At 42.0% G+C, this 50,282-nt stretch carries 36 protein-coding genes, 1 tRNA gene and 2 pseudogenes (1 of these 39 running past the window's edge); 19 read left to right on the top strand and 20 right to left on the bottom strand.

What is annotated here, in order from left to right; all coding sequences use genetic code 11:
- Positions 1-207: 207 nt before the first annotated feature.
- Positions 208-783, top strand: coding sequence for a helix-turn-helix domain-containing protein (locus DWZ47_RS02610; RefSeq protein ID WP_004296396.1), 576 nt, complete (start codon positions 208-210; stop codon positions 781-783).
- Positions 784-818: 35 nt separating this feature from the next.
- Positions 819-2,468: an AMP-binding protein gene (locus tag DWZ47_RS02605; RefSeq protein ID WP_004296397.1), complete on the top strand. Its 1,650-nt coding sequence runs from the start codon at positions 819-821 to the stop codon at positions 2,466-2,468.
- A 154-nt stretch (positions 2,469-2,622) separates the two neighbouring features.
- On the opposite strand, the gene DWZ47_RS02600 is transcribed toward DWZ47_RS02605, so the two are convergent.
- Positions 2,623-3,705, bottom strand: coding sequence for a mannose-1-phosphate guanylyltransferase (locus DWZ47_RS02600; protein WP_032844704.1), 1,083 nt, complete (start codon positions 3,703-3,705; stop codon positions 2,623-2,625).
- Between the two features lie 164 nt (positions 3,706-3,869).
- Here DWZ47_RS02600 and DWZ47_RS02595 point away from each other — a divergent pair.
- Positions 3,870-3,953 (top strand) — tRNA-Leu (locus DWZ47_RS02595).
- Positions 3,954-4,108: 155 nt separating this feature from the next.
- Here the strand turns inward: DWZ47_RS02595 and DWZ47_RS02590 are convergent.
- Positions 4,109-4,879, bottom strand: a complete 771-nt coding sequence (locus DWZ47_RS02590) for a LytR/AlgR family response regulator transcription factor (RefSeq protein ID WP_182281596.1) — start codon at positions 4,877-4,879, stop codon at positions 4,109-4,111.
- A gap of 17 nt (positions 4,880-4,896) precedes the next feature.
- Positions 4,897-6,639: a histidine kinase gene (locus tag DWZ47_RS02585; protein ID WP_117512234.1), complete on the bottom strand. Its 1,743-nt coding sequence runs from the start codon at positions 6,637-6,639 to the stop codon at positions 4,897-4,899.
- Between the two features lie 274 nt (positions 6,640-6,913).
- Here DWZ47_RS02585 and DWZ47_RS02580 point away from each other — a divergent pair, with 274 nt between their 5' ends.
- The 4 genes and pseudogenes from DWZ47_RS02580 (at position 6,914) to DWZ47_RS02565 (ending at position 13,127) form a co-directional block, all read left to right on the top strand.
- Positions 6,914-8,026 (top strand): efflux RND transporter periplasmic adaptor subunit, encoded by a 1,113-nt coding sequence (locus DWZ47_RS02580; RefSeq protein ID WP_233524995.1) that lies wholly within the window; start codon positions 6,914-6,916, stop codon positions 8,024-8,026.
- Positions 8,027-8,048: 22 nt separating this feature from the next.
- Positions 8,049-11,256, top strand: a pseudogene (locus DWZ47_RS02575) (efflux RND transporter permease subunit).
- The gene (locus DWZ47_RS02570) at positions 11,253-12,623 is read left to right on the top strand and encodes a TolC family protein (protein WP_117512233.1); all 1,371 of its coding nucleotides are present in this window, start codon (positions 11,253-11,255) and stop codon (positions 12,621-12,623) included. Before DWZ47_RS02575 ends, DWZ47_RS02570 begins: the two are co-directional and overlap by 4 nt.
- A gap of 159 nt (positions 12,624-12,782) precedes the next feature.
- Positions 12,783-13,127 (top strand): hypothetical protein, encoded by a 345-nt coding sequence (locus tag DWZ47_RS02565; protein ID WP_009000942.1) that lies wholly within the window; start codon positions 12,783-12,785, stop codon positions 13,125-13,127.
- 304 nt (positions 13,128-13,431) lie between these two features.
- Here DWZ47_RS02565 and DWZ47_RS02560 read toward each other — a convergent pair whose 3' ends face one another.
- The 13 genes from DWZ47_RS02560 to DWZ47_RS02500 all read right to left on the bottom strand — a co-directional run bounded on the left by DWZ47_RS02560 (position 13,432) and on the right by DWZ47_RS02500 (position 32,205).
- Positions 13,432-14,961: a hypothetical protein gene (locus tag DWZ47_RS02560; protein ID WP_117512232.1), complete on the bottom strand. Its 1,530-nt coding sequence runs from the start codon at positions 14,959-14,961 to the stop codon at positions 13,432-13,434.
- A 13-nt stretch (positions 14,962-14,974) separates the two neighbouring features.
- Positions 14,975-15,754 carry a hypothetical protein gene (locus tag DWZ47_RS02555; protein ID WP_117512231.1) on the bottom strand — a complete coding sequence of 260 codons (780 nt, stop codon included), beginning with the start codon at positions 15,752-15,754 and terminating at the stop codon, positions 14,975-14,977.
- Between the two features lie 7 nt (positions 15,755-15,761).
- Positions 15,762-16,535 (bottom strand): endonuclease/exonuclease/phosphatase family protein, encoded by a 774-nt coding sequence (locus DWZ47_RS02550; RefSeq protein ID WP_117512230.1) that lies wholly within the window; start codon positions 16,533-16,535, stop codon positions 15,762-15,764.
- Positions 16,536-16,566: 31 nt separating this feature from the next.
- A complete protein-coding gene (locus tag DWZ47_RS02545; RefSeq protein WP_087317306.1) occupies positions 16,567-17,523 on the bottom strand; it encodes a FecR family protein in 957 nt (318 codons plus the stop codon).
- Positions 17,524-17,631: 108 nt separating this feature from the next.
- Positions 17,632-18,213: an RNA polymerase sigma factor gene (locus tag DWZ47_RS02540; RefSeq protein WP_004317492.1), complete on the bottom strand. Its 582-nt coding sequence runs from the start codon at positions 18,211-18,213 to the stop codon at positions 17,632-17,634.
- Positions 18,214-18,331: 118 nt separating this feature from the next.
- Entirely contained in the window at positions 18,332-20,515 is a 2,184-nt protein-coding gene (locus tag DWZ47_RS02535) for an alpha-N-acetylglucosaminidase (RefSeq protein WP_117512229.1), read from the bottom strand.
- 6 nt (positions 20,516-20,521) lie between these two features.
- Entirely contained in the window at positions 20,522-21,607 is a 1,086-nt protein-coding gene (locus DWZ47_RS02530) for an acyltransferase family protein (protein WP_022199173.1), read from the bottom strand.
- A 14-nt stretch (positions 21,608-21,621) separates the two neighbouring features.
- On the bottom strand, positions 21,622-22,878 hold the full coding sequence (locus tag DWZ47_RS02525; protein WP_049701288.1) for a GntP family permease: 1,257 nt from the start codon (positions 22,876-22,878) through the stop codon (positions 21,622-21,624).
- Between the two features lie 6 nt (positions 22,879-22,884).
- Positions 22,885-24,027 (bottom strand): glycerate kinase, encoded by a 1,143-nt coding sequence (locus tag DWZ47_RS02520; protein WP_117512228.1) that lies wholly within the window; start codon positions 24,025-24,027, stop codon positions 22,885-22,887.
- Positions 24,028-24,035: 8 nt separating this feature from the next.
- Positions 24,036-26,192 (bottom strand): alpha-N-acetylglucosaminidase, encoded by a 2,157-nt coding sequence (locus DWZ47_RS02515; RefSeq protein WP_117512227.1) that lies wholly within the window; start codon positions 26,190-26,192, stop codon positions 24,036-24,038.
- Between the two features lie 28 nt (positions 26,193-26,220).
- The gene (locus tag DWZ47_RS02510; RefSeq protein ID WP_117512226.1) at positions 26,221-27,012 is read right to left on the bottom strand and encodes an endonuclease/exonuclease/phosphatase family protein; all 792 of its coding nucleotides are present in this window, start codon (positions 27,010-27,012) and stop codon (positions 26,221-26,223) included.
- Positions 27,013-27,031: 19 nt separating this feature from the next.
- Positions 27,032-28,765, bottom strand: coding sequence for a RagB/SusD family nutrient uptake outer membrane protein (locus DWZ47_RS02505; protein WP_004317477.1), 1,734 nt, complete (start codon positions 28,763-28,765; stop codon positions 27,032-27,034).
- Between the two features lie 20 nt (positions 28,766-28,785).
- Positions 28,786-32,205, bottom strand: coding sequence for a TonB-dependent receptor (locus tag DWZ47_RS02500; protein ID WP_117512225.1), 3,420 nt, complete (start codon positions 32,203-32,205; stop codon positions 28,786-28,788).
- A gap of 418 nt (positions 32,206-32,623) precedes the next feature.
- Here DWZ47_RS02500 and DWZ47_RS02495 point away from each other — a divergent pair, with 418 nt between their 5' ends.
- Positions 32,624-33,223 (top strand): DsbA family protein, encoded by a 600-nt coding sequence (locus DWZ47_RS02495; protein ID WP_115484413.1) that lies wholly within the window; start codon positions 32,624-32,626, stop codon positions 33,221-33,223.
- A 61-nt stretch (positions 33,224-33,284) separates the two neighbouring features.
- Here DWZ47_RS02495 and DWZ47_RS02490 read toward each other — a convergent pair whose 3' ends face one another.
- Positions 33,285-33,608: a hypothetical protein gene (locus DWZ47_RS02490; RefSeq protein ID WP_229128454.1), complete on the bottom strand. Its 324-nt coding sequence runs from the start codon at positions 33,606-33,608 to the stop codon at positions 33,285-33,287.
- Positions 33,609-33,859: 251 nt separating this feature from the next.
- Between DWZ47_RS02490 and DWZ47_RS31245 the strand changes: the two genes are divergently transcribed.
- Positions 33,860-33,982 (top strand): hypothetical protein, encoded by a 123-nt coding sequence (locus DWZ47_RS31245; protein ID WP_255344333.1) that lies wholly within the window; start codon positions 33,860-33,862, stop codon positions 33,980-33,982.
- A gap of 53 nt (positions 33,983-34,035) precedes the next feature.
- Here DWZ47_RS31245 and DWZ47_RS30880 read toward each other — a convergent pair.
- The 3 genes and pseudogenes from DWZ47_RS30880 to DWZ47_RS02475 form a co-directional block, all read right to left on the bottom strand.
- Positions 34,036-34,434: pseudogene (locus DWZ47_RS30880) on the bottom strand (DUF1016 N-terminal domain-containing protein); the annotation flags it as partial.
- Positions 34,435-34,513: 79 nt separating this feature from the next.
- On the bottom strand, positions 34,514-35,464 hold the full coding sequence (locus DWZ47_RS02480) for a toll/interleukin-1 receptor domain-containing protein (protein ID WP_004317470.1): 951 nt from the start codon (positions 35,462-35,464) through the stop codon (positions 34,514-34,516).
- Positions 35,465-35,530: 66 nt separating this feature from the next.
- On the bottom strand, positions 35,531-35,938 hold the full coding sequence (locus DWZ47_RS02475) for a hypothetical protein (RefSeq protein ID WP_008770576.1): 408 nt from the start codon (positions 35,936-35,938) through the stop codon (positions 35,531-35,533).
- Positions 35,939-36,434: 496 nt separating this feature from the next.
- Between DWZ47_RS02475 and DWZ47_RS02465 the strand changes: the two genes are divergently transcribed.
- The 10 genes from DWZ47_RS02465 to DWZ47_RS02420 all read left to right on the top strand — a co-directional run.
- A complete protein-coding gene (locus tag DWZ47_RS02465; RefSeq protein WP_004317468.1) occupies positions 36,435-36,917 on the top strand; it encodes a DsbA family protein in 483 nt (160 codons plus the stop codon).
- Between the two features lie 139 nt (positions 36,918-37,056).
- A complete protein-coding gene (locus DWZ47_RS02460) occupies positions 37,057-38,598 on the top strand; it encodes a hypothetical protein (RefSeq protein WP_008016618.1) in 1,542 nt (513 codons plus the stop codon).
- A 227-nt stretch (positions 38,599-38,825) separates the two neighbouring features.
- Positions 38,826-39,749, top strand: a complete 924-nt coding sequence (gene rbsK / locus DWZ47_RS02455; protein ID WP_004315648.1) for a ribokinase — start codon at positions 38,826-38,828, stop codon at positions 39,747-39,749.
- A 39-nt stretch (positions 39,750-39,788) separates the two neighbouring features.
- Complete coding sequence (rbsK, locus tag DWZ47_RS02450; RefSeq protein WP_004315649.1) at positions 39,789-40,775, top strand: ribokinase; 987 nt, start codon at positions 39,789-39,791, stop codon at positions 40,773-40,775.
- A 73-nt stretch (positions 40,776-40,848) separates the two neighbouring features.
- Complete coding sequence (locus tag DWZ47_RS02445; RefSeq protein WP_115484414.1) at positions 40,849-44,046, top strand: SusC/RagA family TonB-linked outer membrane protein; 3,198 nt, start codon at positions 40,849-40,851, stop codon at positions 44,044-44,046.
- 27 nt (positions 44,047-44,073) lie between these two features.
- Positions 44,074-45,894, top strand: a complete 1,821-nt coding sequence (locus DWZ47_RS02440) for a RagB/SusD family nutrient uptake outer membrane protein (RefSeq protein ID WP_008016622.1) — start codon at positions 44,074-44,076, stop codon at positions 45,892-45,894.
- Between the two features lie 26 nt (positions 45,895-45,920).
- The gene (locus tag DWZ47_RS02435; protein WP_008770574.1) at positions 45,921-47,675 is read left to right on the top strand and encodes a glycosyl hydrolase family 32; all 1,755 of its coding nucleotides are present in this window, start codon (positions 45,921-45,923) and stop codon (positions 47,673-47,675) included.
- Positions 47,676-47,701: 26 nt separating this feature from the next.
- Positions 47,702-48,631: a dihydrodipicolinate synthase family protein gene (locus DWZ47_RS02430; RefSeq protein ID WP_008770573.1), complete on the top strand. Its 930-nt coding sequence runs from the start codon at positions 47,702-47,704 to the stop codon at positions 48,629-48,631.
- Positions 48,628-49,233, top strand: coding sequence for a YhcH/YjgK/YiaL family protein (locus tag DWZ47_RS02425; protein ID WP_229128455.1), 606 nt, complete (start codon positions 48,628-48,630; stop codon positions 49,231-49,233). Before DWZ47_RS02430 ends, DWZ47_RS02425 begins: the two co-directional genes overlap by 4 nt.
- Positions 49,234-49,235: 2 nt before the next feature.
- Positions 49,236-50,282, top strand: the 5' portion of a protein-coding gene (locus DWZ47_RS02420) for an MFS transporter (protein ID WP_004315655.1). The gene runs 222 nt beyond the window's last position; only the first 1,047 of its 1,269 coding nucleotides appear in the window; its start codon is at positions 49,236-49,238; the stop codon falls past the right edge of the window.

Below are 50,282 nucleotides of genomic sequence, written 5' to 3'. Positions count from 1 at the left end.
CAGCATAGCCAAAAGAAAATATAGCAGAACTGTAAAATATAAAAGAGGTTGTGTCAAAACGTTGGCACAACCTCTTTTTTAGTTTTTTCTTTTTCTTCCTGATAGTCGTATTTTCTTCGGTTATAATTGTGTTCATCTAAAGATTTTGCTATTTTTGCAGCTTGATTATTATAATTTATCACCTTTGATAACTAAAATGCTTTCAAAATGGATACAAGTAAGATTGTTGGCGAAAAAATTAAAGCCCTCCGCGAAGATAAATCAATAAGCATAGAAGAGTTGGCACAACGTTCGGGTTTGGCTATCGAACAGGTTGAACGTATTGAGAATAACATTGATATACCTTCTCTTGCACCGCTAATTAAAATTGCGCGTGTATTGGGAGTACGTCTGGGGACTTTCCTTGACGATCAGGATGAAGTCGGACCGGTGGTTTGTCGTAAGAAAGAAGCCAAAGATGCGATAAGTTTCTCCAATAACGCGATTCATTCTCGCAAACACATGGAATACCACTCGTTGTCCAAGTCAAAGGCGGATCGTCACATGGAGCCGTTTATTATCGATGTGATGCCAACGGAAGATACCGACTTCGTGCTTTCTTCTCATGAAGGGGAAGAATTTATCATGGTTATGGAAGGTATCATGGAAATCAGCTACGGCAAGAATACCTATTTGCTGGAAGAGGGTGATAGCATTTATTATGATTCCATTGTTCCTCATCATGTACATGCTTACGAGGGGCAGGCTGCAAAAATCCTGGCAGTAGTTTACACGCCAATTTAATGAAATAGTAGGAACCAAGACTTAAGTATAATTACATGCAATTATTTGATCGTACTTTGGGGCAGTGGCTCGAGCACTGGGCTGAAGAGACTCCCGATAAGGAATATATCGTTTATTCCGACCGCAATCTCCGTTTTACCTGGAGTCAGTTGAACCGTCGTGTGGATGATATGGCGAAAGGGCTTATCGCCATTGGTGTGGAACGTGGTACCCATGTGGGTATCTGGGCGGCTAATGTTCCCGATTGGTTGACATTGTTGTATGCTTGTGCGAAGATCGGTGCGGTATATGTTACTGTAAATACGAACTATAAACAATCGGAGTTGGAGTATCTTTGCCAGAACTCGGATATGCATACGCTTTGTATCGTGAATGGCGAGAAGGACAGTGACTTTGTGCAGATGACCTATACAATGCTTCCCGAATTGAAAACCTGTGAACGCGGACATTTGAAGAGTGAACGTTTTCCGTACATGAGAAATGTAGTGTATGTAGGACAGGAGAAACATCGTGGTATGTATAATACAGCGGAGATTCTGTTATTGGGAAATAATGTGGAAGACGACTGTTTGAGCGAACTCAAAAGCAAGGTGGATTGTCACGATGTGGTGAATATGCAATATACATCGGGAACTACCGGTTTTCCGAAGGGAGTAATGCTGACACATTATAATATTGCCAATAATGGATTTCTGACTGGTGAACACATGAAGTTCACGGCGGATGATAAACTTTGCTGCTGTGTTCCGTTATTCCATTGTTTCGGAGTGGTATTGGCCACCATGAACTGTCTGACTCATGGTTGTACGCAAGTAATGGTGGAACGTTTCGATCCGCTGATTGTATTGGCTTCCATTCATAAAGAACGTTGCACGGCTCTTTATGGCGTACCGACTATGTTTATTGCCGAGTTGCATCATCCGATGTTTGATCTCTTTGATATGTCTTGTCTTCGTACAGGTATTATGGCAGGTTCTCTATGTCCTGTTGAACTGATGAAGCAAGTGGAGGAGAAAATGTATATGAAGGTGACCAGTGTGTATGGACTGACAGAGACTGCACCGGGTATGACAGCTTCTCGTATTGATGATCCGTTTGATGTACGTTGTAATACGGTAGGACGTGATTTTGAATTTACGGAAGTAAAAGTGATCGACCCGGAAACTGGTGAAGAATGTCCGGTTGGCGTACAAGGTGAGATGTGCAACCGTGGATATAACACCATGAAAGGATATTATAAAAATCCGGAAGCAACAGCAGAAGTGCTTGATGAAAACAATTTCTTGCATTCCGGTGATTTAGGTATCAAGGATGAAGATGGAAATTACCGGATTACCGGACGTATCAAAGATATGATAATCCGGGGTGGCGAGAATATTTATCCGCGCGAAATAGAGGAGTTTCTTTATAAACTTGATGGAGTGAAAGATGTTCAGGTGGCAGGTATTCCTTCTAAGAAATACGGTGAGGCGGTCGGAGCATTTATTATCTTGCAGGAAGGTGTGAAAATGCAGGAAGCTGATGTTCGTGATTTTTGTAGAAATAAGATATCCCGTTATAAGATTCCGAAATATATCTTCTTTGTGAATGAATTCCCGATGACAGGTAGTGGAAAGATTCAGAAGTTCAGATTGAAGGATCTGGGATTACAGCTTTGTAAAGAGCAGGGAATAGAAATTATCTAAGGCCTGTGATTGTTTAAGGACACACAAAGTTTTTCGATATAATAAACGATGAACGGTGAACGAACTGCATGATTGTTTGCAGAGAGTTCACCGTTCATCGTTTATATTATTGTCTTATCCGGCTTTTGTTGTAGCAGCTAAGTATTATACGCTGCTAAATGAAATCGTCACCCAGTTGCATTTGGGCATCATTCACATATTTACGGATGGCATGTTCTTCATCTTTGCGGCAGATTAAAAGAACGTTGTCTGATTCTGCTATTAGATATCCTTCCAATCCATCAATTACGGCCAGTTTTCCTTTTGGAAGTACTACCATATTATCTTTACTATTATAAATAAGCGAATGGCATTTCAGAGTAACATTGCCTTCCAGGTCTCTTTCCGATAAGTCATAAAGTGATCCCCAGGTTCCAAGGTCAGACCAGCCAAAATCTCCTAACGATACATACACGTTATCCGCTTTTTCCATAATACCGAAGTCGATGGATACATTAGGACATGCGGGGAAATTTTCTTCAATAAATGCTTTTTCCTTATCGGTGGCATAAATATCTTTTCCCGGTGCCAGTTTGGAAGCTAATTCAGGCAACAAGTCTTCACTTGCTTTGATGATTGTATTTACATTCCACATAAACAGGCCGGAATTCCAGTAAAATTCTCCGCTTTCTACGAATACTTTAGCTAATTCCAATTCAGGTTTTTCAGTGAATGTTTTTACTTTGTAGAAGTTTCCTCCTGCGGGTTCATCTATTTGTATATATCCATATCCTGTTTCCGGACGATTGGGTTTAATACCTAATGTCAGTAGCTTTTCAGAGCGTGAAACAAAATCAAGTCCTTTTTCGATAGCGGCAAGAAATTCATCCTCTTTTAATATTAAATGGTCTGAAGGTGCAACTACGATATTGGCATTTGGATTCAGTGCCCGGATATGGTAAGAAGCCCATGCTATACATGGAGCAGTATTTCGTCTTGCAGGTTCCAGCAGAATTTGGTTTTCGCTCACTTCAGGCAATTGTTCTTTCACTAAGTCTGCATACATTGCATTGGTAACGATGAAAATGTTTTCTGTTGGAATAACCTTTTGGAACCGGTCAAAAGTCTGCTGTAAAAGTGAACGACCCGTTCCGAAGAAATCCAAGAATTGTTTGGGCAATGTTTTGCGGCTAAACGGCCAGAAGCGGCTTCCGATGCCGCCACCCATAATCACGCAATAATTATCCTGGTTTGTCATGATAGTGACTCTATTTTAAAGTTTCTGCTAATGTACGGTTTATTCTCTGAATAGAGAAGTGTTTAAGATATGTTTTATTATTTTTTTCTCCTTTTTTTTGCCAAACTATTGTGGATTCAAAATAATGTCGTATCTTTGCACCGCAATTGAGAAATCAAGTATGCGCCCAGATGGCGGAATCGGTAGACGCGCTGGTCTCAAACACCAGTGGATTCACTTCCATCCCGGTTCGACCCCGGGTCTGGGTACTTAAAATAGCTGTTAATCATATGATTTTCAGCTATTTTTTATGGGTAGCCCCCCAAAAAATCTCAAGCGGAAGCCAATTCAGGCGAATGAAGTCTTGGGTAGGACACTGCAGCAAATCATTGATGTCATCAATAAATTTAGAGCAAGCCAGTCGCTATTTGTCCAGCCATTTCTTGAATGTAGCAGCTTTCTCCCGACTTATCAAAATTTCCTCCTGCGGATACCCATTCATTTCTACCTTTAATTTATAGTTGAACCAGTTGCTGACTTTCTTAATATGTCTCACTTGTATCATATGCTGACGGTTTGCACGGAAGAAAGAAGCAGGGTTCATTTCCTTTTCCAGTTGGTCCAATGTGTAAGGAATGGTAGCAGAAATGCCATCCGTCAGATAAAGGCGGGTTATGTTCTGTTGAGAGTGGATGAAACAGACGTTCTGGACTTCGATAGTGATATATTCATCTTTGCGAGACACCAAAAATCTTTCCCGATAATGAGGGGTAGGGACAGCCCCACCCAGGTATTCCAATAGCTGTTCCAGCTTTGGAGCAGTGGTCACAGGAGATGAGCGGGATATTCTTTCTGTCGCTTTTTGTATAGCCGCTTCCAATTCATCCGAGTCGATGGGTTTCAGCAAATAGTCGATACTATTGAATTTAAATGCCTGTATAGCATACTGGTCATAGGCAGTGGTGAAAATGATGGGCGAGACTATCTTTATTTGGCGGAAAATGTCGAAACTTAATCCATCCTGTAGGCGGATGTCGGAGAATATCAGATCCGGCTGCTTCCGTTGGAGGAAATCTATACTTTGGACAATACTCTTGGTGATGCCGGAAATTTCGTAATCAGGGTGCAGTGTGCGGATGTAGCGTTGCAGGCGTTCGGCACTGTGGTTTTCGTCTTCTATTATTAGAACTTTCATGGAATTTATCATTTCGTTTAAAGCGTTGAAAGGGTGACACGATAGATGTGTTCATCCTGATAGATTTCAGGGGCGGGAGCACCTGTGAGCTGATACCGCTCTTTGATATTTCGCAGCCCGATGTGGTGGGTGGAAGAGTTCGGAGTAAGAGGTTTACAGTTGTTTTCCACTACCAATTTATCCCCGTCGGAATATACACGGATGAATAGCGGTGCTTCTTCTGACACTTGATTGTGCTTGATGGCATTTTCCAGTAACATCTGCAATACAATGGGAGGGATCTGTCTCTCGCGGATAGCGTCCTGTACTTGTATTTCTACCTGTATGGCATCCTCAAAACGTATTTTGAGTAGGAAGATATAAGCCTCCAAACTGGATAATTCATCAGCAACGGATGAAAGGTTTTTATCGACATTAGCTACGATATGCCGGTAAACTTTGGAGAGACATTTGATGTAGATGGGAGCTGTGGCATCTCCCGTCTCTACTAGGTCGAGCAGGATGCTAAGATTATTGAATATAAAATGCGGGTCTATCTGCATCTTCAGTGCATCAAGACGTGATTGCTGACGTTTCAGTTGCAGATTTTTTTTCTTCTTTTGCAGAACAATGGAGATAGACATTAGAATGAGGATGACGGTAAAAGCAATGACAATAATCCAGCAATAGAAGACCCAGTACCGGTAGTATTCTGCCTCTGCGACTTCGGAGTCACGGATCGTTTTTCGAAGTTTGTCCATATTCTCAATTTGAGCGAGGTCCTTGTTATAAGCGATGCTGTCTATCTGTGCTTGATAGTGCGTCAGCCTTTCCAAGCAGTCTGATACACCATTGAGAGAACCGGTACGTATATTCAGATCAGTCAACTGGCGATAGGCTTTCAGACAGATGAAGGGGTTGTTGCTCTGACTGCTTCGGTTTAGGTAAAAACGAGCGGAATCGATTTGTTGAAGATCGGAATGTATCTTGCCGAGCAGATAGTCGACTGAGTCCTGATATAAATGCGGGATTTGCAGCGCATAGATACGAGCGGAGTCAGGCATGTGCTTGTCGGCATATTTTTCACTGAGGAGGAATAGCAACCGGGCTTGCAAGGAGCCAGAGTAACCTTTCATAGAGGCAGTTTTGAACAGAGGGATACTCTCATCACCATCATTTGTCCGGGCGTAATAGTGGGTGAGTTCAGAGTAGGCTTCGGCAATGAGAGAGGGGTTGTTTAGCTCCTTGGCCAGAGAGAGGGCGGCGAGTTTGGCCTCTTTCTCTTCTTTCATCATGTGTTTAGTGTGGTAAACCTGCCCTTTGAAGTTGTTGAGGTAGAAGTTCAGTTCGCGAAGATCGTACACATCGTTGTTGTATTGTGTACAGAGGGTGAAATATTCTACGGCTTCAAGCAGGAAATTAGAGTGACGGGCTATCTCGCCCCGGTAGTAATATATTTCAGTCAGGTGTAGTGAGTCCGCTTTATATTTGAAGTAAGGGCTGACGATGTTAAGTAGCGAATCCGGCACAAGATATTCCTGCATGCCGATGAGAGCACCGGCTTTTACTAAATCGCACATCATGTAATTCCTTTCGCTCAAGAAAGTACGGTTTATTTGTTCCACATCTGCCAGTGCTTTTCGCGGATTCACTTCAATGAGACCGTTGGCATACTCCAGGCGGCTGCGTGCAGAGCGGTTCACACGATAGAGGTAGTAAGCGGAAAAGCTTACCACAAGCAGGAATATTGCGGCTGTGAGATAAATACGTTTTCTTATCATAACGGCGTAATCAAGTCTATCTATTAGGATGGACTCTTTTCTTTGTTTGGGCAAAAGTAGTAAATAATACCAAATAGCATTACATCTTTATCACAACTTTATATTGGGAGAATAGATATTGGGCTCCGTTCATTCCGTTTCACCACTTATCTCTGCGGTTTCGTCCCCCAAAAATCCGGCTTTGATCAGAATTGCATTGCGGGAGAGGGTGCTGACACCTACTTTTGCACCGCTCTTGTGAAAACTAATCAATCACTATAATACATTGAATTTTATGAAAATGGAAACAAACAAAATGTGGCAAATCTTCATGCTGACAATACTCCTTACTCTTGCCGGATGCAAGAACGGAGGAGAATATTCGCAGTCTGTACCGGAATATGCGACGATGCAGGTAGCACCAGTCAATAAAACTCTTTCTACCCAATACCCGGCAGCTATCCAGGGTAAGCAGGATATTGCTATCTTCCCGCAGGTGACGGGAACCATCACCCGATTGTGTGTAAACGAGGGACAGGCGGTGAAACGTGGACAAGTGCTTTTCATCATCGACCAGGTTCCTTATCAGGCAGCTTTGGCCACAGCCCGGGCGAATATGGAAGCAGCCGATGCTACATTGGCTACGGCACAACTAACCTACGATAGCAAGAAAGAACTCTTCACTCAAAACGTCATTTCGGCTTATGAATTGAAAACGGCCGAGAATAATCTGTTGATGGCAAAAGCCGGACGCGCACAAGCCAAGGCGCAGGAGTTGAGTGCTGCCAATGATCTTTCCTACACCGAAGTGAAAAGTCCCTCGGATGGAGTGATCGGCACATTGCCCTATCGCGTTGGTACGCTTGTCAGTGCCGGAATGGCACAACCACTGACTACCGTATCAGACAACTCGGACATGTATGTTTACTTCTCAATGACGGAAAATCAACTCTTAGGACTCATTCGCCAATATGGTTCTAAAGAGAAGGCTTTGCAGTCGATGCCTGCCATCGAACTGGTGCTGAATGACCGGACTACCTACGAAGAAAAAGGTATTATAGCAACTATCAGCGGAGTAGTGGATGCTTCGACAGGAACCGTCAGTGTACGGGCTGCATTTCCCAACAAGAACGGACTGCTACATAGTGGAAGTTCGGGGAATGTGGTGGTTCCATCGGTCTACAAGGACGGTATCATCATTCCTCGTGCGGCAACTTACGAAGTGCAGGACAAGGTCTTTGTCTATAAGGTAGTGGATGGTAAAACGCATTCTACCCAAGTAAGTGTGGAACGTGTGGACGGTGGACAGGATTACATCGTGACGACCGGACTTGCCATAGGGGATGAAATCGTGACAGAAGGTGTCGGATTGCTACAGGATGGAATGCCGATAACAAAGAAGAAGTAACTAACTCAAAATTGAAGAAACAATGAACTTACGAATATTTATAGAACGTCCCGTGCTCTCCGCCGTCCTTTCCATTGTGATTGTAGTGGTGGGGATTATCGGGTTATTCACCCTACCCGTGGAGCAATATCCCGATATTGCCCCTCCTACCGTTCAGGTGTACACTGCATACGACGGTGCCAGTGCTGAAACGGTGCAGAAGAGTGTCATCGCTCCGTTGGAGGAAGCCATCAATGGTGTGGAAGATATGACTTATATGACTTCCAGTGCTTCCAATGCCGGTTCAGCCGAAATAACCATTTACTTTAAACAAGGTACCAATCCGGACATGGCCGCTGTCAATGTACAGAACCGTGTGTCGAAAGCTGCCGGACAACTTCCTGCGGAAGTGACCCGTGTGGGTGTCAGTGTCAACAAGCGACAGAACGGTATGCTCCAGATATTTACCTTGCATAGTCCTGATAGCTCATTAGACGAGAACTTTCTCTCGAACTATATCAATATTAATTTGAAACCTGCTATCTTGCGTATTTCCGGAGTGGGAGATGTGCAGGTGATGGGTGGTGTCTATTCCATGCGTGTATGGCTTAAACCTGACGTCATGGCGCAGTACAAACTGATTCCTTCCGATGTGACTGCCGCACTGGCCTCACAAAACATTGAAGCTGCAACAGGCTCTATTGGTGAGAATTCCAAGGAAGCTAAAGCGTATACCATGAAATACCGCGGTCGATTGATGACTCCCGAAGAATTTGGAGAGATCGTGATCCGCAGCACTAAGAATGGTGAGGTACTTCGTTTAAAAGAGATTGCCAACATCAGTCTCGGACAAGAATCGTATTCTTATCAAGGTAGTTTCAATGGTAAACCCGGTGTGTCATGTATGGTTTATCAGACTGCCGGTTCTAATGCCACAGAGATTAATCGTGAGATTGACGCTTTTCTGGCAGACGCTTCCAAACGTCTCCCCAAAGGGGCGGAAATAACCCAGCTGATGAGTACTAACGAATTTCTCTTCGCCTCTATCCATGAGGTATTGAAGACACTGATTGAAGCGATTCTGCTGGTAATCCTTGTGGTATATGTTTTCTTACAGGATATTCGTTCTACACTTATTCCGCTGGTGGGTATTTTTGTTTCTCTTATCGGAACTTTCGCTTTCATGGCGTTGGTAGGATTCAGTATCAATTTGATTACGCTTTTCGCATTAGTGCTGGTCATCGGTACAGTGGTGGATGATGCCATTATTGTGGTCGAGGCAGTGCAATCCAAGTTCGATTCCGGCTACCGTTCGCCCTATATGGCCAGTGTGGATGCAATGAAAGGACTGTCGGGTGCTATCGTTACCACTTCACTGGTGTTTATGGCGGTATTTATTCCGGTGTCTTTCATGAGTGGGACTTCGGGTACATTCTATACGCAGTTCGGTCTGACAATGGCTGTGGCGGTAGGTATTTCTACCATCAATGCATTGACACTAAGTCCTGCCCTCTGCGCCTTGATTCTGCGACCCTATACCAATGAGGACGGCACACAGAAGCAAAACTTCGCAGCCCGTTTCCGCCGTGCGTTCAACACTGCGTTCGAATCATTGTCAGAGCGGTATAAAATAAGGAGTTCTCTTCTTTATCCGTCGCAAATGGTTGACAGGCGCCTTTGTTGCCGGGACAGTCGTAATCCTTGCCTTGTTGATGAACAGCACCAAAACAGGCCTTGTGCCCGATGAAGATCAGGGACTGGTATTTGTTGCCGTATCCACTGCGCCGGGTAACTCACTCTATGCTACCGATGGCATTATGAACCGTGTAGAAGAACGTATTCAGCAAATCCCACAGGTGAAACAGGTACTCAAAGTGACCGGTTGGTCAATGGGTGGTGCGGGTAATTCTTCCGGTATTTTCTTTGTTCGCCTTACTCCGTGGGATGAACGACCGGAGGAAGAAGATCATGTGCAGGCAGTAATCGGACAGATTTATGCCCGTACCGGAGATATCAAGGATGCCACAGTTTTTGCCATGGCTCCGGGTATGATACCTGGTTATGATATGGGTAATGCGCTCGATATCCAAATGCAGGACAAGGCTGGAGGTGATCTCACAGAGTTTTTCAGCATCACTCGCCAGTTTATCGACTCGTTGAATCAGCGGCCTGAACTGGCAATGGCTTTTTCATCTTTCGAAATCAACTATCCCCAGTGGCAGGTCGATGTGGATGCTGCTAAGTGTCTGCGTGCCGGAATCATGCCTGATGAGGTACTTTCTACCTTGGGGGGATATTATGGAGGTAGCTATGTCAGTAACTTTAACCGCTTTTCGCGCGTCTATCGTGTGATGGTGCAAGCTGATCCGAATTATCGTTTGGATGAGGCTTCGCTCAACCGTCATTTTGTCCGCTTGAGCAATGGAGAGATGGCACCGTTGAGTCAGTTCGTCACACTGACCAAAGTATATGGAGCCGAGAGCCTGAACCGTTTTAATATGTATAACTCCATTGCACTCAATGCCATGCCTGCCGAAGGGTACAGTTCGGGTGAAGCCATCCGTGCCGTACAGGAAACTGCTGCCCGTGTGCTTCCCGCCAACTATGATTTCGATTTTGGCGGACTGGCGCGAGAGGAGAGCAATCAGAGTAATACCACCATCGTGATCTTTGCTATCTGCCTATTGATGGTTTATCTGCTATTGAGTGCGCTTTATGAGAGTTTCTTCGTTCCGTTTGCCGTCCTGCTTAGTGTTCCGGCCGGATTGATGGGTAGCTTCCTCTTTGCCAAATTGCTTGGATTGGAAAATAATATCTATCTGCAAACGGGACTTATCATGCTTATCGGTCTGTTGGCAAAAACAGCTATTCTTCTCACCGAATATGCTACCGAGCGCCGTCGTGCCGGTATGAGTCTGACGTCTGCTGCGCTTATTGCTGCTAAAGATCGTTTGCGTCCTATTCTTATGACAGCGCTGACTATGATTTTCGGTATGGTACCTCTGATGTTAGCATCTGGCGTAGGAGCCAACGGAAACAGTTCACTCGGTACGGGTGTGGTAGGCGGTATGCTGGTGGGTACATTGGCACTGTTATTCATTGTGCCGGCTATGTTTATTGTCTTCCAGGCAATACAGGAGAAAGTGCGACCGATTCAGTTTGATGCCACTGTTGCTGACTGGCAGATAAAAGAAGAGGTGGAGAAAGCCGATGAAGAAAGAAAACAATATTTGGAGAATAAGAAGAGATGAAAAGAAATATCATCACCCTTGCCATAACGACGCTCATGCTGAGTAGTTGCGGCATCTATACAAAATATCAACCGGCAACGACCGTCCCCGAAGATCTTTTTGGGGCGGCGGAAACGGTTTCTGATACAATTCATAATATTGCCAAGTTGAATTGGCGTCAATTGTTCGTCGATCCTCATCTGCAATCCCTCATTGAGCAGGGGTTGCGGAATAACACTGATCTACAGTCCGCTCACTGGCGAGTGGAAGAAGCCCGTGCTTCGCTTAGTTCGGCCCGCCTGGCTTATCTGCCCTCATTCGCTTTTTCACCGCAGGGCACTGTAAGTAGTTTCGATAAGGGGAAAGCTGGACAGAGCTATTCCCTGCCTATTACTTCCTCTTGGGAAATTGATATCTTCGGTCGGCTGACGAATGCCAACCGTCGTGCTAAAGCTCTTTATATTCAAAGTCAGGAATATGAACTCGCTGTTAAGACACAATTGATAGCCAATCTGGCGAATACCTATTACACACTTTTAATGCTGGATGCTCAATTGGCCATCTCCGAGGAAACAGAAGTAAAATGGAAAGAAAGTGTACGCGTTATGCAAGCTCTGAAAAATGCCGGTCAAGGTAACGAAGCAGGTTTGGCACAAACCGAAGCCACCTACTATTCCATCTGTACCACTGTTTTGGATCTAAAGGAACAAATCAGGCAGGCGGAAAACAGTCTTTGTCTGATGCTGGGAGAAACTCCGCAATTTATCCGTCGTGGCACACTGGACGGACAGGTTTTGCCACAGGATTTATCCGTAGGTATCCCTTTACAACTTCTTGCTAATCGTCCTGATGTCAGATCATCAGAATTGGCTTTAGTGCAAGCCTTTTACACGACTAATGAGGCCCGCTCTGCCTTTTATCCATCCATCACCCTCAGCGGTTCTGCCGGGTGGACAAATGGAGTAGGTGAGGTGGTTATGAATCCGGGTAAGTTGTTGCTGTCAGCTGTTGGCTCCCTTACGCAGCCCTTATTTAATAAGGGGCAGAATATGGCCCGTCTAAAAATTGCTAAAGCGCAACAGGAAGAAGCGAAGTTGTCTTTCACGCAGACCCTACTCAATGCCGGTGCTGAAGTGAACAATGCTTTGAAGCAAAATCAAACGGCCCGGGATAAATCCGATCTTTACCAGCGTCAGATCTCTTCTCTACAAACGGCTGTTACCAGCACACAGCTGCTTATGCAACATGGAAATTCCACTTATCTTGAAGTCCTCACCGCCCAGCAAACTCTACTGACAGCACAGTTGACACAGGTGAGTAACCGGTTTCAGGAGATACAAGGAATAATCAATCTGTATCAGGCACTAGGAGGAGGTAGGGAAGAGTAATGGAAATAATTGAATGACACTCATATCCGGCTGAATATTTATAATGTGGAGAAACAATAAATAATGTAAAAAAGCAGATTTTCTTTTCATCGTAGAATTAACTTTCAAGCTTTTGTGAGGTCTAACATACATTACTCACTTAATATGATATTTAGAATTATGAGAAAGCAAATTTTAAGTTTGGCAGTTGCACTATTGATTGGCTCAACTGTATGTATGGCTCAAAATCATCAGAAAGGAAAAGCTGATAGAGAGAAACGCATAGAAAAAATGGTTACCGATTTGGGACTGAATGAAAAGCAGGCCAAAGATTTTAAAGCTGCAATGGAAGAGATGAAACCTGCAAAAAATAAATCGGATGAAAAACCTTCACGAGAAGAAATGCAAAAGAAAAAGAAGGAAGTCGATGCTAAAATAAAAAGCATTCTGACCGATGAACAATATAAGAAGTATCAGGATATGCGTAAGAAGGATAACGCGAAGAAAAAGAAAAAAGCAAAATAAGTACTGTGAATTTAAGCTAAACTTATCATATGGATGATTATAAAAGATTGTCTGTTATGAGGCTATGTTTATTTCCTGTTCTTTCATAAATATTTATTTAATCTACATTTTAGTTTTCGTTCTACTAAAGTTGGATGTATGTTCTCTATTTTAAGGTGAAAACATATATTCAACTTAGGTGGAACGAATTTTTATTAGCTAATGGAGAATGTGAAGTTAAAAAGAAGCCACAAGCAAAAAAAGTTGCGGTAGTTAACATCAAAATATAAATGTATTGTTCTTTATTCCTTAATTTATAATAACCTTACTTCTGAACCACAATTTTCAACTTACAGATACGTCCGTAAAGTAATGCCACACCGTCATAAGTGAGTCCAGTTATGCCAGCTCCCGAGTAGGCTGGCCCCTGGCTTCCTACCACTCCTGTAGGAGTAGCTATTTTACATCCTCCGGCAACTAACGCATCGGTATCATTTGCGGCTTCAATGACATGAATGACACCATATTTGCCCGCCGCAGTAACAAAGGCAATATAAGAACCGTCTTTTATCTGCAAACTACAAGGATCATTCGGATATCCATCAGACGCATTGACTCTTTGCATTAACATATCGGCACCTCCTTTAGCTATACTTTCCAATACATTCAACGCCTCAAAAGTCTTGACGTCCGAAGCCGCGTTCGCCATCATCACATCAATACCAAGATCAGTAACCTTATCATCAGGTATAAGAGTAAACAACGTTTTGTTGGTAGCAACACCTGCCGGTTTGATCCAGTCATTCACATCGTAAGCTCTCCCTATCGGCCCTCCATTAATTCTTGACGCACTGACATAAGAGAAACCTCTGTTTTTAACGGCAACAAAGCTCGGATTTCTCCATATATTGATGAAAGCAAAGTCTACGCTATTTGCCTTTGAGCCATATCCTTTAATTTCCTTCAAGCTTAATACATGTTTCTGCACACCCCGTATCATTATTCCCTCTATGGAGAAAATATAAGGTTGATCCGGTTCTGTTGAATGTTCCCATTCGGGTGCCATTTCGATATCGCTGAAAACAAGCGCAACATTATTGTCAACACCCTCAAGACCTTCGATATTGATAATCTTTTCCTCTTTCAACCCCTCTATATCTTCTACCACAATCTTGATTCCATTGGTCTCTTTATTGTCTACGACAGTTTTTAGGATAAATTCCATTTCCAACGGATTGCCTGATACCGGAATAGTCGTATATTCCTTCAGGTCACCCAGTACTTTATTACACAACGTATGTTTTATAGACTTAATGCCCACAGCTGAACGAATCACTACAGACAGAGAAACCTCTTCATCGGGTACTAAAACAGGGAAATCTGATGGTTCGGTGAATATCTGGGATGGAAGTTTGGTTATCTTTTTAATAGGTATTACCTTTTGTGCCGTTTTTGTCAAAACGTCCGTTGATGTTACCAGTATCCCGGCTGCTTCACGCGTGTTGACCTTGACATTCAAGTCAAATTCAAGTGTCATATCAGTTTGCAAGGTATCTATCTTTAAACGTTGACGTTCAGTCGCGTTTATCTCTTCATATTCTCCATTCTCATCCATCTTCAACAAGGTAGCATATATGCTATGTATACCCACAGCTGAAAAACTTCTGGCAGATACAGTCACCGTCGAGTTATACTCCACCACATCTATCTCGGAAGGAGAAGTTAGTTCTACAGTAGGTGGCGGATACGCGTTGTCGTCCGAATAATCGGACTCACTATCACTACAATTTGTCAACAACAAACCCCATGGAAGGGCAAGTATCAGGATCATTATATTTTTGATATATTGCTTCATGACCGTTCATTTTTTATTTTAAAGATTCGATTTGTAATTGAAAACAATGTAAATCTCCGCTTACACTTGTTTCGGTTACCCCCCTAAAAGCCCATTTGTGTGAAGTCAGGACAAATATACAATACTCGGAGTCTCTATTTCTATTTTCCACTTCTACAAAAGAATAGGTATCAGAAGTTAAGTTAGAAGTAATTGCCGACTCAAGATTAGGCAATAACGCACGTTTAACAGTGCCTACCAGAACCGTCTGTTCGTTTACCTTTTTCTTGAAAACGTTGACAGCCGGAGCTATCAGGTCTTCACTATTTAATGATACAGAACAGAAGAGCATATCTACTCCGTTCACTGCTTTTGTTTTTGTTTCAAGATATCTGCAATCGTTTTTTACTACATATTGTGTCATTTCGGAAATAGTAGAAGGAAAAAGCACAGTACTGCCGATTATCTTTTTCTCTCCGTTACTATAGCTGACAGGTACAAACACCGGCACTTTCTTACTTTCTCTAGCAGTCTCCGTACCCGTATTTATGATTGCTGTTTGCCCATAGACAGCGTTCGTCCTGTCCAGCAATGCCACTGAATGAACAGTGTTTCTGATAGATGACGCCACCTCTTTATAACTACAAGAGCTAAATAAATTTTGCTCTGACAAGTGTGCATAAACCAATACGTTAGTTGTTCTGAACCGGTTCCATTCCGGAATATCTTCTCCCTTGTTATCCTCATCACTACATGAAACGAACAGGCAAGAGATGACACATATAAATAGCAGATATAGATAGTTTGATTTCATATTTCATTCATTTTACAAATTCAACTTCAGCAAACAAAGCCCTGTGGTCAGAAACCTCCGGATTAGATAAAACTTTAAACGATTTCACTTTCCACTTATTCTGTGGAAGTCCGAATATATAATCAATCTTGATTGTCGGCTGATCTGCCGGATAGGTGAATGTATCATCACAGATTCTCTGCCAGTTCTTCATTACCTCACAAATCACATTAGAGTCGGTCCGGGCATTAAAATCTCCCCCTAGCAGTGTCGGGGTATCTCCCGTACCAATCCGCTCATTAATCTGTTCGGCCATTGCGCTCCTTATCAGGTCTGTCGAATGATCCAAGTGAGTCGTTCCTATCCTGATTACGTCTGAAGTTCCCGGTTCCTGAATATCTACATATAATAGCGTCCGGGGTTCTTTGGCTCCGTCTATACCTTCAAAATTTTTGTTATTGATATAAACAAAAGGATATTTTGAAAGGATAGCTACTCCATATTCTCCACCACCAGTATCCATCGCTTTCCCGAATACGGAAAACAATCCCAACTCCGCAGCCAATTGAGTGGTGAAATCCTGATTTTTATTCCTTTTTGTGTTGTAATCTATCTCTTGCAACATTACAACATCCGGATTGTATTTCCTGATAAATACAGCATACTCCTTCACCGAGTAACCGGTCATTTCCCCGGACATCCGGCAATTATAGCTCATTATTTTAAGAGCCTGTGCATACGTACTTTGATACGCAAAAAAGAAAAGGCATACCCATACAATGGGCTTTAAAAGTGCTTTCATAAATTTGTTTTTGTTATTAGATTAAGTTTACTTATTCAACAGTATATGTATATTCTGATATTTTTTTAAAGCTAACCGGTGTTATGGATTGCATCACCTCCAACACATAGTTCAAATCGTTCCCTTTACAAACGAAGTCGTACGTAAACGAAGCAATCTTTTCGTTTTTAACTGTAATCTCTATATCAAAATGCCGCGAGAGTGTTGTAAGCACCTCTTTCAATGATGCATTTCTGAAAATAAGCCGGTTGCTTTTCCAACTCGAAGCATCATCGTGATATCTATCAGTTTTTATTTTTATTACATTACTCCTTTTTTCATAAACTGCAGTTTGTCCGGGAAGCATTTGCTGCATAGGCCTGCGGCTTTGCACATGCCCGATATTTATACTTCCTTCGTCGAGTGTAGTTTTGATTACCTTATCCGAAGCGTATGCTTTTACATTGAAACACGTTCCCGTCACTTGTATTTTCACATTCTCGGCAAGCACCTGAAAAGGGGATTTCTTGTTTTCTGCTATCTCAAAATAAGCCTCTCCTTCCAGCGTAACATTCCTGTTGTATTTTGCAAACTGTTCCGGATAGGTCAATTTAGAATCGGCATTTAACCACACCCGGCTACCATCAGGAAGTAATACGAGTAGCTTTTCACCCCTTACAGCACAGACCTCCCGATAAACAAGGTTTGCCTCACTACGACTTTGATAGAAATTATATCCTACACCTATCACTAGCAAAACAATTGCACAGGCCACCGTCCACTTAAAGAACAATGGCATCCTGATTCTCCTGTTCTTTCGTTTTTCTTCCCGCATCACGGCTTCCTGAATATTCTTATAAATACGATATTCATCAAAAGGAGGCAATTCTCTGTCGCCCAATTCGAGCTGTTTGCCTTCTATTATCCTCTGAATGTCGTCATCCATATATTTCCCGATGCCGTCAACTACTTCAAAGTCCTGATTTGTATGTTTCTTTTTTGATTTCATATTTCAATATCTATTAGTAATACACACTGTTACAAAAAAGTATTATACAGACTACGTTAAACCGTGTTAATTCAAAAGAACGTTCCATATCAGCAAAAAGTGATAAAACTACATCATACAATAAAGCAACAATAGGCTAAGCTCTCCCACTGTCGCGCGAATCTGCTTCAAAGATTGGCTATATTGAAATTTAATTGTATTGATCGAAAGATTAAGTTTATCGGCTATTTCCTGATTGGAGTATTTTCCCGAAACTTTCATTTCAAAAACCTTGCGGCGTTGCGGCGAAAGTTGTTCAAGAGCTTGCTGTATGATGTTCATTTGTTCTTGTTTAAGGTTTTCGTTTTGAGAATTGTCTTCCAATTCCAAAACCATTGAAAGGCAATCCTCAAGTAAATAGATATTTTTCTTTGAGTCTCTCAACGTATTGAGCAGATCGTTCTTCAACATTGTAAAAAGGTATCTGTTTATGGGTTTTGTCTCGTCGATTTCTTCTTTTTTCAGCCAGAGTTTTAAGAATAAGTTCTGCACAGCATCTTCAGCCAATTCTTTATTCAGCAAATATTTAAATGCCAAAGAAAAGGTCTGCGCTGCATACGTCTTGTATACAATACTAAATGCCAGCTGGTTCCCCTCTTTCAGAGCCTTAACCAAAGCTTGGGCTTCATCCTGTGAGTATTTCTGGGACATCTTAATCGTTTTAAATATGAAAATAAAAAGCTTATTATATCAAGTCCTTATTTTCAAATATATTAATTCTTTCTGATATAGCATGATTCGCGAACAACAAATGAAACAGACCTCTTATTTATTTCACCAGTCTTTGATATTTGCTGAATAAAAAGGTGGAGAATGATAATAATCCGTCAGTTGTTGAATGAACATCTTTTCGAGTATCCTTCCGATCAGTTGCATTTACCCAACCTTCTTCTATTTCTTTTAATTCATCTTCAAGTTGCTTCTGATCCACCTCTACACCTTCCCCGACCGCTTTGATGAATGTATTGATATACACCTCCCAGCGCTTTGCATAATAATCACTTATCAGTCCTGCCCACGAACGACTGGCATAATCGTTCAGGCTTCCACCCCAAGTAGTAATCAAGTTGCGAGCATTCTTTTCATAATAGTCTTTCAACTGGGGAGAATCTCCCATCTTCCGCGCATCATCAATCCATTTATCCAGCGAACAGTAAGGATGAAAGGCATTCAGCTTATCCAAATCATTCAATATCTCCTTCATTTTCTCGCCGCAAGCTTTCAAAGCCTGATAATCTTTAGCTTCAACCATCCTGTCAAACTCCACTTTCACATCAAGAAAGTAGTTTCCAAGCACCTGTCTGCCTACAGTAATCAAATCCAGGCGAAAAGCATCTCTCCAGTCAGAAGATGCCTCATTCAATTTTCTCCAGACCTCTAGTAGTTCAACATTGCTGTACACATTACTTGTCCGTTTTTCACTGTTCTTATTCAATGCAGGGCGATACCCGGGTAAGGTACCCAATGTGCGCGGCACCTGTACATAAATGTCATTGAATAATCGTTTCCAAGCATCGCGCACAGACTGCGACACACATCCCACATGTCTGTCAGCCAGACATTCAATCCATTTATTATCATCTACATTCAGGTTCCATGCTTTCTCAAGAATGTATTCGTAGGGAAACTGCATCACATCCAACCCTTCCAGCGTAGAGCCGATTCCTTTAAGGTTGCCTCCACCGTTAATGAGAGCATTCTCAAGTCGTGCGCCACTTTCTTTGACGTTACCTGTCAAAGTCGTGTTTCCCCCGAAATTGCCCAGATAACACCAAATATAGGGCTGATCATGAAAATGCTCTGTTCTTTTCCATAATTCAACATTTTCACAATGATAATCCAGTAATATCATTTTATTCTGTGGCACTCCTGTCAGCAAAGCCTTCATCCGCTCGGAAGTCCATTTATCTTTATCAAAATAAAACATCCACGTCATTTGCATCCATTGGGCTTTGGGATCGGCAGCCGTCAACGTAGCGTACATATCCGAAGCTATCTTCCGCAAATATTCGGGTTCGAAACTGGGCGGGTCAACCTCATTGAAAGGATCTAAACCATAAATATGATCGGTTCCGAAAAGTTTTTTTTGTTCATCAAGAAATAGCTTCTGAATTTTCGCAAACAGAGCATCGTTAGGGTTCAGAAAATTACAACGGTATGCATCAGCAAAGCCTGCCCATTTGCCTAAATGTTGAATATCAGCCTCGGGATAAATCCGTTTTAAATCGGCAGGTACATGTCCGGCGAAGGCTGGTAATACGGGCTTCATATTCAATTCACGCTCACGTGCGAGTATTTTTTTTTGCAAGCTTACCTGGTGTTCCAGCCATTCCATCGGCAACGGACCGTTCCAGCGATCTATGTTAGCCATCCGATGCCAGGGCAGATACGGCGGTCCCGTGAAGTAAGAGCGTATTTCGATGTCCGACATTCCCATTTTCGACCAAACTTTATACCACACAGCTTCCTGTCCGGTAATTGCCAAAGGCATATTTATACCATTAAGGGCCATCCAGTCAATAAAACGTTCCCATTCTTTCCATTGCCACCAAGGCATCGTGTAACCATACGTGCAGTAATTCAGGAAAAAGCGAGTATCCACTCTCGCTTCCGAAACGACCTTCTCACCAACCATCGGCAATTCTTCAGGAATTTCAACGGCTATATCCGCATACCATGACACTGTAGTGAGACAGTAATATTTCAAGTAATGGTTCAGTCCCATCGCCATTGAATTGGCATTGTTTCCGCCAATTACAATTTTATCTTTTACAGACTCTATCGTAAAGCAGTCTTTTTCTCCTTTTAACTTTTGAAACTGAAAACTCTCGATGTATGACGGAAGCAAACGTTTCAATAATGCTTCCGCAACAGCTACGTCTTTGTCTTTAGCCTGAAGAACCAACGACATAAACAGCATAACCAGACACGTGTATACACTTTTTCTTTTCATCCTGATTTATAATTTTATATAGATTTTTCTTTTTAACAAAACATATCCCAACAGCCCATTGAACAACAGGAAAAATACACCGTACATAAATGAACCGAAGTAATTTCCGAATAACGGGTTAAGCAAATTATTGAATACGGCCGTATGGATATGCCAATGCACAAGCAATCCTCCGGCTATGCAGCTAAACACATAAATTACAAGCGGATTCGCTCCAAATGCTTCGAAAAACGAAAACCACTTTTTATTCTGCTTCACATCAATGATATAGAGCAGCAATGCCAATGACAATGCCGCAATCCCACAAGTGAGCAAAACGAACGAAGGAGACCACAAACGCTTATTCAAAGGACAGGCATAGCTTAACAAATAGCCGACAAACAACAGCGTGGTACCTATAAGAAATAGATTCAGCATCCGACGTTCATTATCTTTAATGTCGATGATTATCTTTCCGCAAACAAAACCGATCATCACTTGAGACACAGCGGGAATCGTACTAAGTATCCCCTCGGGATCGACAAACTGGCGGCCCTGAAGATACATGTGGTTAGATCCTAAAATAGCCGAATCAATCATGCCGACGATATTATCCGCACTTTTCTCAAATCCGTTTCCAAATAACTGAAAAATAAAGTAGACAACCAGCAAGATAATAGCTAATGGCATAAAACGCTTATGTGGTATTGTTACGGCCAATAAGGCTGTAATACCATAACAAATCCCAAGCCGTTGCATAACTCCCATCAACCGGAGCTGACTCAAATCAAAATAGTTACCACTATCTATTGCTGTTATGAACCACTCCATAACCAGACCAATAAATATTAATAAGAGACTTCTTTTTATGATTTTCGCAATGGCCGGTCGACACTGAAAGTTATACTTACACAAAGAGATGTAGGTCGAAATACCCATCAGGAACATAAACATCGGGAATACCAGATCGGCCGGCGAAAAGCCATCCCACTTGGCGTGTGCAAAAGCGGCAAAGTTATACCCGCACTTTCCTGTATTGTTGACCAAGATCATCCCGGCAACAGTAATACCCCGAAGTACATCAAGCGAAAGTAACCGTTTGTTCGGATTCATAATATTTGATTCTTTTAATTACTTATTATATATAAAATAGTCGTTCCGGCAGCTAACACTATCCCTATAAGCGATTCATAAGGTATCAGCTTCAGACGTTCCTTAAAATTGAGTTCGCATACGCCTCCTGTCGCATGAAAGAACGAACCATGTGGCAAATGGTCAAGAACTGTAGCTCCGGAATTAATCATAGCCGCTCCCCAAACCGCAGAAATGCCTATAGCCAATATCGTTTCAGCAAACGAAGAAGAAGCCAGTGTCGCTCCGGCTGTTGTCGATGCGGTAGCCGCCGACATCAACGCGCCTGATATAGGAGCAATCAATGCATCACTAATATGAGCATGATCTAATCCTGTAAGAATCCAGTCTTTCAAAGAAGAGTTCTTTATGATACCGGCAATAGTCCCGGTTCCTATCAACAGAATAGCTACCACAGACATCTTTTGCAGTCCATATTCTATACTCGGAAGAATGTTTTTCCATTGTTTCATACAGATAGCACCACATAAGCCACCTACCGGCAAAGCTATCAAAGGATCAATATTGATTCCTGCCGCAGGACGTAATGCCAATAAAACAATCGTAACAACAGGAGCAATCAGACTGGTTCTTAACGAAGGCAGATTTCTCTCTTCCTCTTTATCCTCTGTTTGCATCATCGTTTTTTTGTTTTTTACCGATTGAGGCATCAGACGGACAATAACAAAAACAGTGAAAAACAAACCGATCACTGCCGGTAAAATATTGGCAAACATTACAGACGATAAATCCGCATTAAAATTTCCGGCTGCTATAATAGTGTTCGGGTTAGGTGATATGATATTTCCACACTTACCTCCCCCGATCATAGCTATAAGTAACACAGATGGAGACAAGTTCAGACGCTTGCCTATCGAAAGAGCCACCGGCGCAACGGTTATCACAGCCACATCAATAAATACGCCTACCGTACAAAGCAACATCGTTGCGAGTGCCAATGCCATAAATACCCGTTTTTCACCCATTTTGTTTATAATCGCATTGGAGATGACCGTGGTAGCCCCGGTTTGTATTAATATGCCTGACAAGACTCCGGCTGTCAGAATCCGCAATACCGCCGGGGTGACCTCTTTCACCCCTTCGGTCATCACCGTAACGGTCTCATTTAAAGATAGTCCTCCCAACAACCCTCCGACTATCGCTCCGATAATCAGACTGTATGTCGGAGAAAGCTTTCTTATGATTAACAGTATGGATAATGAAAGCCCGATTAATGCGCCTATCGCTGTCATTGAGTATTATTTAGTAAATTGTTTTATGATTCTCACCACCTGTCGCACCGTTCTCTCTATGTTTTCTTTCGTAAACTCCGATTGCATCGCCTCTTCAAGTGTTACCGGGAAAGGTTGAATAGGCAGTACGGCAGTAAACCCCATCCTATTAAGCGCTTCGGTGGCTTCGACCGCTCCCCCCAACGCTATCACCGGAACCTGACATTTCTCACCGACACGTAAAATTCCGTCCAACGCCTTTCCCATACCAGTCTGGCGATCCAGTTTCCCCTCTCCGGTCAGTATCAGGTCTGCCTGTCGGACGACCTCCTCGAAACGAAGCGTTTTCAATATAACTTCTATTCCGGATTGCAATTCTGCATTCAAAAACGGAAGCAAGCCGCCTCCCATTCCTCCGGCTGCTCCAGCACCGGGAAGCTGTGATATATCCATATTTGTATATTCCTTTATCACCTGTGCATAATGCCGCAACCCATTGTCCAACTCTATCACTTGCAAACTATTTGCCCCTTTTTGGGGAGCATATACATAGGCCGCACCCTCTTCTCCAAAAAATGGATTACTAACATCACAGGCGATCGTAAAATGACTTTCCTTCAATGCCGGATTTAATTGGGAAATATCTATTTGATGAACTTTTATCAGATTTTCGCCGACAGGCTCCAACTCACCGTTTCCGCTATCTAAAAAGCGTGCACCTAAAGCCTTCAGCATACCTATTCCCGCATCATTCGTAGCACTTCCGCCGATCCCGATAATGAATTCCCGACACCCGCGTTTTAATGCGTCAGCAACCATTTCTCCAACTCCATAAGTCGTAGTCTTCATGGGATTTCTCCGGCTTGAATCAATCAATGGCAGACCGCAGGCCGAGGCCATTTCGATAATAGCCATCGCACCATTGTTTACGATGCCATACGATACTTCAATTGGCTTCATGAATGGATCATGCACCTGACATGACACCGTTTGAGCATGAAGGGCAGAGCATAGAGCTTCTGTAGTCCCTTCGCCGCCATCAGCTATGGGGAAACGTATAATCTGACAGTCGGGTAATTCCTCCTGAACCGCTTTTTCGGCAGCTTTCGCTATCTCGAAAGAACCGACCGAACCTTTAAACGAGTCGAATGCCAATACAATCTTTTTCATAAAAGCTATCACTTATTTGTTTTCTCTATTAAACTCAATGCAGCCTTGACCGGGTCATCAAACGGAGTCGTACTGTTGCTCCAGGGAGATGTAATCCATTGCTCCTCCCATTCTCGGATTTTATTCCGGTCTTTTGTAAAATAGAGCTGTATACGAGGGATATAGTAGTCTTTAATCAGCCCGCTCCAGAAACGGGCAGCATAATCTTCCTGAATACCACCCCAACTTGTAATCAAGCGTTTGGCATTTGCTTCATAAGCATCTTTTTCCTGAAGAGTTGTTCCGCTATTGCGCGCAAGTTCCACCCATTCTTCTAATCGATATAAAGGATGAGAAGCCAACAGTCTGTCAACGTCCATCAACAAATCAACAGTTTGTTGCAGATTACGTTGCGCTGCGAGAACACGATTCTCCGAATCATCTTTCAAGGCCTGCTTATAAAAATTTTCAGCTTTAGCTGCTACATAATACGAAACAAACTCTATGAGGTCGTTTCTGTATAATTCAGAGTTTTTCAGTTCGTCAGCGCAACTAGCATACAAACGTATAGCCTGCAAGTAATCATCACTAAGGTCGATTTTACTGATCCGCCGTTGATCGGGTATTACGGTTTGCCAGGTAAAACGGGGGTATGAATATAAAGAACTATATGCTGTTTTCCGAAAAAGTTTCCAAGCTTCCTCCATGGCATCGGGATATCCCCCATAACGGGCCTCACAGTATATCTTCATCCAATCGTCCAGGTCGATACTATCTGATGACCATCCCATATCGGCTAACAGTTCGTAAACAACCTCATTGTTTTCGAGTCCTTCAGGGGCAGAACCGAACCCAATCAAGTTACCTTTATTTGCGGCACGTAACGCTTTGACCGAGGAACTAGCATACATGTCCAAGTCTCCTGTCATGGTGTTTTTCCCGCCAAAGTTGGGTACATAGCTGAATATCCATTTCTTTCCGTAAAATCCATCATGTACTTTCCATGTTTGTTCGGTGTTCCACACCCATTTCGGATAATCATTGCCCAAATCAATGATAATCATTTTATCATCAGGCACATTGCTTAACAAGGCTTTAAGCGATTCTTTATCCCAGAATGAATGTTGATATCCGAATGTCCATCCCTGTGTAACCCAAACGGCATCCGGGTTTCCGGCTGTAATTGATTTATAGATCGTTTCTCCATACTCGGCCAATAACTTATATTTCGCTTCTTTATCTTCCTTATCGATAGGCAGCTCCATCTCATTAAAACTATCCGAGAGATAATACGTATTTTCTCCAAACTCTTTTTCCCACTCTTCGACAAACAGTTTGCCTATCTCTTCGAAAAAAGGTGAATCCGGTGGCAATACATAGGCGTTGTACTCTTCATCAAAACCACCCCACCGCATGTGCCGGAATTGTGTGTCGGGATGTTTCTGTGCGAATGCTTCCGGCACGAAACCTGCAAACGCGGGTGCTATGGGCTGCATACCCAACTCGCGCATACGGGTCAGGATTTGATGCTGCAAAGCGATTTGGTTCTGTTGCCATGCATCAGATAAGGGACCGTCCCACTTGTTCAGATTGCCCATGCGATGCCAGGGAAGGTGTGCAGGGGCAGTGAAAAACTCACGGATTTCTTCTTTGTTCAATCCCATACGCAGCCATACCCGTTCCGCAATGGCTTCGCTGGCCACGGTAGCCAAGGGCATATTTACACCATAAAGAGCCATCCTGTCAATTTCCTTTTCCCAACGCTCCCAGTCCCAGTAAGGAGTAGTGTAGCCGAATGTACAAACATTAAGGAAATAGCGCAACTCATAAGGGGACACCTGTACATACAATTCATAATCGGGCCACGGCATCACCGACGTTATATGTTCACCGCTCCATGTTTTCATACTCTTGCAGGCCTCTTTCATGTACGTATGAAAAGCGTAACAGATAGCAACGGAGCTACTTCCCCTTAGGGTAAGCCGGCCGTCGCTTGCTATCACTTCGAATATATCTTTACCGTCGGATGGTTCGATATATTCAAAGTGGATAGACTGTGCTCTTTCCCCAATCTGACGTTCTATTAACTGTTTGGCGGGGGTGATAATATCCGTCTTAGGCTTGTGGCATGAGCAGAAAAAAAGCGTTGCTGAAATCAGTAAATACTTGATTATTGTATGTATCATAGAAAATCATAAATGTTATAAGTGAGTATCAATATTTTTTCTTCGATGCTTCTTTCACATATTCCAGTTCCGTAATAATCGGTAAATGGTCTGACAAAAGCGACTGAACAGTTTGTGTGCTAATCACACGCCATCCTTTTTGCGGGTAAGCAAACAAGTAATCAATCTTAATCACAGGTTTCCATGCCGGCATTCCAAAATCATCGTTGCTTGCAGCAAACCAGCTATCCATACCACGTATTGCCTCGGAGTAATGACGCGCGTTGAAATCACCTCCCAAAATTACAGGATATTTATAATTTTTGAAATGCCCGGTAATAAATTTTATTTGCTCCGCCCTTGTTTCTTGAGAGTTGACGTCCAGATGCGTAGAGGTAAAAACAATGGTATCATTACCCATTTCGAATAATCCCTCCAGCATGGTCCGTCTCTCATGCTCTTTGACCGGATGGGGCAGCATTATCTTTTGGACAGAAATATATGGATATTTACTTAACATCCCAATACCGTAATAACCGGTAGAATAGTCAATCGTTTTTCCGTAAAGCCCAAACATCCCTGTATGATAGGCAAGTTCGGATATAAAATCCTTCCCCTTCTGATGCGGGGTACGCTTACGGTCTGTTTTGCTATCCACTTCCTGAAGCGCCACAAAATCAGGCTTGAAGGATTTGATGTGATGAGCAAGTTCCTCTAAAGATGCCAGTTCGCCAAATCTTAAATTATAGGTCATTACCCGCACCCGTAGAGTATCTTGCGCATAGGCAACACCCAAAGTCAGGCATAAAAACAATAATAAATATTTCTTCATTGAATACATGATTTCTATTTTTAAATGATTACTTTTCCCAGCCCGGATTTTGTCCTAACAGAGGGTTCTTCTGACGCTCGGGATTAGGCACGGGCCACAAATAATGTTTCGTTGCGTCGAAGTAACGCGCGCCGCCTTCCGCGGTAGACTTTTCGTAGATAACATCACCAAACTCATCTACTCCGGTATCGGGATACGGGTTGGCACCCAAATCATTCATACAAACTTTCAGGCTGGGACCGGTGATGGCACGTCCAAAGCGAAGTTCGCCTTCACGCCAGCGCATCACATCGGCGTATCTTGTTCCTTCACCTGCCAACTCAATGCGACGTTCTCTTCTCAATTCGGTTTCGAGATCCATCCCCCATGCGCTAAGTTCGTCAAGGTTCATACGATGCATATTCACACGATCTCTAAGCCTGTTGATGGAGTAATCAATCTGTGTTTGTGTCAGTTTCTTGCCTTGTAGTTCGAAAGTGGCTTCGGCATAAATCAGCAAGATTTCGGCAAAGCGGATGACATTGAGATTCCCATGTCCACCCACACTTGAGCCGGCCAAATCAATATCGTTATACTTTTTCAGATAGAAACCTGTACGGCTATTTGCCCCCACACGGTTATTATCTTGCAATGAAGCAAAACGAGGCAGATTAAATATCTCGTTGGCCTTATCCGTATCAGGATCACCGTCATCTCCTCCCGGCCATTTGTCACCCGGAGCATATAAAGTCATCTTCATTCTAGGATCTCTGTTCTGGAAGTAATCCACATAATGCTCTTCAGGCGACTTGTATAACGATGAGGTCTGCACACCGGTCTTTTTATAATATTCCAATCCGGTTTTTGCCGGTTTACCGTCTGTACACAGATAAGCATCCACTAACGACTTCGTTGGATTGAGGCGTATATAATCTGTTGGACTGCAAGTTTCATTAGGCAGACTTTGTGTACGGATTTCAGGTACAAAAAGACTATATACGATAGCTTCGATATTTTTCGGATCATTCTCGACATCCCCTTCGTGATGAAATAGTTTTTCATATTCATACAGACCATAGGGACTGTTTTCGATGATATATTCACTCGTTTTTGCAGCCAGTTCCCATCTTTCGTTTTGCAAGGCAATACGTGCCAATATGGCTAAAGCGCCCCAGCGGTCAAGCCTTCCCAGTTTATCGCCCGTATACCTTTCTTCAGGCATGCGCTCTGCCGCCCATTTCAAATCCTCGACGAGCTGGTCAATGACTTTCTCTCTGGGAGTACGTTCGATATATGCATCTTCGGGCTGGATGACTTCTCCTACCCAAGGTACATCACCCCAAAACACCGTGAGGTAAAAGTACATAAGCGCCCGGATGGTTTTTACTTCTGCGGCATAAACGTCCTTCTTATTTTGAGCTACCTGCGCTTTATTATAGTTGTCCAGAAAATTATTGCAGCGATAAATATAGCTATACGCTCCTGTCCAATAGGTAGTGAAGGGGAAGCCGTCAGTATAAGAGTGCTTGCCTCCCGAAACCTTACTTAGTCCACTAGTAATATTCCCCCACATAACAGTTTCGGCCGTCGATTCGCTCCAATTCACGAGATAGTCTTTTTGTAAAGCTTCGTAACAGGGAGGCAAGGCATTTTTAAGCTGATCTTCATTCACCCAGAATGTTACATTGTCCGGCTCGTTAGGGTTCGTTCTATCCAGGAAATCGCTACATGAGGTAACTATACCAAATAAAGCAATGATTAAAAAGTATTTTGAGTATTTCATCTTTATAGTCGTTTAATAGGTTAGAATGTTATTGATAATCCAAAAACATAGGTTTTTACTTGCGGATAGACATCTCCGCTGGTGGTCCTCACTTCAGGGTCATAAGCCCCGAAGTAATCGGTTTTAGTAAACAAGTTATCTGCCGAAGCATATACTCTAAGACTATTAATGCCAAGAGGTGCCACCATCCGGGCAGGAAAACGATAACCTATCTGAATATTCTTCAGGCGCAAGTACGATGCATCCTCTTTCCAGTAGTCACTGAAGAGCCTGTTGTGCTCCTGCGACTGATAAAGTCTGGGATAAGAAGCATTTGGATTCATAGGCGTCCATCTGTCAAGATGCTCTTTTTTAGGGATTGAGTAGTCATTGATAAACGCATGCCGAGCCTCATCCTCAAGGTAACCGGCAACTTTGCCTACGCCTTGCAAATAGAAACTGAAATCAATGCCTTTCCATTCCAAACCACCCTTGATTGCATAGGTGTAATGGGGCTCTTTCTCGCCAAACACCACTTTGTCGTAGTCATCAATTACCCCGTCGGGAGCGCCGTCAGGCCCACTGATGTCCCGATACTTAATATCTCCGGGCTGTACAATGCCGTTTTGTGATGCAACAAGAGGAAATTTTGGTTTCTGGTACTTACCTGTAGTTGTATTCACTGATTCGAAGTCATACACTTGCGCCAGCCCATCAGTCAGATAACCATAGAAAGCACCTATCGGATCACCTACCCGACGATACGAACCGGAAGCCGTACTAGTCAGCGACTCCGGAGTTCCACCCAAATCGGTAATCTTATTACGGGCGTCCGACAGATTGAACCCGAGATTGTAATTTACATTTCCAATCTTATCACGCCATGACAGATTAAGTTCCCATCCTTTGACATCAATCTTACCAAGATTGACATAACCTACGTTACTACTGGAAACCCCGACAATAGCCGGAACATCGGGACGAACCAATGCATCAATATTTTCTTTCTTATACCAATCAAAGTCCACATTCAGTCTATTGTTCAAAAAACTAAGGTCTACCCCGAAATTAAGCATGCGGATGGTTTCCCACTTGATGTCGGGATTACCGATTTTGTTTTGCCAAAGTCCCATAACAGGTGTATTAGAAGCTCCGATAGGATAAGACTCTTCTGTTATGATAGGTGACAAGTAGGGGTAGTAATTACCGGGAATGTTTTGATTTCCCAACTCACCCCAGGAAGCACGCAGCTTACCCGAGCTCAATACCGAAGTAGCGAACTCCATGAATTTTTCACGTGAGAAGTTCCATCCTGCCGAGAATGATGGAAAATATCCCCAACGATTGCCCTTGGCAAATCTTGAAGTTCCGTCGGCACGCAGGTTAGCTTCAAACAGGTATTTACCGTCAAAAGCATAGTTGACACGACCAAAGTAAGAACGTAAAGCCCACTCGTCTTTTGTTCCGCTATTCATAAAATTAATCATTCCGGCACTAATAACGTGAATATCCTCAACCATCACATTATCACGTGTAGCACCCAATGTGCTTCTGTTTTCCCACTCTTGCGAAAATCCCATCAATGCTCCCAACTCGTGGCGCCCTATGGTTTTATTAAAGTTCAGGGTGAATTGCAACGTTTGGGTCATAACGTCGAGATGGCTTTGTGAGATATAGTCCTTGGCATCTTCATTTGCTTTCAACGGGCTACCGTCCGAGTAATAAGACAACATCTTCGGGTTAAACTCATCCACCTGGCGGGTATATATATTTGCAGAGTACTGCATACCTACGTTCAGTCCGTCTATAATTTTGAGATCTGCATTGAAAATACCATTGAGCACACGTGTTTTCCGTTCTTCCATTCCCGACTCATAAGCTACCTGCAAGGGGTTACGTACCGAACCGTACGACCAGTTCTCACTATCTACCATCCGGCCATTCTCGTCAGGAATTTGCCACATGACGGGAAGTAACGGAGACATACGCTGTGACAGGCGGAATACTCCTGATGTGCCGCTATAACCTAAGTCCTTTTTATAGAAATCGACATAGCTCATCTGTCCGGTCAGTTTCAGACGATCATACACCTCCGTGTTTACACTGATACGCGCATTGTGTCTTTTTGAACTATATCCGTCACCTACAACCAGCCCATCCTGATCCAGGAAACCATACGACATAAAAAATCCGGTTTTCTCGCTTCCACCCCGTGCACTCACATTATGCCCCGTCTGAAAAGCCCGGCTTTTGTATATTTCGTCAATCCAGTCAGTATTGGAATATTCGTTGGGATACAGTCCCGAATCATATTTATCGAAAGCCTCTTGTGTATAGGGCTTGGAAAATCCGGCAGCACTCATGGCTTCGTTGGAGAGTTCCATGTATTCCCTTCCGTTAACAAGTTCGGGCAATGCTGTGGGAGTCTGGAATCCAGCATATCCGTTATATTGGAATACTACACGCTCTTTCTTTTCTCCCTTTTTAGTCGTTACAAGAATAACACCGTTAGCGGCACGTGCTCCATAAATGGCCGATGAGGCGGCATCTTTCAGTACGGATACGCTTTCGATGTCCGAAGGATTCAATAAGTTGATGTCTCCCCCGGCTACTCCATCAATCAAGATCAAAGGTGCTGTACTACTGTTAATAGTTCCCGTACCACGAATGTTGATGCTGGGCACAGCACCCGGCTGCCCCGAAGAAGAAACGATACTAACTCCAGGTAACAATCCTTGCAGCCCCGTAGTTACGTTAGTTATAGGCCTGTTCTCAATAGCCTCCGCTTTAACCATAGATACGGCACCTGTTACATTCACTTTCTTTTGCACGCCATAGCCTACAACTACTACATCTTCCAGGCTGACAGCATTCTCTTTCATCACTACGTTTACTGTCGCTGCTTTCGCTATAACGCTTTCTTCACGGTAGCCGACGTATGAGTACCGAAGTGTACTTCCATAGGGTACCTTGATGGAATACTGACCATTGATATCGGTGATTGTACCCGTAGTCGATCCCTTTACCGATACGGTGGCTCCGATGATCGGTTCCGTATTCTCGTCAGTAACTTTACCTTTCACATACAGTTCCTTCTTCTCTCCTTGCGAATCAACAGGTTCAGTTTTATTTTGATATTCTTTATTATAAAATAAAATACTGTCATCCAGGAAACGGAACCCAATGTTAGTCCCTTTTAGCAAAAGAGTTAGCGCTTTGTTTACCTCTGTGTCTTTTACCTCCAATGACACTTTCCTACTCGTATCCACAAATTCTTTACTATAGGCTACATTCATCGATGCCTTCTCTGCTATCTGACTGATAGCTTCTTTAAGAGGAAGCTCTTTGATACTAACCGATATTTTTTGCTGTTGTGCATAAACAAAAGCAGTGACAAATATGCACATTAGGGTTACAATACACCTTCTGCCGGTGGATGAAAAAGGAGAATCTTTTTCCATAATATTAGTCTTTAAAGTTAATAGTTCAATATCTATTAGCTAATACACAAGAGATATTAAAAAGTATTACGGCAAATAAGTTAATGAATATTAATTCGGGAAATATAGGAGAACTTGCCGGAAATCAATCCATACTTGATAAAAAAGAAAGAAAACACTTCAAAGGTATCGTTTTTAAAAGAAAATATAAAGGGGCAGATAGTATTTTCTCATTTAATACATAAATTAGTGTCTTTACCTGAAATAATTAATACCTTTGAGTGCACGAATTAATTCATTTGACTATAGTGTTTCTTTCGATAGACTATAGTCAAATAAAAGAAGTACTATAGTCAACATTTTAAATGACTATAGTCAAACGAATAAAATCATGTAGCCGGAGACAATATTTACTGAATAACTAAAAACAAAATAAGACATGAGTGTTTATTACGATCTTTATGCCAGTGGCAACCCACAAAAAAAGGATGAGCAGCAACCACTTCACGCACGAGTGATTCCATCAGGAACTCTTGATGCTAAGAAGTTTATAGAATTAGTATCTAAAAGCAACGGCTTCAGTCAGGCCACCATTGAAGGATGCCTGCAAGCAATTACCGATGAGTTACAACATTGGTTGAAACAAGGCTGGATTGTGGAAGTCGGAGAATTAGGTTATTTCTCCTTATCGCTGAAATGCGACCGCCCGGTAATGGAGAAGAAAGAAATCCGCTCTCCTTCCATCCACCTGAATAAAGTAAACCTGCGCATCAACAAAAAATTCCGTGAGAACATGGAGCCATTACCGTTGGAACGCATGGAATCACCTTACCGAAGCAATGGCAATCCCGATGAAGACAAATGCCTTAGCATCCTTATGCAACATCTGGATGAACAAGGTTGCATCACTTGTGTCGATTTCACGAGACTAGCCGGCATAAGCCGATACAAGGCAACTATACTGTTAAATACCTATTTAGAAGAGGGAATTATACGAAAATATGGTGGAGGTAAGACGGTGGTATATTTAAAGAAATAGAAAAACAAAGAAAATAGGATAGTCTGTTCCAATATGAAAGTTCTTCAAGTATTTACACCCTTCATGAAATCAGATGATAGTTCACTGGAGTATCATAGCCTATGGCAAAACAAGGACGTGTTTCCGACTGAATACCAAGATAACGAAAACACTTGTAGACAAAGTTGTCACTAACGGTGGCTCGAAGCTCATTACGTATGAAAGCTACCACCCAACGGTATCCATGGGTAGAATGTTCCGAGTGCATCTGCTCAACGAACTCCACCATCGTTTCCCTATTAAGGTCACGCGTAGAGGGATCACGACGCTTCCATTTATAGTAACCTGCACGGCTTACGCCCATCATGGCGCAAATATCCGTTATTGCAAAATCTCTTGACAGCATGTCGACTATTTTGAATTCTTCGTTTTTAAACAAACATACTCCGTTTGCCCAACCTCGTTCGTCCGCACCGCATAATTTTTTTTAGACGTTCATTCTCTATACACAAGCGTAAGATTTCTCGTTTATAGAATTCCTCCGTGCGGTCAATACCCTCAGGAAGTACATCCTTTATCTCTGCGTCAGCACGTACCAAAGCTTCAAGACCGCCCTCATCGTACTGTTTGAGCCATTTTCTGAAGACTGTGTCGGAGATGTCGTTAACTGTACAGCACTTCAACGGATTCTGCAAGAAATATCTGGGCGATATGCCGGGCAACCTGTGGAAAGCGATGGATGAACGAAAGAAAAAGAAAAAACGGATAAAAGGAACGTGAGTTCGTGACGCTCCGGTGAAAGCGGAAACGGACGGGGTGATCGTCGTCTACAGTCAAGGGATTGCAGATATACTGCTAGATAACGGGCTGGCGGTGAGAAGGTACGTCCCAACTGTTTTGAGGCACTGTATCATATACCAATACCGGGCCTTGAGGTCTTTTGCCTTTTGCATCAGAATAACATTGTGTGACCAGCTTAGTTGTTTAACCGACAATGTCATGAAAACTAACTGCAAATGCAAAACAGGTTGTTGCGTATTTGTAAGTTGTTGACTATATTCATTATAGAACTGAACTATCACCTGACAGTTTCTTACGGAGAAGCCTTTGATAAGAGGCGTTCTGTCTTTGGTGGCGAGTTCGGTAACCTGTTTGTCGGCAAGTTGTTTGTCGCCCTTGTCGCGGAAGACGGTAAGCCTACAATCCACGTTGCTACATTTGGTACCTTCGGGTAGAAAAATACTTTTTCTTGAGTAATAAATAAAGCAGCAGCCTACTCTCCTAATTTTATTCCATTGTTAGTTATACTTTTTAATTCTCTCTCCAGTTACAGTACAGCTTCCTTAACAATGTTTGCTGCTTGTGACTCAATACACGGTCTAAAGTTCCCTGAATACCGCTATCTTTATCATATATAGCATCATCTTGCAAATATGATGTTAATCCCTCAATCAGAACTATCGGTACAACATATTCTCTAACTACTTCGTCATTATTAAGTTCCACGACCAACATCTGATTCACTTTATTGAGAGCTTCAACAGCTACAGGATTAATATCTTCTAAAAATACAGCAGACGAATTATTCCGGAATAATATAGTAAAGTTTGAATTATCGCAAATAAAACATGGTTTTCTAGGTCTTCCATTCCGGGATCTGATTAAAAGACATAGTTCTCCTGCGGCATTTTGCAATATATTAAATTCGTTCTCGGCCACATTATCTTCACAATTAACATTTCTTGGATCAGCTCTATTGTTTCTACTATTCTGCAAGACACTTTTTAAAAATTCAATATCAAAATCACCTAAATCTTCTCTCAACAATTTATAAGCTCTTTCTTTATCCAGTTCCTTTTGAAGCCGGGGAATATTATTCAACACACTTTCTTTTAAAATATCGAATGATAGAGCTGGCTCTGGGATTCCATCAATATGATGTTTCTTATTAATATAGTAAGTAAGTTCCGGAGACATCTTTACTTCCTCTATCCTAAAAGGAATGATAACTTTCTCCTGGTTGAAAGCTATATCTATTTCACTTTCTACATGGGAAGAGCAGTTAGAATAACTCGAAAAGATAAAAAGCACGATCTGTGATTCGGTTATCGCTTCAATTATTTCCCGTGCATATGACTTACCACCATATACATTCCTGGGAGCAATCCAACAAGTTAGACCGGCTGCTTCTAACATGGCACATACATCAAATGCAACCCCACTGTCTTTACTGGAATAAGATATAAAAACGTCGTATTTCATAATGTCTATATGTTAATAATATCAGGATAATTAACTCTTAACTAATAATGATAAAGTGCCAGGTAACTATTTTTCCAATTTTAATGAGAAAATGCTCTGGGCTATTTCTGCCAAGACGCTATCGGGAACTATAGTCCGGTCCACTTCCTCTAATTTCTCATTCAATAATCGGAAATCATGAACCTCCTCATACTCATCAAAACGATCTCCCATTTTTTCCTTCATTATTTCAACTACTAAAGCACTCGCCCGTTGTGATACACATAATTCTTCAAAAGCTTTCAAATATGCCAGTGAATCGTTCTTCTCCATTATTTCAAGGGTGTCTATCTTAGCACTATAATCACCATGAGAATTAGTTCCTGTCGCTTCTATATATAGATATTTCTTATCTTTATCAGTATTAGAAGAAACACCGATACAACAGGAAAAAATGACCATTGATATAGCACTTACTATAATAATCTTTCTCATATTATTAAATTTCGGGGGGGTAACCTCGTGTTAGTTCTGTTTTATTGTTGCTAAAGGTAAGCATTATTCTTTTATAATGAACTATTCAGGTGAGATATTTATTCAATAACACTAACCGATGGAAAATAGGATGGTTTAGGGTGGTGCATTGACGAAGCCAAGACCATACTCTGCTTACCTATCACACGATTCCAATTTTCAATCAATGCTGTTGCAGAATAATGAAAAATGAACCGCAGCCCTAACCTATCATTGATCTTATATTAAGCCTTTTAGAAAAAACAAGCAAAAAGTATCTATTTATAGATGCGGCTGCGATGATGTAAATATTAAGAAACGTATAAGCAGCTATATAACAGTCTATTGTCTCAATATTAATTATTTTATTAACGCACTTCTTCAAAATCGCTTGCACAGCAAATTCCGATACCATATCTTTGCAACGTGATCACAAAATAATAACTAGATTTACTAACGATTAAAACTATTAAAAATTATGGCACTGAAATATGTAGTCAAGAAAACAACCTTTGGCTTTGATAAGGAAAAAGCTGAAAAATATGTAGCAAGACCATTCAACGTGGTTACTGTTGATTTTAAAATGCTATGTGACCAGGTAACAAAAGTAGGGTTCGTTCCACGCGGTACTGTAAAATCAGTACTCGACGGATTGATAGATTCGCTGATAACCTATATGGAAATCGGGGCTTCGGTAAGCCTTGGAGAATTCGGAACATTTCGTCCTTCATTCGGATGCAAAAGTCAGGATGATGAAAAAGAAGTGACTACGGATACTTTAAAGAACCGTAAAATAATTTTCACTCCAGGTAGCATGTTTAAAGGCATGATAAAGTCAGTAAGCATCCAGAAATTGGATAGTTCTAAAAGCAACAATTCCGGCACACCTGACAATGGAAATGGAGGCAGTGGAGAAGGTGGAAACGAAGGTGGTGGTGAAGCACCGGATCCGGCAGCATAAGAAACCGCATCAATGATTAATATTTAAAGACAAATCCGGCTTAAGCTCATTTAAGCCGGATTTGTTAATTTCTCAAATAACTTGTTTTTCTCACAGAAATTCCCGATTATTGCAACCTAATACTAATCGAAAGGGCTTCATGAAAAGAGTCGATTCCGTTATTTCCTTAATATATTCACTATCGAAATCTGAAAAGAAACACTTCTCTTTGCAAGTCGTCAAAGATAAGGAGGAGAAAGACTATCTGGTTATTTATGATATTATCACAAAGAGCAAACAGCCCAATGGAAATGCAGTGAAAGAAGAATTTTATAAGCGCAGACCTAAAGGTTCTTTCGAAGTATCCATTCAATATTTATATGAGAAACTGGTAGATACGCTACTCACATTAAGAAAGAAGAAAGACATCTACTATGATTTGCTAAACGATCTATGCAAAGCCCGTATGCTTTATGAACGCTCTCTGTTCGAAGAGTGTTTCGAGATTTTATCCAATACAATAGAGCAAGCACAATTTTATGAGAATAACGAAATTCTGACGATTGCCCTGAAACAGGAACTGGAATATCTGCTACGGCTGAATTTCCCTAACATGACAGAACAGGAACTCTTTCACAAGCATTTTATTCAGAATGAATCTTTAAAGAAAATCCGAAAGATAACGGAGCAATCCTCACTACACAATTTACTGAAATATCGTCTCTCTCATATCGGGGCGATACGGACTTCAAAACAGAAACAGGATATGAATGACCTCATGGTCAACGAACTTTATATAGCCGCTTCTTCAGATGCGGAGGGGAATTTTGAATTGACACGAAACCATAAACTTTTCCAAGCAAACTATTTAATGGGAGCGGGAGATTACAGAGCCGCCCTAAACTCATACAAGGAACTGAATTCTTTGTTTGAACAGAACCAACAGTTTTGGTCGAATCCACCCATTTATTATTTGTCAGTGCTCGAAGGAGTGCTCGGAAGTTTACGTTCAGTGGGCAACTACAACGAAATGCCGTACTTCCTGGAAAAATTAAAAAGACTGATAGCTGAAGATTCTTCTCTTGAATTTAAAGTAAATGCCACCTGCCTGCTCTTTCAGTACGAACTGTTCCCTTATTTGGACAAAGGAGATTTCTTAGACTGTACAGAGATCATGAATCGTTACCAGGAGACGCTCTACGACAAAGAAGCCTGGCTAAGTCCTATACGCAAAAGTGAACTATTACTTTATACAACGATTGTGCATATTGGTAATCAGAACTATAAAGCAGCCAAAAAATATATAAGTAACGCCATTGTCGACCATAATATTAAATACCTCCCACTGATGAGAACCATTCGTCTGGTTCGCCTCATCGCTTATTACGAAACACAAGAATACGAACTGATCCGGCACGAATCACGTTCCATTACCCGAAGTCTTTCTTCACCGAAAGAACAGACATTTAAGACTGAACGAATTATTCTATGGTTCCTGAATAAAAGGAACCTCCCTATCCTGCGCAAAGATCGGGAAGCCTTTTGGGAAAAGCTATCTCCGGAAATCCAGGAGCTATATAATGATAAATACGAGAACCAGCTTTTACGCATCTTTGATTTCACAGCATGGATGGAATCGAAAATCCGGAAAGAAAAGCTTTCCGAGGTGTTGAGAATACACACAAATGCTAAAGAACCCTAAAAAGGAAGGTTGTTGCATCCTTTCCCTATCATAAAAAAGCATCTTTCAAGTTCACTTTTTCTATTTGTAATTATATAAACATACTTTATATATTCATTCTATACATCCTTATTATCAAGGAGAATTAGCTTCATTATGTTATCTTTGAATTTATATAAATCAATTATTAATGTAGAAAACGATGCATTATTATTCCTTTCATTTGCATTATCCTAATTTTAAATACCATGGAAACTATATCTATTCATAAACCCAAAGTAGTAGTAATTGGAAGTTGCAACACCGACATGGTTGTAAAAGCCAACAGACTACCGGTACCGGGAGAAACCGTTCTGGGCGGAACATTTTATATGAATCCCGGCGGCAAGGGAGCCAATCAAGCAATTGCGGCATCCCGATTAGGAGCCGAGGTCACTTTCATTTCCAAAATCGGGTATGACTTGTTCGGTTTACAGGCATTGGAAATATATAAATCGGAAAAAATTAATACAGAATTTATCTTCACTGATCAGAAAAGTCCATCAGGAGTGGCACTTATCTCTGTCGATTCTTTCGGAGAAAACAGTATTATTGTTGCACCGGGTGCAAGCCGTTCCCTTTCCATTGAAGATATCAACAAAGCCGAAGAAAAAATCAAGGAAGCTGATATTATACTCATGCAGCTTGAAGTTCCAATAGAAACTGCAGAGTTTGCAGCTACTATCGCCAATAAGTACAACAAAAAGGTAATACTCAATCCTGCGCCTGCATCTACCTTGAGTGATACATTTCTTAGAAACATACACACCATACTTCCTAACCGAATTGAAGCCGAAATGTTGTCCGGAATTAAAGTCATAGATATAGAAAGCGCCCACCGGGCCGCCAAAACAATAGGAGATAAAGGCATAGAAAATGTCGTCATCACATTAGGTAAAGATGGTGCCTATGTAAAGGAGAAAGATAAATATGCAATGATTCCTGCCAAACAAGTAGAGACTATCGACACTACCGGAGCTGGAGATGTATTCTGCGGTGCATTTAGTGTTTGTCTATCCGAAAAGCATTCACTGACAGAAGCTGTCGAGTTTGCCAACGCAGCGGCAGCAATTGCCGTTACCCGTATCGGTGCACAGAGTGCTATTCCTTATAAAATGGAAGTTACTTTATAAAAAAATAAAAGACCTAGGTTAAATATAAATCTGATTCACATGAAAGTAGTAGTTATTGGAAGCTCAAACATCGACATGGTTGCTCAAGTCAACCATTTACCGGCACCCGGCGAAACTGTCGGTGATGCCTCTTTTATGCAATCTCTTGGAGGAAAAGGTGCAAACCAGGCCGTGGCTGCAGCACGGCTGGGAGGTTCGGTCACCTTTGTCACTTCCCTTGGGAATGATATGTATGCCGATATACTCAAAAAGAATTTTGAAAAAGAGGGAATCACTACGGATTATATTATCAATGACACCCAGCATCCTACAGGAACAGCATTAATCTTCGTAGCAGATAGTGGAGAAAATTGTATAGCCGTAGCCCCGGGGGCAAACTATTCTTTATCTCCCGAATCAATCAATCATTTTTCCAAAGTAATTGATGAGACGGAAATAGTAGTAATGCAAGCGGAGATTCCTTACAATACGATTAAGAGTATTGCACTATTAGCACAACAAAAAGGTAAAAAGGTTTTGTTTAATCCTGCACCTGCCTGTCTGATTGATGCAGAGTTGATGAAAGCTATCGACATTCTGGTAGTCAACGAAGTAGAAGCAGCTTTTGTTTCAGGTATCAAACATACAGGGGATAACCTAGAAAAGATAGCCGAAGCTCTGATTGCGGCAGGTACACAAAATGTTGTGATAACACTAGGAAGCCATGGCGTATATATGAAAAATGCTCATACAAGCGTCCGGCTTCCCAGTTACCAAGTGAATGCCATTGACACAATTGCGGCCGGCGATACATTCTGCGGCGCATTGGCTGTCATGTGTGCTCAAAAGGAGATAAATATAGAAGCCATCAATTTTGCGAATGCAGCGGCCGCAATTGCCGTTACCCGCTCGGGTGCTCAACCATCTATCCCTACTCTCGAAGAAGTGAACCACTTCATCATAGAAAACGAATTACCTTATCGCTCAACTTCTAAATTTAATGAACATGAAAACCTACTCGAACCGACGATTTATTCTATCAGGTAGAAATCTTCAGTTAGTAACTGACAGTATAAGACATAAACTTATACTGTTATTAAGCTGCCTATTCATTTTCTCTATGAATGTGTATGCTCAAAACTCTGTATCTGGTACCGTTAGAGACGGTAACGGAGAACCTTTGTTAGGAGTTTCCGTCATCGTTAAACATGGGAAAACGACTACCGGAACTGTCACAGACCTCAACGGTCACTATCAGGTAAAAGCAAATCCGAGTGATACTATTGAATTCAGTTTCATCGGATTCAAATCAGTAATAGTACCTGCCAACCAAAAAGTGATCAATGTAACCCTGCATGACGACAACCAATTGCTGGACGAAGTGGTCGTTGTTGGTTACGGTACCCAGAAAAAGGTGAACCTGACAGGAGCAGTCAGCCAGGTCACAGCCGAGGTGCTGGAAAACAGGTCTACATCATCTGTTACACAAATGTTACAAGGAGCTATGCCTAACGTTAATATTCAGGTAAACACGGGAAGTCCCGGAGCAGGCGGAACAATCTCCATTCGTGGAATGGGTTCTGTGAATTCCAGTTCGCCTCTTATTCTGGTAGATGGTATTCCTGGTAGCATAGACCAACTAAATCCGAATGATATTGAATCTATCTCCGTACTCAAGGATGCTTCTTCGGCAGCCATCTATGGTGCACGGGCTGCTTTTGGTGTCGTTTTAGTCACTACTAAAAAAGCTAAATCCGGCAAAGCCAAAATTTCTTACGACGGTTATTTTTCATGGTCAAAACCGACCGTCTCCACCGATTTCGTCACTTCCGGCTATGAACACGCCTATATTTATGATACATCATACATGGGACAGAAAGGGTTCATGGGAGCTGCTACCGGATATACAGAGGAAGATTATAAAGAATTGGAAGCACGCCGATATGATACTACAGAAAATCCGGATCGCCCATGGGTAGTCACCACTACAGAAAGTAATGGCAGACAAAAATACAATTACTATGCCAACTTTGATTGGTGGAACTGGATGTATAAAGAAAGAATGCCGTCGCAATCTCACAACGTAAGTATCTCTGGTGGTACAGACAAAATTCAATATTACGTATCCGCAAATTTCTATTCGAAAGATGGTATGATGAAGCGCGTTGATGAGAAATATACACAATATACCCTGACTTCCAAATTTAATGCGGAAATAAAACCATGGTTGAAAATCGGAAACCAGACAAACTATTTTGATAGTTCGCACACATATCCGGGTGAGAACGCAGCCAATGCAGCTTTTGCCAGAACCATGATTAACTGCGCACCTTATTATGTACCTATCGGGCCAGATGGCAACTACACCGGCTTAATGAAAAACGGTAAAGTTCTCAATGAAGGACGTGTGGCAGATATTTATGGAGGTGTATCTAAAGGAAATGTAGGAAAAAGACGCTTTCGGAATACATTCTCTGTTGAAATCACTCCGATCAAGAATTTATCTGTAAATGCAGATTACACATTTGGTTTCACTATGGATGATAATTGGAAGCGTCAGGGATTAGTATATATTTCTAACGGATATGCCAACGAGACACAGCTGAGTACTACTTCCACTCATAAAAAAGACTATATACAGAAATCAATGTCTTATGATCCGTCTCACGTATTCAACGTATATGCTACCTATGGTAATACTTTTGCAAAAGCACATCATGTATCAGCTACAGTAGGTATGAACTATGAGAAACAACAAAACCATGATCTACTCGGTTATCGCACAGATGTATTGTCCGAAACACTGAACGACTTGAATTTGGCAACAGGAACAGGAGCTTCAGACCTCAAAGCCACAGGAGGCGCATCTGCTTACGAATTGTTCGGCCTTTTCTTTAGAGCCAATTATAATTATAAAGAACGTTACTTACTAGAAGTCAACGGAAGATATGATGGTTCTTCCAGATTCCTTTCAGGAAATAGATATGGTTTCTTCCCCTCCGTATCGGCCGGATGGAGAATCAGCGAGGAACAATTTATGAAAGGATTGAATATCTTCGATAACCTGAAAGTTAGAGCTTCTTATGGTGTTCTGGGAAATCAGTTGGGAGTAAGTATGTATCCATATTCTACCATTACCCAGAAACAGTCTTCTTATATTGTTGGTAATTCGCTTGCCTATTATCTAACGACTCCCGCTCCTGTAGCAGGCGATTATACCTGGGAAAAGGTAGGTACCCTCAACATGGGTATAGATATCAGTGTATTGGACAACAGACTTAACTTCAGTGGGGATTACTTTATCCGAAAAACTTCTGATATGTTTGTCGACGGAGTGACTCTTCCTGCTGTTTACGGTGCAAACCCTCCCCGCCAAAACGCCGGAGAAATGAAAACAAAAGGATATGAAATCACTGTAACCTGGCGTGATAATTTCAAACTGGCCGGGAGATCACTGAATTATGAAATTTTCGGTTCTATAGGTGACGCAACCTCCGAAATCACTAAATACCAAGGAAATGACACGAACATTCTGACAGATTATTATGTAGGAAAGAAAATCGGTGAAATCTGGGGTTACAGAACTGGCGGATTATTCCAATCAGATGAAGAAGCTACGGAATGGACTAGCAAGATAGACCAGTCGGCAGTAAACAGAGACATTTTGAAAAGTCAGGGTAAATGGTCTGTTGCCCGTGGTGGAGATGTAAAATACCTCGATAAGGACGGGAATAACATTATTAACAATGGAGCAAACACACTTGAGGATCATGGTGACCTCGAAGTTATCGGTAACGAAACACCGCGCTACAACTATGGTTTCGGAGCAAACATAAATTGGTATGGATTCGATTTCTCCATCTCATTCCAGGGTATTGGCCAAAGAGACTTGTATCCGAACAAAGAAATGGAAAAATTCTGGGGCTCATGGGGACGTGTCAACAGTGCTTTTCTTCCGAAAGGCATGGCCGAACAAGCATGGTCGGAAGAGAATAAAGGTGCATACTTTCCTCGTCTCGAACGTGGTAGTGCTGCATACAATGATAACGGACAAATGCAAGTTGTTAATGACAGATATTTACAGAACCTGGCATACTTACGTCTGAAAAATCTCTCGATAGGTTATACATTACCAACCAAACTTACAACAAAAGCTGGAATCGAACGACTAAGAATCTATTTTGCTGGTGAAAATCTATGTTATTGGTCACCGTTCAAGACAGACTATATAGATCCCGAACAAGCCATGTCTGCCAACGACGCACGTATCTATCCGTTCTCTAAAACGGTATCTGTCGGTGTAAATCTGACGTTCTAATTTTTTCAACGCTAAACATCTATAAGTATGAAAACAACAACGATACTAAAGAAAGCCTTTTTGATAAGTTCACTATCGCTTTCATTTTGCGCCTGTGATTTAAACCAGTTACCGCAAGATCAAATGACTCCGGAAAACTCTCTAAAAAATGAAACAGAGCTAAAATTATACATCAATGGACTTCTGCCCATGTTGTCAGGAGCATCCAATGTGGATAATGGAGCCAGTGTAGCCGCCGGAAGAATGATGGAAAAGACTGACGACGTAATATGGCCTACACTCCCTGACTATATGATCGGTAAACGGAGTTCCACACAATCAGCCGGAAGCTGGGATTGGGATAATCTGCGAAAGATTAATATCTTCTTGAAATATTCGGTGAACTGTCCGGACGAGACTGTACGTGAGAAGTATAACGCAATGGCATACTATTTGAGAGCGCAATTCTACTACGACAAACTGAAAACGTTTGGTGGAGTCCCCTGGTATGATACTGTACTCGAAGATAACAGTCCGGAACTGTACAAGCCACGTGATTCCCGTGAAATGATTGCAGATAAAATCCTGGAAGACTTGGATAAGGCGATCAAGAACGGGGTGGAAGCCAAAAGCTTGAATGAAATAACCAAATGGACAGCATTGGCCTTAAAGAGCCGTTTTTGCTTATTCGAAGGTACATTCAGAAAATACCATAACATAGAAGGATCGGAGAAATTCCTAAAAGAATGCGTATCAGCTTCTGAAGCATTAATGACTTCAGGTAAATACACTATTGACAAAGGGGAGGGAACGGATGTTGCTTACCGGGATTTATTTGCACAACCTGCAACCAATAACGCCAGTGATGTAGAAGTAATCACTGCTTATGCCTACAGTATTTCACTAGGGGTAAAACATAACACTAATTATTCGATCATCAATGCCAGTGGTAACCAAATTGGACTAAGTAAAGCATTTATGGATTCTTATCTAATGAATGATGGTACCCGTTTCACCGACCAACCGGGTTATGCAACGATGATTTTTGGTGAGGAGTTCGAAAACAGAGATCCACGTATGTTCCAAACAGTCAGGTGTCCCGGCTATGCACGTATCGGCAAGACACATGATGTGAATAGATTATATGAGGCTATGATAATCTCTACCACCGGATATATGCCAATTAAGTACATACAATCCGGCGATTATGATAAGCAGACCAGTAATGAAAATGATATCATCCTGTATCGCTATGCCGAGGTCCTACTGAACTATGCTGAAGCAAAGGCAGAACTGGGCACACTACTCCAAACAGACTTGGAACAAAGTATAAAATTAATACGTGACCGTGTTGGAATGCCGAACATGGACATGGCAGCAGCAAATGCTAATCCAGATCCGGTACTGTCCGCACAATATCCGTTGGTAAACGGTAGCAATAAGGGAGTTATCCTCGAAATACGGAGAGAGCGTAGAGTTGAAATGGTTATGGAAAACTTACGTTATGATGATATCATTCGTTGGAAAGCCGGCCATTTGTTTACCGAGCAATTCAAAGGAGTTTATTTTTCAACAGTTACTGCGCCTTCAACCAAGTATGATTTGGACAAGCCTGCATACACAGCCAGAAACGCTAACTTCTATATTTATATAGGTGAACGTCCCAGTAATCTTACAGAAAAAAACTCAATCGGACTAAATGTAGGCATCTTCCTCAGCAATGGAGATTCCGGTAACAAAGTTGTCAATACAGATAAAGTAAAAACCTGGAATGAAGACCGTGATTACTTAGCACCATTGCCAAGCTCTGCCCTTGTTATCAATCCGAATCTAAAACAGAATCCGTATTGGGACAGCCCTTCCAATTAACTAATCTATCATAAAATAGCATATAAATGAAACGACGTGATTTTATAAGAAATGCAGGTTTAGCATTGTCCACAGCATTTATACCTAATATAGCATTCCCCTCTTTCCTAAGAGGGGGTGCTTCTCCAAGCAGTGCACTATACAATGGCATTACACTACCCGACGTTTGGCCACCAAGAAATATTAGCATGAATTATGATCCCATGCCTTTACCTTATCTGACCAACCGCCCGGAAATCGTTCCTATCGATCTGGGAAGACAGCTCTTTGTCGACAATTTCCTGATTGAACAAACAGATATGGAACGCAGATCATACACACCGCGCAAAATGAGTTTTAATCCCGTATTGAAACCCGAAACAGAACTGGAACAAGGGACATATGGTATTCCCGGAGCCAGTGCCAAAGATGGTGGAGTATGGTGGGATCCCAAAGATAATATTTTTAAAATGTGGTATGAAGCCGGTTGGTTACATAGAATGGCTTACGCTACAAGTAAAGACGGAATACATTGGGAACGTCCAAATCTGGATGTAGTAGCGGGAACCAACCAGATTGTACCAGAAATTGTAGCAGACTCTTCCACGGTTTGGCTGGATCATTTTACTAAGAATCCGGAAGAACGTTTTAAAATGTTCCTACGTTCTCCGAATTCCATACCCGGCTCTACGGAACGTTTCAACTATGGGTTTAGTATGGTTTCTCCAGATGGGATTCATTGGGGAAAGCCAGTCAAAACCGGGCCATGTGGAGACCGAAGTACGATGTTCTACAATCCTTTCCGCCAAAAATGGGTATACAGTCTTCGGAATCCGGAGAACATAAACCGGGTTCCTATCGGACGATTCCGTTATTACCACGAGCATCCAAACTTTCTGGAGGGGGCAAAATGGACAAAAGAAGACCTTATCTTCTGGCTAGGAGCCGATTACCTGGATGACCCAGATCCATATATTGGCGATAAGGCACAATTATACAATCTATCAGCAGTTCCTTACGAAAGTATCATGCTATCATTACCCCAGATACACCTGGGACCATCTAATGAGAGATGTAGAGAAGCCGGAGTTCCTAAAATAACCGAACTGAAAGTGGCTTACAGTCGCGATGGTTTCTATTGGGACCGTACCGACCGGCATACTTTTATCCCGGCCGAACGGAAAGCAGGCTCATGGGACAGAGGATATGTACAATCTGTGGGTGGACTATGCACCATCGTAGGAGATCAGCTTTGGTTTTACTACATAGGCTTCGAAGGGAACAAGAAAAAGAAAAGCACTGTCTATGAGAAAAATGGGATGCATGCCAATGGAAGCACCGGTGTAGCAGTGTTGCGCAGAGATGGTTTTGTATCTTACTCCGCCCAAAAGGAGAAAGGAACACTAGTGACACGTCCTGTTACATTTACTGGGGAATACCTGTTTGTAAACGTAAACTGTCCAAATGGAGAACTAAAGGTCGAGGTATTGGATGCAGACAATAAAGTCATTCAGGGATTCTCTGCCAATGACTGTAAACCGTTGACAGTAGACAGTACGATTGCGCAAATTAGGTGGAAAAATAAAAAAGACCTGTCTACCTTAAAAAGCCAATCGGTCCGATTCAAATTCTATCTCACCAATGGAGATTTGTATTCATTCTGGGTAAGTCCCGATACGGAAGGTGCCAGCAACGGATATAATGCAGCAGGAGGACCGGGGTTCAGCGGTGGTATAGACAAAGAAGGGATGAGGGCTTACAAAAAGGCACAAGATTTCCCCAACTTATTAGAAAGATGTTAAGATAATAATCAGTAATAATATAAAGAATGATGAATAAAGATTTATTTGAAGGTGTGATAACCCCAATGGTTACCCCCCTTATCGACAGAGAAAACATAGATTTCAAAGGCTTGGAAAAATTGCTGGATCATCTGATTAATGGCGGAGTCAGCGGTGTGTTTCTCATGGGTACTACAGGCGAAGGAACAAGTATTTCTCCCCGGATGAGAAAAGATTTAATTAAATATTCGATAGAATACGTAAAGGGACGTGTTCCAGTATTTGTCAGTATTGCCGACTGCTGTATCGAAGAAAGCCTGAATATGGCTCGTTACGCAAAAGAATGTGGGGTTACTTATTTAGTATCCGCACTTCCGTTCTATCTAGGGTTGACACAGAAAGAAATTATCGACTATTATACCACTATTGCCGATAATGTACCTCTGCCTTTGTTCTTATATAACATCCCGGCACAAACTAAATTAATGATTTCCGTTGAAGCAGTCAAGACATTGGCTAAGCATCCGAACATCATCGGCATGAAAGACAGTTCCGGTAATGGTACTTACTTCAACACACTACTCGCAGAAATAAAAGCAGAATATCCCAATTTCACCATTCTCGTAGGGCCGGATGAAATGCTGGCTTCTACCATGGCAATGGGTGGCAATGGTGGCGTGAACTCCGGTTCTAATCTGTTTCCAGAACTATACGTCAACTTATTCAAAGCCTGCAAAGCGAAAGATACAGAAAGAATACTTAAACTACAGAAACTGGTAATGAAGGTTTCCACCGGAGTTTATTCCGTAGATAAGTCAAGTGTATCCTTTCTCAAAGGTCTGAAAGCAGCATTGTTTACAGAAGGCTTGATAACCGACTATATCTGCGAACCTTTGCAAAAAGTGAATAATGCCGATCTGGAAACAATCAGAAAGAATGTAACAGAATTGAAACAACAAATCATTCAAGTATTATGAGAACAAACAACCAATTAATCACTCTACTAATGATTATTACCATGACTTGTTCCTGTGAAAACATTAAAAAGAATAATAGCATTGCCACATCCGCAGCCGACCCCACAGAAATAGATTGGAGATACGGTTGGACAGTAGCTGCCAGTCCGATACTCGATATGGATGCTCTGAAAAAGCACCAGGCCCAATACCCGGAAAGATGGAAAGCCACATTCGAGTATCTGAAGAATACAGATCTAGGCAGGCTGTCTCCCGGTGAACACGAAATCATAGGACGTGAAGTATATGCTATTGTCAGCGAATATACCCCTAAAGAAGCAACAGAATGCAACTTTGAAGCACATCGCAAATATATCGACTTCCAATATCTGATTAGCGGAAAAGAGAAGATGGGGGTAACAACACTGGACAAAGTGGTCCCTATTTGTGAATATGACGAAGAAAAGGATATTGTCTTCTTCAAACCCGATGCATCGGCTATATATGAAGTGGCAACACCCGATCTTTTCTATGTTTTCTTCCCTAAGGATCCACATCGTCCCAGCATAAAAGACGAAAATGGGGTGACTGTGAAGAAAATAGTCATTAAAATCAAAATGTAAATATGCTGAAAGATAAGAAATATTATCCATGGATGGTAGTAGGGATGCTCGTCGTAGTGTCTCTACTCAACTATTTAGATAGACAGATGCTGGCTACGATGCGTCCATTTATCATGGTGGACATCAAAGAGCTGGAGTCTATCACCAATTTCGGGCGGTTGATGGCTATATTCCTTTGGATATATGCCATTATGAGCCCTATATCGGGAATGATTGCAGACCGTTTGAACCGTAAATGGCTAATTGTCATCAGCTTGTTCGTGTGGTCTACTGTCACTCTTATGATGGGATACGTTGATGACATCAGCCACTTGTATATATTAAGAGCTTTAATGGGTGTCAGCGAAGCATTTTATATTCCTGCCGCTCTGTCTCTCACAGCCGATTATCACCAAGGGAAAACAAGGTCAATCGCCATTGGTGTACTGACCTCGGGGATTTATCTGGGACAAGCTATCGGTGGCTTCGGAGCAACAGTAGCCGCACATACTTCTTGGCAATTTACCTTTCATTCTTTTGGTATGATAGGTATTATTTATAGCCTGGTACTCATCGCATTGCTGCATGAGAAAAAAACATATACAGTACAAACCGAACAAAAGAAAAGCATTAAGGAAAATCTTTCCATGACCTTCAAGGGACTGGCTGTATTGTTCAGCAATATCGCCTTCTGGGTAATGCTATATTATTTTGCCGCACTTAATCTTCCCGGATGGACTACCAAAAACTGGCTTCCGACCATGGTTTCCGACACATTAAATATGGATATGGAATTCGCAGGGCCACTTTCTACCACCACCCTTGCCCTTTCTTCATTTGTCGGTGTATTTCTTGGTGGCTTTATCTCCGACAAGTGGGTGCAAAAGAATATCAAAGGAAGGGTTTACACCAGTGCCACAGGACTATCCCTGATCGTTCCTGCTCTTTTGCTAATGGTTTATGGAAATAACATTGTGTTTATTGTAGCAGGAGCTATACTCTTTGGACTTGGCTTCGGAATGTATGATACCAATAATATGCCAATTCTTTGCCAGTTTATCCCTTCACGC

It is taken from the genome of Bacteroides sp. AF32-8BH (assembly GCF_003435205.1).
GTDB classification, from domain to species: domain Bacteria; phylum Bacteroidota; class Bacteroidia; order Bacteroidales; family Bacteroidaceae; genus Bacteroides; species Bacteroides ovatus.
Note: the sequence above shows the minus strand (reverse complement) of the source record. Positions and strands in the feature narration are given on the sequence as shown.

Coding starts and splice junctions, on each gene's coding strand:
- DWZ47_RS02610 (WP_004296396.1), top strand. CDS start 208: ATGGATACAAGTAAGATTGTTGGCGAAAAAATTAAAGCCCTCCGCGAA.
- DWZ47_RS02605 (WP_004296397.1), top strand. CDS start 819: ATGCAATTATTTGATCGTACTTTGGGGCAGTGGCTCGAGCACTGGGCT.
- DWZ47_RS02600 (WP_032844704.1), bottom strand. CDS start 3,705: ATGACAAACCAGGATAATTATTGCGTGATTATGGGTGGCGGCATCGGA.
- DWZ47_RS02590 (WP_182281596.1), bottom strand. CDS start 4,879: ATGAAAGTTCTAATAATAGAAGACGAAAACCACAGTGCCGAACGCCTG.
- DWZ47_RS02585 (WP_117512234.1), bottom strand. CDS start 6,639: ATGATAAGAAAACGTATTTATCTCACAGCCGCAATATTCCTGCTTGTG.
- DWZ47_RS02580 (WP_233524995.1), top strand. CDS start 6,914: ATGAAAATGGAAACAAACAAAATGTGGCAAATCTTCATGCTGACAATA.
- DWZ47_RS02570 (WP_117512233.1), top strand. CDS start 11,253: ATGAAAAGAAATATCATCACCCTTGCCATAACGACGCTCATGCTGAGT.
- DWZ47_RS02565 (WP_009000942.1), top strand. CDS start 12,783: ATGAGAAAGCAAATTTTAAGTTTGGCAGTTGCACTATTGATTGGCTCA.
- DWZ47_RS02560 (WP_117512232.1), bottom strand. CDS start 14,961: ATGAAGCAATATATCAAAAATATAATGATCCTGATACTTGCCCTTCCA.
- DWZ47_RS02555 (WP_117512231.1), bottom strand. CDS start 15,754: ATGAAATCAAACTATCTATATCTGCTATTTATATGTGTCATCTCTTGC.
- DWZ47_RS02550 (WP_117512230.1), bottom strand. CDS start 16,535: ATGAAAGCACTTTTAAAGCCCATTGTATGGGTATGCCTTTTCTTTTTT.
- DWZ47_RS02545 (WP_087317306.1), bottom strand. CDS start 17,523: ATGAAATCAAAAAAGAAACATACAAATCAGGACTTTGAAGTAGTTGAC.
- DWZ47_RS02540 (WP_004317492.1), bottom strand. CDS start 18,213: ATGTCCCAGAAATACTCACAGGATGAAGCCCAAGCTTTGGTTAAGGCT.
- DWZ47_RS02535 (WP_117512229.1), bottom strand. CDS start 20,515: ATGAAAAGAAAAAGTGTATACACGTGTCTGGTTATGCTGTTTATGTCG.
- DWZ47_RS02530 (WP_022199173.1), bottom strand. CDS start 21,607: ATGAATCCGAACAAACGGTTACTTTCGCTTGATGTACTTCGGGGTATT.
- DWZ47_RS02525 (WP_049701288.1), bottom strand. CDS start 22,878: ATGACAGCGATAGGCGCATTAATCGGGCTTTCATTATCCATACTGTTA.
- DWZ47_RS02520 (WP_117512228.1), bottom strand. CDS start 24,027: ATGAAAAAGATTGTATTGGCATTCGACTCGTTTAAAGGTTCGGTCGGT.
- DWZ47_RS02515 (WP_117512227.1), bottom strand. CDS start 26,192: ATGATACATACAATAATCAAGTATTTACTGATTTCAGCAACGCTTTTT.
- DWZ47_RS02510 (WP_117512226.1), bottom strand. CDS start 27,012: ATGTATTCAATGAAGAAATATTTATTATTGTTTTTATGCCTGACTTTG.
- DWZ47_RS02505 (WP_004317477.1), bottom strand. CDS start 28,765: ATGAAATACTCAAAATACTTTTTAATCATTGCTTTATTTGGTATAGTT.
- DWZ47_RS02500 (WP_117512225.1), bottom strand. CDS start 32,205: ATGGAAAAAGATTCTCCTTTTTCATCCACCGGCAGAAGGTGTATTGTA.
- DWZ47_RS02495 (WP_115484413.1), top strand. CDS start 32,624: ATGAGTGTTTATTACGATCTTTATGCCAGTGGCAACCCACAAAAAAAG.
- DWZ47_RS02490 (WP_229128454.1), bottom strand. CDS start 33,608: ATGCTGTCAAGAGATTTTGCAATAACGGATATTTGCGCCATGATGGGC.
- DWZ47_RS31245 (WP_255344333.1), top strand. CDS start 33,860: ATGTCGTTAACTGTACAGCACTTCAACGGATTCTGCAAGAAATATCTG.
- DWZ47_RS02480 (WP_004317470.1), bottom strand. CDS start 35,464: ATGAAATACGACGTTTTTATATCTTATTCCAGTAAAGACAGTGGGGTT.
- DWZ47_RS02475 (WP_008770576.1), bottom strand. CDS start 35,938: ATGAGAAAGATTATTATAGTAAGTGCTATATCAATGGTCATTTTTTCC.
- DWZ47_RS02465 (WP_004317468.1), top strand. CDS start 36,435: ATGGCACTGAAATATGTAGTCAAGAAAACAACCTTTGGCTTTGATAAG.
- DWZ47_RS02460 (WP_008016618.1), top strand. CDS start 37,057: ATGAAAAGAGTCGATTCCGTTATTTCCTTAATATATTCACTATCGAAA.
- rbsK (WP_004315648.1), top strand. CDS start 38,826: ATGGAAACTATATCTATTCATAAACCCAAAGTAGTAGTAATTGGAAGT.
- rbsK (WP_004315649.1), top strand. CDS start 39,789: ATGAAAGTAGTAGTTATTGGAAGCTCAAACATCGACATGGTTGCTCAA.
- DWZ47_RS02445 (WP_115484414.1), top strand. CDS start 40,849: ATGAATGTGTATGCTCAAAACTCTGTATCTGGTACCGTTAGAGACGGT.
- DWZ47_RS02440 (WP_008016622.1), top strand. CDS start 44,074: ATGAAAACAACAACGATACTAAAGAAAGCCTTTTTGATAAGTTCACTA.
- DWZ47_RS02435 (WP_008770574.1), top strand. CDS start 45,921: ATGAAACGACGTGATTTTATAAGAAATGCAGGTTTAGCATTGTCCACA.
- DWZ47_RS02430 (WP_008770573.1), top strand. CDS start 47,702: ATGATGAATAAAGATTTATTTGAAGGTGTGATAACCCCAATGGTTACC.
- DWZ47_RS02425 (WP_229128455.1), top strand. CDS start 48,628: ATGAGAACAAACAACCAATTAATCACTCTACTAATGATTATTACCATG.